Consider the following 43861-nt stretch of genomic DNA (forward strand, 5'->3'; position numbering starts at 1 on the left):
TCAGCATCGGTATCATTGTCCAAGACCCCAGGAGCAGTCACATTTAATACATCATCCTGATCGACAGAATAGTTATCATCATTGGCTACGGGGGAGGTATTTGTAATGGGCTCTTCAAATTCTATACTAAAATATCCATTAGGTTGCGGCCCACACTTATACAGATCTAAGCCTGAAAGTTGTACTTCTACAAGACCCGGATTCGCAGGTGCTATCTCTGCGGTAAAATTATCCTGGCGTTTGAATTTCTCTATATCGAAGTCGAAACTCGCATTAATTCCAGTAATTGAAGCTGAACCTCCCAAATCAAGGTCATTAACTGCTAAATAATCACAGCTATCTAATCCCAGGTCAATTGGTAAATCCAGATTCTGATTAATGTCATTTACAAACTGTAATTCAGGAAAGGGACTATAGACTTCAACAGGATAATGGTTAGTTGAAATAACTTGATATGCCAGGATAAGATTCTCAGGGCTTTGATAAATATCTGAAAAGTTCAATTCACCCTGGTAATTAATCATATATAAATACCCATAATTATCTACAGTTATACTTCCTGGAGAATCATTAGAAGATTCTGCAATGAATTTCAAAAATGAATCATCAGAATTAAAAACCACAAGACGACCAGAATCAGATTCCCCTCCAGAATCACTAACATATACATTGTTTCCTCTATCAACAGTAATTCGGTAGGGGTCGTCCAAAACATCATCTCCAAATCGTCTAAGAAGATTTGCACTATTTTGCCCTAAATTATAAACTTTAACTTGATCGAGGCCAGAGGATGAAGTGCCTGTAAAAGCATCAGCCACATAAAGATTATTATTCTCATTTATTGCTAAACCTGTTGGACCGTAAAACTCACCATCTCCACTGCCTAATGCACCTCCAATTTCATATTTAAAAGTACTTCCTTCAAAAACTAAAACTTTTAAATTTTCAGGATCAGCTACTAGAATTCTATCAAGATTATCAATCACCATATCTAAGGGTGATTCAAAATAAGAAGGATCAATTATTTGCTGATCATTTCCATTAGGATTATAGCGAAAAACTCCATTTCCATAGGTTAAATAAAAGAGCTGATCATTGGAATCATAATCTATAGCAATAACAGCATTTTTTATTTTTTCTCCTATGAACTCATCTATATTATTCCTATTGAAGTATAGCTCAAGAGGACTAGCTGTTACCGGAAAGGCTGTTAAATCAAAAGAATCTATATTTTGAAACCCGGGTATTGTTCTTTGTAGATTCTGCAGGTTACCGTTACTTACAGTAAAATCAGTGTCATTCAAGACATCTACTCCATTATCAAACTTGATATTTATAGGGATTGGAGAATTAGTAGTAGGATCAGGTTCTGGTGAAGTAATCTGCAAATTCTGTCCCCATCCCAGGTTTAAATTCAGGAGAAATAATACTATAAGATATGGTATTCGAGACTTGGCCGGCAGGTGCCGGAGATTTCCATACAAGGCTGTCTCGAACGGGATTTTCATAGTGATCTTTAAGCTGCAAGCGCAGTAAAGATAAATATTGTTTGCTGAAGTGCTTAGCACGCAGCTAAATCTTAATAAAAAATAACACTATTACCGTTGGAACCCCCCAAACTGTTAAGAAGAGAAAAGTTCAATGGTTTCAGCTTAAAACAAGACCTGAAAAATAAGCCCAAAGATTTTATCACAGGCTAAATACCTGGTTAAAGCATTTATTTTTCAGGCCCGTTTTAGAAACTGAAAATATTCAGCAATTAAGCTTCTGCATTTTCATTGTTCTTTACCACCAATCTGAAACCTTCTCCGTGAATATTTAAGATCTCCACGTTTTCGTCTTTTTTCAGGTATTTACGCAGTTTGGCGATATATACATCCATACTACGGGAGGTAAAGTAATTATCGTCTCTCCATATCTTGGTAAGAGCCAGCTCTCTTGGCATTAGATCGTTCTCATGAAGTGCTAACAAACGCAATAATTCATTCTCTTTTGGAGAAAGTTTTTGGGGTTCTTCATCCTTAAAGGTTAGGAACCTCAGTTTTGAATTCAGGTGGAAATCACCAATCTTAAATTCAAACTGCTTAGAGTCCGCAACGCTATCGGTTGCTTTTCGCTGCATGATCGCCTTAATCTTCATAAGAAGCACCTCAGAATCGAAAGGCTTATTCAGGTAATCGTCAGCCCCTACTTTATATCCTTTCAACACATCTTCCTTCATCGCTTTTGCGGTAAGGAAAATAATAGGGATCTCTTCATTCTTCTCGCGTATTTCCTTGGCCAGGGTGAATCCATCTTTGTAAGGCATCATGACATCAAGAATGCAAAGGTCGAAATCATCTTTCTTAAATTTCTCAAAGCCTTCCATTCCGTTTTTGGCATGAGTGACCTCATAGTCATTCATTGCCAGGTAATCTTTAAGAACAGTTCCGAAATTCGGGTCGTCTTCAACTAACAGGATTTTTTTGTTTTCAGTTTCCATATATTAAGATATTAGTGGTAATTTAATTATAAAGGTACTACCTTTTCCTTTCTCGCTTTCAACGGTAATTTCACCATGATGGTCTTCAACGATGCGTTTGGAATAAGCCAGACCCAGGCCGTGACCTTTAACATTGTGAATATCACCGGTATGTTCGCGATAAAACTTTTCAAATATTTTTTTCTGTACGATCTTACTCATCCCTGATCCCTGATCACGGATCTTAAGAATGATATAGTTCTTTACATTTTCTGTGTATACATCTATCTTTGGCACTTCGGGAGAATATTTCAAGGCATTATCCAGGATATTCACAACAACATTGGTGAAGTGATCAGGATTTGCCAGAATAGAAGAACGAAGCGCGGCAAAGTGAGTTTTAATATAACCACCCCGGTCCTCTACCAGAAGTTGAACATGAGTGATGGCCTCCTCAACGATATCATGTAACTGAATTCTTTCCTTTTTAAGATCAAGTTCGTTCTTTTCCAGTTTCGAGATTCGCAATACATTCTCTACCTGCCCATGCATTCGCTTGTTTTCATCCCTGATCATTTGCAGGTAACGCGTGGTTTTTTCCTCATCGTTCTTGATCTTAGGATTCTTTATTGCATCTAAGGCGAGGTTTATAGTGGCTATTGGTGTTTTGAATTCGTGGGTCATATTATTGATGAAATCGGTTTTGATCTGGGAGATCTGACGTTGTTTTATCAATTGAGATAAAGCACTGGAATATGCGATTACGATAATTAGCGTAAAGATTATAGAGAGGGCTGCCATTAGGACAACAGAAGAAAGTACTACTTTTTTCTTGCCCGGCAGATTCACAAGTAACTGATAATTGCTATTGCCCGTATTATCTAAAAATAGCGGCACGCCATAGGTGGCAGGATGATTTAAACTAAAGCCTTCAGAATGCAGGTTTGTGGCGATAGAATTACTGTAAACCCCGTACTCAAATTCGGTATCAAGATCCCGGTTTTTAAGTTCCTTGGTAATAAGCCTTTTGATCACCGCATCACTTACTCGTTCATGAAGCGGAAGTTTGCTGGTGTACTCCGCTATATTACTTCGCAGGATATCTTTTTCCACCTGGTCCATCCGCATCATCCGGGAAATTTGTTGCCTTGTACTCAGGCTATTATTGGCATCCAGATTTTGACGGGATACAATATTGGTCACCCGTTTGTTTATGAGCTTGGTAAAAGGAATACTATCCCGGGAAGCATTTAGGAATCCTGAAGAAACCTTATAATCCTCCTCTAGTATGGATTCGGTATGGAATAGCGATTGATTGCGCAACTTATTTTCACTGGAATAAGAATATTCAGTGAGTGTAGCTTCTTCCAACGTAGCGTTGGTGGTATCAGCATCAATAAATTTTATATAATACTCTTCTAACTCCCTGTTTTGTATTTCGTTAGAAACCTTTATCAATACCTGTTTTGCATTATATGAAAACTGTTCCTCCCTGTCATCAACCGCTCCCTTAATCCAATATCCCTGGACGAAAATTATCCCGATAAGTGAAAGGCTCATAAGGACAATTAGAATGAAGAAAAGCTTTTTATTCATGCCCTCAAAAGTAAGATTTTAACATTTAGAGCCTAAGTGGTTTAACCAAATGTTAACAAAACTTTTTTCAATTTTTACGGGAATTTAAGAGAATCTCGTGTAAATCCGTAACCTGTGATTTTGTAAGCTCTAGATCGGTATTTTTAATATGGTAATCGGCAAGTTTTAACTTCTTTTTATCGGTCCACTGGTTAGCCATTCGAGCCTTGATTTCTTCAATTTTTGAATTATCCCTTTCCTGTAATCTTTTAATCCTTTCATCGCGAGGTGCAGTAACCAAAATAGTACGGTCACATCGCTTATTCCCACCCGATTCAAAAAGGATCGCTGCCTCATAAATAATATACGGAGCCCGCTGGTGAGAGCGCCAGGCTTTAAAGTCCTCTGCCACTGCCGGGTGTATGATACTGTTGAGGGCTTCAAGTTTTTCCGAATCATTAAAAACCTGGGAGGCAATATATTTTCTATTGGGCTGGTCACCAGAATAAGCCTGATCCCCAAAAAGAGCCATCACTTTCTTTTTAATTTCTTCGGAAGTTTGCAGCAATCGTTTTCCAGCCTCATCGGCGATATAGACCGGAATACCTAGCTCCCGGAAGAAGTTGGCCACCGTGGTCTTACCACTGCCGATCCCGCCGGTTAATCCTACAATCATCATCGCTTTATGATAAATTGGATCTTCCGTTCACTTAGCCGGATATTGGTAACAAATTCTGGTTTTCTCACTAGCTGTGCAAGCAGGTAATCCTGTCCCTCGGTAATGTCCTTAAAATCACATACCACTGAAAAATCTTCAGGCCGCACCAGGTCGTACTGCTTAAGATTGACCTGATAAAATACTTTTACCTGTTGTGGAAATATATTCAGATTAACATCATCAGGCAGGTTCAGAACCTCTACCGGGACACTTACCTGGCCCTCTGTAAATTTTTCTACTTCCATGGCATAGGAAACTTCCGTTTGATAAAAACTTAGCATCCCAAGACCGGTGGTATCTATAGCGATTTTCCCACTGATATCATCGCTTATTTCCCTTCTCTCTATCGGGAATGTCCGGATCTGATCAAGGGTATCAATAATTGATTCAGGACCACTCACGTCAATAGAATCAGGATCTAATTGTATCTCATCATTGGCAGAGTACCCCACGGAATAGGATAATTTCAATTGGGCAATCACCTCCAGGCGTTTAAGCTTTTTTGGTTGAAAATCTATAAGGATTTCCTCTACCAGGAACCGGGTTGCTTCAAAATCAATATTGAGTTGCCCGACAATATCCTCGCGGTTATCCTCGATGGAATAGATCAGTTGTCGCTCTCCCTCCCGTGTTTTCTCCAGGTCGATCTGGAGTTCAGGAGTAAATAACCGAAAATACAGAATACTAAATCCTTTATCCTGCATTCGGATATCCACAGAGGCGGGTTTTTCCTCCGAGATGCTTTTATCCATCGGGGCGTTTACATATTCCAGTGGTATGGAAACCACTTGGGTATAATCCTTTGAAAGCTGAACAAGCACCCATACAAGTGCCGCAAAAACCAGGAAGAATCCAAAGGTTTTTAAATTGGATTTTTTTAAAAAGTCTGGAGTTTTCATGTGGGTTCTACGCATGTTTGAAAAATAAGTGAGGGAATGCTATTTCAGGTTTCTTTTTCAGAACTTTTAGTTGCCATATTGATTTAAAAAACCCATATCCATAACCGACGAACTGTACTAAAACGGCATAGACAGAAAACAAACCAATGCTAAGGCTATTATTTTTAATAGCAGCATCCAGAAATACCGCTATAAAGTAAAATAAGTAAACAAACAATAACCACCAAATGCCTGTACTAAGAAGCAGGATGGAAAAAATAAATCCAGCCGTAAACACACTGGGAAACCAATAGGTGATCTTACCCGATCCTGGATGCCAGGAATTAAGGATAGGACGTACCATCCCGAATTTCTCCACCTGATGGTAGAATTTATTCCAGTCAATACGGCGTTTATGATAAACTTTGGCATCAGGAACCAGACAGGTTTTATAATTCTCCTTTTGAAGTCTAAGGGAAAGATCCGGATCTTCTCCTGGATGGATAAGGCCGAAACCGCCAGAGGTTTTAAATGCTTCCCGAGAAATACCCATATTAAAACTACGGGGTTCAAATTTATTTACTGAGGATTCCTTCCCGCGTATGCCTCCGGTAGACAACAAGGAGGTCATCGCATAATCAATGGCTTTTTGAGTAGCGCTAAAGGAAGGGTGTGCCGCATCAGGTCCACCAAAGCAATCACAGTAATTGTTGCTCAAAAAGCGGTCTATACATTGCAAATAATCCGGAGGGAGTAAAACATCGGAATCCAAAATTATAAAATAATTCCCTTTGGCCTTACGCATCCCATAATTCCGTGAGTCACCAGGCCCGGTATTTTGCTTGTAATAATAGCTTATATTAAGTTGTTGCTGAAATTGATCTATTACTTTCCTGGAAGGCCTGGAAGAACCGTCCTCCACGATCACAATTTCAAAAGACCTTTCAAAATCAAGGTCCAGCATGCTTTGCAAGAGCTCCCTGATCTCCTCAGGACGATTGTAGACCGGAATGATAAACGAATAGTCCAAATTCATCTTATAAAGGTACTAAAAGAAAAGGGCCGGAGGGAAAAATCAATATTGCAATTTTTCCTCACAGCCCTTTATTAGGTAGGAAGTCTATTCCTGGTCTTTCATAAAAGTCTCCATGACCTCCTGGCTTACTCCCATATTGGAAAAACCACCATCGTGATAGAGATTTTGAAGCGTCACCTTTTTGGTAAGGTCAGAGAAAAGCGTGAGGGTGTAATCCGCGCATTCAAGTGCGGTGGCATTGCCTAGCGGCGACATCTTATCGGCATAAGCGATAAAGCCATCAAAGCCTTTCACTCCTGTCCCGGCAGTCGTTGGCGTTGGGGACTGGGAAATAGTATTTACCCTAACCTTTTTATCTTTACCGAAGAAATACCCGAAACTACGGGCTATAGATTCCAGGTAAGCTTTGTTATCGGCCATATCATTATAATCGGGGAATACACGCTGAGCAGCCATATAACTTAAGGCTACAATACTTCCCCACTCATTCATCGCTTCTTTTTTATATAAAACCTGCATTGTTTTATGAAAAGAGACTGCGGAAACATCCCAGCCCTTCGTGGTGAAATCGTAATTCATATCGGTATAGTGATTTCCTTTTCTCACATTTACCGACATTCCGATGGAGTGCAGAACGAAATCGATCTTTCCGCCAAGGATCTCCATAGCCTTTTCAACCAGGTTCTCAAGATCTTCTACTTTTGTGGCATCGGCAGGAATAATTTCCGAACCGGTTTTCTCGGCAAGTTGCTGAATGTTCCCCATTCGCATCGCTATTGGGGCATTGGTTAATACAAATTTTCCGCCTTCTTCATTTACCCGTTCAGCAGTTTTCCAGGCAATAGAATTTTCATCCAAAGCCCCGAATATAATTCCTCTTTTACCTTTTAGCAGGTTGTATGACATGGTATTGGTTTTTATAGATTGTTGAGCCGGTAAAGATAGTAAAATTCCCTTCAGAGGCTCAACAGCTTAGTTCCTAATTCAACAAGGCCCTGGCATGCGCCATTGCCGATTCGCTAATGTTATTCCCGCCAAGCATCATCGCCAGTTCTTCTATACGCTGATCTTGCTCCAGTTCAGCAATCTTGGTGGTGGTCACCTGGGCATTATCCTCTTTGAAGATCTTGAAATGGCTGCCACCCTTCCCAGCGATCTGTGGAAGGTGAGTGATAGCGATCACCTGCATGGATTCTCCCATGCGCTTGAGGATCTCACCCATCTTTTGTGCGATATCCCCGGAAACACCGGTATCTATCTCATCAAATATAATCGTGGGCAAACTACTTTGTGCCGCCAGAATACTCTTTACCGCAAGCATTATGCGCGACAATTCCCCACCCGAGGCTGCCTTTTTCATCTCCTTGAAATCTCCGCCTTTATTTGCTGCCAAATACCAGAACAACTGGTCCTGCCCATTGGGAAGCAACTCCTTTTGTGCTTTTAACTCGATCTTAAGACGGGCATTGGGCATTCCCAGGCCGCTAAGGATCTCCTGGGTCTGTTCGATAAATGCCGGGATGATCTTTTTACGCTTCTGATGGATCTTCGCTGAAACCTCAAGGAGCCTTTTTTTCGCCTCGGCAATAGCATTTTCTGCTTCCAGCAGTGAAGCTTCAGCATTCTCACTCACCGATACTTTTTCCTGAAGCTGATCTTTTATTTCCAGAATTTCTTCAATATTCTCTGCGGCATGTTTCTTCTGAAGGTTGTAAATGAGTTGAAGTTTCTCATTAGTTGCCTGTAGTTCTTCCGGGTTAGCTTCTACCCTATCCAGGGCATCCGAAAGCTCCTGGGAGATATCATCGAGTTCTATTATGATACTTTCCACCCGGTCATTTAAGCTTTCATAGGTAGGGGAAAATCCAGCTATTTTTGACAGGCCAGCGCGTACCTCTTTAAGTGTTTCCAAACTTCCAATTTCTTCCCTCCCTATAAGATCCACCGCGGAGGCGAGTTTTTCAGTTAGTTCCTCGACATTGTTGAGTTCCTCATAGCGACTTTCCAGCTCTTCAAGCATTCCGGGTTTGAGCCTGGCCTCTTCAAGTTCATTAAGCAAGAACAAATTATAATCATATTCCCGGGCTGCCTGGGCCTGTTCCTCTTTAAGTGCTTCAAGCCGGCTTTTGAGTTTTTTGAATTCCCTGAAGCCATTGCGATATTCCAGCAATAAGGCCTCATTTCCGGCAATGGTATCTATGACTCGAAACTGGTACTCATTATTGGCAAGGCTAAGAGTTTCATGCTGACTGTGCACATCGATAAGAAATCCTCCCAGCTTATTAAGCGATGAAAGCCTAACCGGGGTATCGTTTACAAAAGCCCTGGATTTCCCGGAAGGTAAAATTTCGCGGCGAATAATGGTTTGGGTTTCAAAATCCAGGTCTTCCTTTAAAAAGAAGGCTTTCAAATCGTAATTTCCGATATTAAAACTTCCTTCGATAACACACTTTTTGGCAGTGTCGCGTATCGCACTGTAATCGGCCCGGTCTCCCAAAAGCAGACCCAGGGCACCAAGCATAATCGATTTTCCGGCACCGGTTTCTCCGGTAATAATGGTAAAGCCTTCCTGAAGTTTAATATTAATATCTTCTATCAGGGCATAATTCTGTATGGATAGTCCAGTAAGCAAGTCGTTGAAATTTGTGCTAAATATAAGGGAGAAATCTTTCCCAATCAACCGAAGAAATAATTATTGCAGGTTTTGCCATTTCCGGGAATGACGCGGTGCAATATTGGTTAAAGTCTGGGTTAAGCCTGGCCGGTTTATACCCGGTCCTCCACTGAAAATCTGGGAAATTTCGTCGGCTTTTGAGTCAAAAAATGTGCGTAATAAAAGTGAATTTGCACGACGGCGATTCATATTCTCGAGATCTTCTATAGCATCCGCAATGGCCATTTTGCCTTTTTCAACATCCCGATGCATCTCATCGAGTCCAAGGCGATGATACTGGTATAAGGCACTGCGGTATTCCGCAAAAGTATTGGAAAGCAGATCAGTATTGAGACGGTAACGGGAATTATTGCCGTCGGCCCCACCCCATCCCTGGTTCCCACTTTGTTGGGCGGTGGTAACGATTCTGTTGGCCTCCTGGTAATATTGGGTTCCTCCTTCCGGAGAAAAGGTATCGGCATCAAGGCCCAAAATTGTATAGACATAGAAACTGACCACCGATACGAGATTCGAGCTAAAGGAATTCTGGCTGTAATCCAGGGGTTGGTATTCGCGGTACCTAAAACTGAACTGGTCGTCGTTAAAATTAAAAACCGGGCTCACCATGGAGGTCCCATATACGGGTCGTGAAGATTGCACCTGGATGGTTCCTGAAAAGGATTCCCCCTCAAAACTACTGAGGGTTATGAACATACTACAGTTTATCCGTTCATGAGGCAAAAATTCCTTATCGGTCCATCTGCTTTGATTGACGAATTCGGTCAGGGCGCGTTCCAGGGTACGAAAAACAGATAGGTTGCTTTGTCCGGTTTGTTCGGTATTTAAAACTACTTGGCAATTCAGTTCCTGAGCCCTCATCTGATTGAGGCCAGCAAACATCAAAATAAGCAGGAGTAGTTTACGCATGTATCAAAGTTACGATTTCATTTAATATATCCCTGGCTACTTCTGATTTTGGTTTCAGATCGAATTCCTTTACCTGATCGGAATATACAATAGTGATCTTATTGGTGTCTTTTTGGAAGCCGGCTCCTTTATCCTCAAGGGAATTCAGAATGATAAAATCGAGATTTTTCCGTTTCAGCTTCCCACGGGCATTTTCAAGACCATCATTGGTCTCAAGGGCAAATCCGATAAGGACCTGGTCTTTTTTATTGGCTCCAAGTGTTGCAAGAATATCCCGGGTTTTCTCCAACTCTAAGGTGAGATGTTCATCGTTTTTCTTGATCTTTTGGGCAGCTACCTGTTTTGGCCTGTAATCGGAAACAGCGGCAGCAGCAATCACCACATCTGCCCCGGTATAATATTTATTTACCTCAGCATACATTTCTTCATTGCTCACCACCCTTTTTAGGATTAAATTGGGGGCGCTGGCCTCTAAATGGGTAGGACCGGAAACCAGGATTACATTAGCTCCTAAGGATAAAGCGGTATCGGCCAGGGCAAAACCCATTTTTCCACTGGAATGATTACCTATAAATCGGACGGGATCTATAGCCTCATAAGTAGGCCCTGCCGTAATTAATACGGTCTTATCCTTCAATGGTAGCAAAGCGGAAAAATGCCGCTCAAGAAACTGCATTATAACCTGAGGTTCTGCCATCCTTCCTTCCCCATGCAGTCCGCTAGCCAATTCACCACTGCCGGCCGGGATCATAATATTCCCGTAGGTCTTTAGCTGATCAAAACTATTAGTTGTCGAAGGGTGCCGGTACATATCAAGATCCATAGCAGGAGCGAAAAATACCGGGCATTTAGCGGAGAGGTAAACGGCAAGCAATAAATTATCGGCCGCACCCGAGGCCATCTTAGCCAGGGTATTAGCCGAGGCAGGAGCTATAAGCATAAAATCGGCCCAGAGGCCGAGTTCTACGTGATTATTCCAAACGGCATTTTCATCCTCCTCATTGGTAAAGGATGAAAACACCTCATTTTTTGATAAGGTTGAAAGCGTTAACGGAGTAACAAATTCTTTTGCAGCCGGGGTCATCACCACTTTTACGTGGGCCCCCGCTTTAATTAAGAGTCTTACTAAAAAGGCAGTTTTATAGGCCGCGATACCACCGGTAACGCCCAAGAGTACGTTTTTCCCTTTTAGCACCGACATAATACCAGATTATGCTTCTTCAGATTCCTTGGTATTGCGGTAGTAGATTTTATCTTCTAACCACTCCTGGATCGCCAAAGCATGAGGCTTGGGAAGTTTCTCATAAAACTTGGAAACCTCGATCTGCTCTTTATTTTCAAAGATCTCATCAAGGCTATCGTTGTAAGTGGCAAATTCGTCCAGCTTCTCAAGCAATTCCTTTTTGATCTCAGCATTGATCTGATTAGCACGTTTCGCTACTACAGAAATAGCTTCGTAAATGTTATTGGTTGGTGCATCTACCATGTTCTTATCGATGGTGGTAGTGTTCACCGGGGCCTCAGATTTTTTAATATTCATCATTCTTTCTTGCTTATTATAAATTTTGTAACCTTGTTTCAATATCTTCCAAGGAAGCGTTCATCGTGGAAAGGTACTCTCCCTCCGGGTAACGCTTCACGTAACTTTCATAATATGTTTTTGCTTCCTTTAAGCGCTCTTCCATAAGGCTGGCAAAACTATTTATGGCCAATTGGTAAGCTGCATCAAACCTGTAATAAAAGGCTTCTTCTCTAAATGGAGACCCAGGATATTCCTTGACAAAATTATCAAAAGAGGTAATTGCAGCGCGGTAATTACCAGCACGGGCAAGGCCGGTGGTATGGTATTGTTTTGCTATTTCAAAGGCCTTTTTCTCCAGCTTCACCCTTAATTCTGTGGCCAACTCATTGGCACGAACCGCATACTCCCCTTCTGGGTAGGTATTGAGATAAGCCTGTAACTCGGTAATGGCTTTACGGGTATCGGTTTGATCCAGATCATAACGCGGAGAAAGCTCATAATAACTTGCTGCTTTTTTGAAAGCGGCCTCTTCGAGTTTTTCAGAATCAGGATAAGATTGCTGGAAACGCTCAAACTGGTATGAAGACAGGTAATAGTCACCCAACTGATAGTAGGTATCTGCAAAAAGGAAACTCAATTTCTCACCCTGCGGCTTACCTCTGTATTGAGGTACTATTTGTTCAAACAGACGCAGCGCCTTCCTGAATTTTGGTTTACTCTCTTCTTCTTTTGCTTCGTTATAAAGCTGTTCGGCAGTAGAATATTTCTTACCGGTATCTTCGCTCTTAAGGAGTTTCTGATACTCGCTACAGGAGACACTTAGCAATAATATACTAACTAATAAAAAGGCTTTTTTCATTCTTTGTAAAAACATCTGGCAAAAGTACATTTTTTCCTGAGTATAAAAAAACTTTCAATCGCCCTGCCATAACCCAAAAACAGTAGTTTTATTGTATTAAGGCCAAAACCAAAAATCAATATTGATCAAAGTCAAGCCTAAAAACAGCAACCCCCGCTGTCGGGGCGGGGGATTTTATTATCATTAAAAGTTATCTACAAATTCATTTATCCGCTGAGTTAATCCATTAGAAGCACCAACTAATGGAAGCCGCAACATATTTTGACAGTAACCTTTTTTATGAAGAAGTGCTTTGATCCCTGCCGGATTACCTTCGGCGAAAATCATATTAATGGAAGGCGCAATTTTATAATGCAATTGATAAGCCTCCTTTGCCTTTCCCTGGATTCCTAAAGAAACCATTTCTGAAAATTCCTTCGGGAGTCCCTGGCCAATCACAGAAATCACCCCTTTTCCTCCGGCAAGCACCATGGGTAAGGTGAGCATATCGTCACCTGAGATCACCAGAAAATTTTCAGGAACCACCGAAATGAGTTCCATGGCCTGAACGATATCTCCTGCTGCTTCTTTAACCCCTATTACATTGGGAAAATCACGGGCTATACGATTTACCGTTTGAGGCAGGATATTGGATGCGGTTCTGCCGGGTACATTGTATAGAATAACTGGCAAGGGCGAGGCCTGGGCAATTACTTTAAAATGCTGGTAAATCCCTTCCTGTGTCGGTTTATTATAATATGGAGACACCGATAAAATCGCTGAAAAGCCATCCACATTAGCTGTTTTGAGGTCTCTTGCAAGCTCCATGGTATTATTCCCACCGGCTCCCAGGACCAGGGGAAGACGTCCCGCATTCTTTGCTACAATCGTAGTTTTTATCAGTTCTTTTTCCTGTTTGCTAAGGCAAGCACTTTCTGCGGTAGTCCCAAGTACTACCAGGTAATCAACATTGTTTTCAATCTGGTTTTCCACCAGGCTTTCCAGGGCTTCCACATCAACCGAATAATCTTCCCTGAACGGGGTAATAAGAGCCACCCCGGTACCAACAAATTCCTTCATTTCTATTTATCCTCCTTTAAAATTTTTAAATATTTGATCAATTCTTCCGTAAAGACCGCGGGATTATTCCCATCGTATATACTGAGATTAACTGCCTTTTCTTCAAACCTTCCTGCCGAAATGGGAGCTGATATGACCTCCCTTAAAAACAGGGCTTTTGGATTGTGTTTTTCAGTATAGCTTAAAACAAGATTCGGACCAGAGGTGATGATCTCCTTAAGGTCCGGGTTTTTAATCCTACCACCCAGGGTAATATCCTTCCACTGAAAACCAACGGCCTCTTCCCTGGTACTGACACCATTATTACAGAAAACCTGGTAAAAGTTTTCTTCCGGGATACCGAGTTCTTCTTTAAGCCTTCCTGTGTATTTTAATATTCCCTCTCCAGAGTGATCATAAAGCAAAACCAATCCTTTGTACTTTTCGGCCCTCGAGCCACTCTTTTGGGGCTCTCCAGCTTTAAGCCGTTTCCTGGCCAGGTAGATATTTAAAGATTTCAGCAATACAATTCTTTTCGGGCGGACAAATGTAACTAATTATACAAACAGCGAAATGCTTTTAAGGCCTTTCGAAATAAGGAATCTTCCATTTTTAACAGCTTTATTTTTTTTGTAAAAATAAATACAGAAAAGCAATCAAATCATATGCAGGAGCCTGAGTTTTTTCTCCGGGGTCACAAAGAATAGGAAGGAAAAGACAATAGCTACAAACCTCAACAGGTTTCCTAGCACGACCACAACGGTATCTCTTAGGTAAAATTCGCCCATATCCCTAAAAACATCAGCAAAAATAAAGGCCAGGACCAGGGTGATAAAATAAATGGACTTCCGGGAGTAAGAGTTCAGATAAAAGACAAGGGCTATAGCGCCAAAGACCAGGAGGTTTAAATAGTACAGTACATACATCACATACTCCACCTGGCTGCTTATATGAAGTTCAAGTTGTAACAAATGCTCCAGGAGTAAATAGGCATTCAGCAGTACCACCAGTAAAAAATAGCCAAGCATGTATTTACTGGCTTGTTCTCTTTTGATATAATGCAGGGCCTCTCTGCCCAGAAAAATATAAGCCGACATAAAACAGATCAGCCCAGCGGTTTTGTAATACCAGCTTTCCTCCAGACTCCCAGCGATAATAGCCACCAGGGAAAAACCACAAAAAGCCACCAGGTTTATATTAGAAAGCTTGAGCTTTTTAAAATAAAAAACAAAAAGTGGCAGAAAGAAGAACAATCCAGATCCTATAACGGCATAAGCAGAACCGGAAACCACTCCATAAATATTTAAGAGGGCCAGAAAAAATAAGCAACAAATAAGAAGGGCTTGAAATTTCATTGTGAATTCATTGCGATAAATATAATAAAGTTTCCTATTTATTGCATGATCAGATAGTACTTTACGAAAAACACCTTAAAAACCACTGACCAACTGCCCTGATCTATCCTTGCTGAAGAAATAACTTTAAATAACTCTTTATCTTTGCGGAAAATATTTCAGTAAATGATCGCTCTAAAAAATATTGGTATTCTCGCTTTGGGTCTGCTTGCTTTAAGTTCATGTAAGACAAGGGATCTTCGCCCCACATCGATAGAAGGAAAAAGAATAGCTATAGACAGTAAGCTGCAAGGCGATAAAGCCATTGCGGAATTCATTGAGCCCTACAGGCAACACCTCAATAAAACCCTGGATAGTAGCCTGGCCTATAACCCAAGGAGCATGAATAAAAACCAGGGAACCCTTAATACCGCTCTCGGAAATATGATGGCCGATATTGTGAAGGAACAGGCCGGACCGATTTTCAGAAGCCGTACCGGAAACCAGATCGATATGGTCCTGCTTAATAAAGGAGGTATCCGCTCAGGCTTAAATAAGGGAAATGTCAATGCCCGAAGTGCTTACGCCTTGATGCCATTTGAAAATGAGATCGTCATTGCAGAACTTTCCGCAGATAAGATCAGGGAAATGCTTGATTACCTCGAACGAGCCAAAACCGCACATCCGGTCAGTGGCATTGAGATTGAGATGGACAGTAGTTATAAGATCACTTCGGCAAAAATTCAAGGGGAGGAAATAGACCCAGGTCGCACTTATTTTGTGGCTACTTCAGATTATTTGCAACAAGGAGGTGATCGCATGAATTTCTTTAAAGATCCTGTGGCACTATATCAGGTGGACTATAAAATACGCAATGCACTGATTGATTACTTCAAGAAGACAGATACTATAAGAGCGCAACAAGACCAAAGGTTCATCAGAAAAAATTAGGAAATGAAAAGACGAAATTTTATTCAACAAACAACGGCTGCAACGGCTTTTGTCGGTCTAGGGGGACTCTCATCCATGGCAATGACGCCAGGGTCTAAAAAGCATATTACCATCTTACATACCAATGATGTCCATAGTCACATTGAACCCTTTGGACCTGATGATGAACGCAATCCTAATATGGGTGGGGTAGCCCGAAGAGCCACCTTAATTGAGAGCATCAGGCAAGAGAATCCCAATACCCTGTTGCTGGATGCCGGTGATATTTTCCAGGGAACTCCATACTTTAATTTTTACGGAGGGGAACTGGAATTTAAGCTGATGAGCAAAATGAAATATGATGCCGCTACCATTGGAAACCACGATTTCGATAATGGCATAGAAGGCCTGTATGCCCAGCTTCCCCATGCAACATTCAATTTTATTTCTTCCAACTATGATTTTAGCAATACCGTTATGGATGGACATACCCATTTGTTTAAAACCTTTAACAGGGACGGGGTTAAAATAGGCGTTTTTGGATTGGGAGTAGCACTGGAAGGGTTGGTACCTAAAAAGCTCTACAAGGAAACCAGGTATCTGGATCCAATAGCGATCGCCCAGGACATGAGCCGAACACTTAAAGAAGAACAGCATTGCGACCTGGTGATTTGCCTATCCCATTTGGGGTATGAGTATCAGCACGATAAAGTTTCAGATCTTAAACTGGCGCGCTCCACTGAAAATATTGACCTGATCATAGGCGGGCACACCCATACTTTTTTGGATAGACCGACACTAGAGACTAACGCGGCCGGCAAAAAAGTACTGGTGAACCAGGTGGGCTGCTATGGCCTCTACCTGGGAAGGATTGATTTTTACCTGGATCACAAAAACAATATTGAAGCTGATGGGCTCAAAATCGAGGTTTAATTTTCGGCTATTTCTCTAAGCAGCCAAAAACCCGATGTGACTAAAAGGAATCTGGAAATTTCAGTTCCCTGAGTTCGTTTAAGATAACATCTTGAGGAATTCCTCCTCCGAAATTATAGTTGTACCTAGTTTTTCGGCTTTGGCGAGTTTACTGGGCCCCATATTTTCTCCGGCCACCAGGTAATTGGTCTTTCCTGAGATAGAACCTGCAACCTTTCCCCCATTGTCTTCTATCATTTTCTTTAGTTCATTTCGGGACACCTTCTCGAAAACTCCGGAGATTACGAAAGTATTTCCTGAAAGCTTATCGGTATGATTGGCCAGTAATTCAGGATCGATTTCAAGTTGCACTCCATAGTCTTTTAACCTGGAAATTATCTGCCTGTTCTCCTGGGAAGAAAAGAACTCCCTGACACTCCGGGCGATGCTTTCTCCAATTTCGTCGATCCCGACCAGGTCCTCTTCCGAAGCCTCCATCAGGGCATCGATACTTTTATAATGCTTCGCGAGCTTTTTGGCTACCGTTTCTCCAACATAACGTATACCCAGTGCGAATAAGGTTCTTTCAAAAGGAATCTCCTTTGATCTTTCAATACCCTTGATCAGGTTTTCAGCCGATTTATCGGCCATGCGTTCCAAGGGCAGAATATCGTCTTTTTTTAGGGTATAAAGGTCGGCATAATTCTCTATAAGATTTGCATTTACAAGTAAGGCCACGGTTTCTCCTCCAAGGCCTTCAATATCCATGGCTTTCCTGGAAATATAATGTTGAATACGCCCTATTATCTGGGGTGGACAGCCATTATAATTAGGACAATAGTGCTGCGCCTCTCCTTCTTTTCTTATTAGTTTGGTCCCACACTCAGGACAATGTTCTGCATAGGTCGTTTCAGGGGTCTTGGGATCCCGTTTGGTAAAATCCACGCCTACAATCTTAGGAATGATCTCCCCTCCTTTTTCCACAAAAACCGTATCGCCTTCCCTGATATCCAGTTTAGCGATCTGATCAGCATTATGCAAAGAGGCTCGCTTAACCACAGTTCCCGCAAGCTTAACCGGCTCAAGATTTGCCACTGGTGTGATCGCCCCGGTTCGTCCTACCTGGTAGGTTATCTTTTTAAGTTTGGTGGTTTCCTGTTCTGCCTTAAACTTATAGGCTATAGCCCAGCGCGGTGATTTAGCGGTATAACCGAGTTCTTCCTGCTGGTGCAGATCGTTCACTTTTATGACCACTCCATCTGTCTCATAGGGCAGGTCGTGACGATGAATATCCCAGTAATTAATATAATCCAGAACCTCCCCGATATTGTTCTTCAATTCAGCTTCCCCTGGAACTTTAAAGCCCCAGCTCCTGGCTTTCTCCAAAGATTCAAAATGTGTTTTTGCCGGGTTTTTCTCAGTGACCATGGAATAAAGCAGGCAGTCCAGAGGTCTTTTAGCTACTTCAGAGCTATCCTGGAGCTTAAGACTCCCGGAGGCTGTATTCCTGGGGTTTGCATAGGGTTCCTCCCCGGCCTCTACCCGCTCAGCATTCATCCTGGCAAAACCTTCATAAGGCAGCACGATCTCCCCCCGAATATCGAAACGCTCAGGATAATCCCCTTTTAGTTTAAGGGGAATCGACCGGATTGTCCGGACATTATTACTTACATCATCACCCTGAAATCCATCCCCCCGGGTCAAGGCTTGTTTAAATTTCCCATTCTCGTAAGTAAGGCTTATGGAAGCTCCGTCATACTTCAACTCGCAAACATATTCCACTTTCCCATCGATAAGCTTTTTTACCCTTTTTTCCCAGTCTTCCAGTTCCTCCTGCGAATAAGAGTTGGAAAGGGAGTACATCCGGTACTGGTGAACCACCGTCTCAAAAATCTTGGTTACCGCCCCGCCAACACGCCGGGTGGGTGAACTCGGGTCGTCAAACTCAGGGTATTGTTCTTCGAGTTCCTGCAGCTGCTTGAGCTTCATATCGAAATCATAATCGCTTATTTCCGGCTTATCCAGCACGTAATAGAGGTGATTATGATGATTTAATTCTTCGCGTAACTGCCTGATCTTCTCTTCAGTGGTCATATAAAATCTTAAATGTTTTTATGGGGATACCGCCTTTAAACGATCCTCTTCAAAAGTTAACTTATATTTTTTTTCTCCGACAGTGAATTCCACAAGGAATTCTGCGGGATAGGCTTTATCATCGTTAGGAAACCAGTCCTTTTTGTTTCGGTCTATGGTAATTAGCAAGCCCTTATCATCTCCAATAGCACAGAATCGCTCGAAATCCCCATCATACTTTTCCAGCCCAAAATGGGCGTTGAGAAAATTGAATTTTTCCCTTACCTGAGTAGTTCCTATTCCTACCTCAGCAAGGCCTAGAATACTTTCTTCTGAAAACAAGGCAGATTGAGGCTTGTTGAAGTCTCCACGGGAAATAAATTCAAGGATATTATTATCGGCATCATAGAAATACAGGGATTTAGCATTCCAGGCGCTAAAGTCTATAATCTCCTTATTATTATGAGCTATGGCCGGCACACGCTCTTTTACCCATTGGAGGGCCTGCTGATGCTGATTATCTGGAATATGAAAGGCGATGTGATAAGGCTTAGCATCCTTTTTATACCTGAATTCAAGCAGGCTATACCCGATTTGAACTTCAAAATTTTCACGGGAATTTTGCTTCACCTCAAGGCCGAGGGTTTCACGATAAAAACGCAACTGCTCATTAAAATTTAAAGTATACAATTGGAGTTTACGGATTTTCATCTTTTGATTTTTTTCAGGTCTGCGTCTTATTTATCCATTTGGGTACCGGTAAAGGCTTAAAATTATACATTTTCTCCAAAAGTTCCTCGATATCCTCAGCGATAAGTAACATATCGAAGTGCTCTTTCTTTAAAAGCTCTTTATCCACCATGGTTCTCAGCATTGCTATCAAATGATCATAAAAGCCATTGATATTTAACAGGCCTATCGGGTTGGTGTGAAGACCGAGTTGACCCCAGGTAATGATCTCGAATAATTCCTCAAAAGTCCCAAAGCCACCGGGCAAGGCAATAAAAGCATCGCTGAGCTCTTGCATTTTTAACTTCCGCTCGTGCATATCCCGTGTGGTAATAAGCCTGCTTACTCCCGGATGCACGACTTCCTTTGTTTTAAGAAAATGGGGAATGACCCCGATTACCTTCCCGTTATGATCAAGACTTCCTTCGGCCACTCTTCCCATAAGGCCAAGCTTACTGCCGCCAAAGACCAGGTTTAAATTTCTTTGGGCTATCATTTTGCCTAAGCGATAGGATTCCTCTGAAATGACCCTATCATTTCCTTCACTGCTGGCACAAAAGACAGCGATACTGTTCAGGGAATTTTCTTTTTCTATGGGTTCCAAATAACTATTATTTTTTTAGCGTTCTTTTACGCCTTTCAACATTCTGTAATTTCCGTAAATATCCTTTCGAAGCTCAGTGTTAAAACCAAGATCCTCAAGCAATCGTTCAGTTTCTGCCCCCAGGTACTGGTTGATCTCAAAATAAAGTTTACCGCCAGGTCTAAGATTTCTATAGGCCAGCAAAGCGATCTTTCGGTAAAAAATAAGAGGATCATCATCCCTTACATACAAGGCAGCCGGAGGCTCATAATCCAGTACATTTAATTGCATATGCTCCTTTTCCAGTTCCCTGACATAAGGCGGATTGGAGACGATAAGATCAAAATCCTGCTCCAGGGTTTGCAGTTTCAGTACATCGCTTTGCCTGAAATCGATAACTACTTTGTGAGTTTGGGCATTCATCCTGGCCGTATCCAGGGCTTTGGAAGAAATATCCATGGCGAAAATTTCTGCACCTGGGAGATTTTTTGCCAGGCTTATCGCTATACAACCACTCCCTGTTCCTATATCCAGAACCTTTGTTGGTTTGCCACCTAATTCGAGATCATCCAGAATCCATTGCACAAGCTCCTCGGTTTCGGGTCGTGGCACCAGCACATCTTTATTTACCTGAAATGGCAAACCAAAGAATTCGGTTTGTCCAAGGATATGCTGAATGGGTTCGTGATTTAAAAGGCGTTGCCTGGCACTTTTAAACTTGGCAAGATCAGACTCGCTGATCTCCTTATCCCGTTGAAGGGCGATCTGCAACCTGCTCATGTCCAGGTATGCCTGGGTGAGCAATCCAAAAAATGAATTGGCCTCCTCACAGGGATATACTTTGGTGAGTGCTGCCAGAAATGATTGTTTTAATTCCGAAATGGTCAAATTCCTTGTATTTTCATGTCTTTGCCCATAGGCATCATTAAATCGCTCTGATCATCCACATGGTACAATTATAATGGCCCGTATTCCCCATAGGGGCTTCCAGGGATTTAAAACCGCTTTTTTGATAGAGTTTACGAGCATTCTCCATATAGGGAAGGGTCTCAATATAACACTTTTCAAAAGCCTGGGAACCGGCAAATTTAAGACAGGTATCCATCATTTGTGCGCCAAGCCCTTTGCCTCTGGCCTGGGGCAGGAAATACATCTTTTGTAATTCACAGACCTTCTCTTCAAGTCCTGCCAGGGGAGCAATTCCCGCTCCACCAATGATTTCCCCATCACTTTCCAGGACAAAATAATTCATCCTCGGGTGTTGATAGGTGCCATACATATCATCAAGAGCTTTGTCTTCATAGGCAGTACCGACTTTAGGCACTCCCATCTCCACAAGTACTTTACGCACCACTTCGGCGACCTGCTTATTATCCTCGGGTTTAATTTCCCTTATTTTAAAACTACTCATTCTTGTTATAAATCCTATTTTTGCGGGGTGAATATACACGAAAAATACATAAAAAGATGCATCCAACTGGCTCAAAACGGACGGGGCACTACCTATCCCAATCCTATGGTTGGAAGCGTGATCGTATACCAGGACAAGATCATAGGTGAGGGCTGGCATCGCTATGCAGGGGAACCCCACGCAGAGGTCCTGGCCATTAATGCAGTCCAGGATCAGGCCTTATTAAAGGATAGCACTATTTATGTAAGTCTGGAGCCCTGTAGCCATTATGGAAAGACTCCGCCCTGCAGTGACCTTATCATTGCCAAAGGCATAAGAAAAGTAGTCATTGGCAGCGTTGATCCTTTTTCAGAAGTTTCCGGGCGAGGAATTAAAAAACTGTTAGAAGCAGGCTGTAAGGTTAAGGTGGGCGTCCTGGAAGATCAGTGCCAGTGGCTCAACAGACGTTTTTTTACCTATCACCAACAAAGGCGACCCTATATAATTTTGAAATGGGCCCAGAGTCAGGATGCTTTTATAGCCCCTGAAAAGCAGGAGAAACGGGAACCGGTTTGGATCACCAATCCCCACTCCAATCAACTTGTGCATAAGTGGCGCAGCCAGGAACAAAGTATAATGGTTGGCACTCAAACTGCGGTGGCCGATAACCCAAAACTTAGTACCCGACTGTGGGATGGACCGGATCCGGTCAGGATAGCTCTGGATCGCCAGCTCAGGATTCCGAGGGACTCTGCTTTGTTTGATGGCAGCATAAAGACCATTATCATCACCGAAAACAATCATAAAATTCCCGCTGAAGATAACCTTATTTTTGAATCCATTGATTTCCAGGGTGATATCCCTAGGGAGATCTGTGAAGTCCTGTACCGACATCAGATCCAATCGGTGATCATCGAAGGAGGCGCTAAGACGCTACAGACTTTTATCGATGCAGGATTATGGGATGAGGCCAGGGTCTTTACCGGCAAAACCCAACTTAAAAAAGGCATTAAAGCCCCTGTCTTTTCGGGAAAGATAATTTCAGAAAAAGACATCGAAAGCGATAACCTGAAAATTTACACTAATGATTAAAGCCATCATCTTCGATTTTGGAGACGTTTTTATCAACCTTGACAAACCCGCAACAATGCGCGAGATGCGTAAACACCGCATTGAAGATTTAACCGAAGAGATCCTGGATCTCAACAGGGAATACGAAAAAGGTTTGATAAGCTCAGCGGAATTTATAAACGCCTACAACACGGAATTCGAGCAACTGGAAAAAGAGATTTTTGTGAATTCCTGGAATGCGATCTTAATCGATTTTCCCGAATACCGCTATCAGTTTCTGAAAAAGGTCGCTAAGGAGAAGGATTTTAAGCTCATTTTGTTAAGCAATACCAATGAGATCCATATAGACTGGGTCAAGGAAAATGTCCCATTCTTCGAGGATTTTAAAGCCTGTTTCGATGCCTTCTACCTCTCTCATGAGATCAACTTAAGGAAACCGGATGCAGCGATCTATGAGTTCGTCCTCAAAAAACACGGTCTCCAACCGAAGGAATGCCTTTTTATCGATGATACTACCGAAAACACTGAGGCCGCTTCAGCCCTGGGTATTCACACCTGGAATATTGAACCGACCCGGGAAGATGTCATAGACCTTTTCACTGCAAAAAAGGAACTGTTTTGATCTACCTGCTGCTGAGCATTCTTTCTTCGACCATTATTTTTGTGGTCTTTAAACTGTATCAGCACTACGGGGTGAATACCCTCCAGGCCATTATCGTCAATTATTTTATCGCCTGTGCGGTGGGTTGGATCGGTTATATTGAAAGCACTAATGACCTGGTAAGGATCCCTACCGAGACCTGGTTCCCGGGATCACTCCTTCTGGGCGGGCTTTTCATAAGTGTATTTTATCTTGCCGCAATGACCACCCAACGCAGTGGGATGGCCGTGGTATCTATCGCTTCGAAAATGTCTGTAGCACTTCCGGTATTCTTCGGAATCTTCATTTATAATGAAAGCACCGGTTTTCTAAAACTCTTAGGGATCGTTTTGGCCCTGGCAGCTGTTTACCTGAGTTCGATAAAGAAAAAAGAAGGGCTTAAGATCAAAAAGAAAAACCTGATCTTTCCTTTCCTTGTATTTTTAGGTAGTGGGATCATAGATACCAGCCTTAATTATCTGGAAAATTTCTATGTATCCCAAACAGATGTAGGTTTGTTTTCTACCAGTATTTTTGCAGTAGCAGGCATAATCGGCACCCTCATAATCATGGTCCAGGCAATCTCAGGGAAACTGAACCTGAGCTGGAAAAGCCTGGTAGGGGGAATCGCTTTGGGGATACCAAATTATTTTTCCATCTATTTTCTGGTAATGGCACTGCGTAGTCCGGGGTTTGAGAATTCCGTACTATTCACCCTGAACCACGTGGGTATTGTGCTGGCCTCCACCCTTGTGGGTATAATTTTCTTTAAGGAGGTTCTACTAAGAAAAAACTGGATCGGTCTGGTTTTAGCGATAATTAGTATATTATTAGTGGCAAATTCCCAATAAATGAAGGATACCTACAAAACCATTACCAAGGCCTCACCTGAAGTCCTTTTTAAGGACAGGAATTCAAAGTTTTTCGGATATGCTTTTCCGGTAAGGACAGAAGAAGAGATCAATGCACACCTGGAGGAATTAAAGAGCAAGCATCATAAGGCACGCCACTGGTGTTATGCCTGGCAGCTTGGCAAGGAGGAAATTCACTATCGGGCCAATGATGACGGGGAACCATCAAACTCAGCGGGTATGCCCATTTACGGTCAGATCCAATCTTTTGAGGTGACTGATATCTTAATTGTTGTGGTCCGTTATTTTGGTGGAGTAAAGCTCGGGGTAGGCGGGCTAATTAACGCCTACAAAACCGCTGCTCAGATGGCCCTGGAATCCTCCAGGATAATCACCAGGACTATTGACAAGGTTTTTGAAATAAAATTCGATTACCCGGAAATGAACACGGTGATGCGCATCATTAAGGAAAATGACCTCAATATCATCGATCAAAAACTCGAACTGGATTGCCGAATCCTTATTTCAGTAAGAAAAAAAGAGGCTGAAAGTATTTTTGATAAATTCAACACCACTTATAAGGTCGAGATAAAACGGCTGGAAGACTAATTTTTTAATTGATCAAGGATATACTCAGGACACCTAACCGGACGTCTGGTTTTTGAATCCATAAACACCAAAATTGTGGAAGCCTGGGTAAGTAATTCACCCTTTTGGTTGTACAGCTCATACCCAAATTCAATTTTAACATTTGGAAGCTTTTTAAGCCGGGTTATAATTTCCAGTTCATCGCCAAAGTAAGCCGGTTTTACAAAGCGAAATTCCATGGAATACACCGGTAACATCATCCCGTTTTCTTCCATGGACCGATAGGATATTCCGAGTTGCTCTAACCACTCAATGCGAGCAATTTCAAGGTATTGCGCATAATTACCGTGATGCACCACCCCCATTTGATCGGTCTCGGCATATCGCACTTTAACAAAACTTGTATGGCTTTTCATAAAGAATTAATAGGTTAATCGGGTAAGGTTTTGTACTTTCATAAGCGGATTTAAGTATGCATAAAATTTTCTTAAAATTCAAGCCTAAAATGGTTTTTTTTTTACATTTTTTGTTCACATATTTGTTCCACCAAGATCGGGAAGCTTAAACACTTTCGATCGCCATTTGTAACTATCTACTAACCCATAAATAACGTACAATAAAGCATGTCGGAAACTGCGCAATCAGTTTGGAATAGCTGTCTGGCTTTTATACAAGATAACATCACCCCTCAGGCCTATAAGACATGGTTTGAGCCTATACAAGCCGTAAAACTTACCGATTGTGCGTTGAGCATACAGGTGCCTTCCAAATTTTTCTATGAATGGCTTGAAGAGCATTATGTAAAGCTTCTGAAAGTTTCCCTTACCCGGGAATTGGGAGAAAAAGCAAAACTGGTATATGTTATCAAAATGGAGAACACTTATGGCAATAAGCTCCCTTTTACAGAGAAAATTCCAAGTACCCAAAGATCCAATATGGCATCTCAGGAAGTAGATGTTCCCATTAAAAACAAAAACCCGGAATTAAAGAATCCTTTTGTGATCCCCGGAATAAGGAATGTTAAGATCGAGTCTCAGTTAAATCCGAGTTATAATTTCGAGAACTTCCTGGAAGGTGATTCCAACAGGCTGGCAAGGTCTGCTGGGATGGCAGTAGCCAATAAACCCGGAGGCACTTCATTTAACCCGCTCCTTATCTTTGGAGGGGTCGGACTGGGAAAAACCCATTTAGGGCACGCCATAGGCGTTCAGATAAAGGATAAATATCCAGAAAAGACCGTGCTGTATATTTCTGCGGAAAAATTCACCCAGCAGTATATCGAATCGGTTAAAAAGAATAACAGGAATGATTTCATTCATTTTTACCAGATCATCGATGTTCTTATTGTAGATGATATTCAATTGCTTTCAGGGAAAGCGGGTACCCAGGATGTGTTTTTCCATATTTTCAATCACCTGCATCAAAATGGAAAACAGGTCATCCTGACCAGTGATAAAGCACCTGTAGATATGCAGGATATTGAACAACGATTGCTTTCCAGGTTTAAATGGGGACTTTCTGCAGAACTGCAGCATCCGGATTTTGAAACCCGCGTTTCTATCATAAAGAACAAGCTCTATCGGGATGGTGTGGAAATGCCAGAAGACATCGTCGAGTTCCTGGCCAATAATATCAAAACCAACATCAGGGAGCTCGAAGGCGCCATAATTTCACTGATTGCACACTCCTCTTTCAATAAAAAAGATATTACCCTGGAGCTTGCCAAAAAGATTGTGGATAATTACGTCAAAAACACCAAGCGGGAAGTTTCCATTGATTATATCCAAAAAGTGGTCAGCGATTATTTCCAGATGGATGTACAGACCCTGCAATCTAAAACCAGAAAACGCCATATTGTTCAAGCCAGGCAATTGGCGATGTTCTTTGCAAAGAAATATACCAAAGCTTCTTTGGCCAGTATAGGTTCTCAGATTGGAAAACGCGACCATGCTACGGTGTTACACGCATGTAAAACGGTAGATAACCTGGCTACGACCGACAAACAGTTCAAAAAATTTGTGGAAGACCTAAGCAAAAAGCTTACGGTATAAAAAGAATTCTTATGAAAACCAAGGTATTAATGGTGTGCCTGGGCAATATTTGCAGATCACCCCTAGCCGAAGGTATTCTTAAATCTAAAGTTGACCGGGAAAACGTTCATGTGGATTCCGCGGGTACAGGAGACTATCATATCGATGAATTACCTGACAAAAGATCGATTTCTGTAGCCAGAAAATATGATCTTGATATCACCGACCAGCGAGGGAGGCAATTCAGTGTTTCTGATTTTGACACCTATGATCATATCTATGTAATGGACAATTCCAATTATGAAAATGTTATTGCCCTGGCTCGCAATGAGGAAGATAAAGAAAAGGTCCAGCTCATTCTCGACGAAATTTTTCCAGGCGAAAACGTAGATGTACCTGACCCTTATTTCGGTGGGGATCACGGGTTCGAAAACGTTTACCAAATGCTTGACGAGGCTTGTGAGCAAATTGCGCGCAAACTAGACAGTAATACACAATAATGGCTGAAGGCCCTTTTAAATATTCGGGCAGGTTATTTTTAATTCCTACTACCCTGGGAAATGAAAATCCACTTGAAGTACTCCCCGAGAAAGTAAAAGAGGTCCTGGATGGCCTTAACGATCTCATCGTTGAAAATGAAAAGACGGCGCGAAGACACATAAAGCAGCTCCTCCCGCAGAAAAGCCAGCAGGCTTTGAATTTACACAGCCTCAATAAATTCACCGAGCCTACCGCATTGCCTGGATTCCTCGAAGCCTGCAAAGCGGGTCGGGACATGGGTCTGATGAGTGAGGCGGGTTGCCCGGGCGTTGCAGATCCCGGGGCAGAAATCGTAAAAATAGCGCATCGGGAAGGCATCAGGGTGGTTCCCCTGGTTGGCCCTTCTTCGATCCTCCTGGCCATGATGGCCAGCGGGATGAACGGTCAAAGCTTTAGTTTTCATGGTTATCTTCCCATCGATAAAAAGGCCCGTAAACAGGAAATCAAATTTCTGGAACGACTTTCTGCAGAAAAAAATCAGGCACAGCTATTTATTGAAACACCTTATCGCAATAATAAAATGCTGGAAGACCTGGTTCAGCATCTTCATCCGGCTACAAGAATCTGTGTGGCCTGTGACCTCACTTTAGCTTCGGAATTCGTAATAACCAAAACGGCATCGGAGTGGAGGCAAACAAAAACAGACCTTCATAAAAGGCCTGCTATTTTTATTATTCAGAAAGAGTTTTAAGTCCGCGTGGGCTGAACAACGGCTTTAGCACGCCTTTCGGGCTTAACAAAAGAAGTATCATATCCCCCGAAACGTTTCATATAATTCCTGATACTGGTTCCAAAGGCATCACTAAATGCCTGTGCTCCCCAACTTCTCAGGTATTTCTTAACACTGCCAGGCCCTGCAAGGTGCGCTGCAGCCAAAATCCCTGATTCGGTTACCTCCACCCCATTGATCACCTTGCCTTCAAAACGAGCGATATCCCTAATGAGAATCCATTTATTCCGGGAAGCATTCGCATAAAAGGCAGCTTCCTGTAACTCTGGAGAATTAAGGAATTCAGTTTGATTGTAAATACCGATTAATTCAAGGGTACCTTTTCCAAACTGGTATTTTCCCATATACCCGTACTTATTCACCACACTGTAGCTCCCTCCTGATTCCTTAAAGCCTACAGCTTCTTTAAAGCCGAGGTAGGAATTACCAAGAATAGGCAGGTCAGCAAGTACTTCAGGGGTTTCGGTTTCGGGTTCCTCGGATGAGACCGTATAATCCAAATCCAGATCCGAGGTGGAGAACATCTCCAGGTTTGCAGCTTTTTTGGTTGAAAAGCTAAAAAACATACTGCCTGCTAAAACAGGCAAGATTGAAAATTTTGCAATTTTCCTTCTCATTACATTTGGTTTCTGAAGAGACCACGCTTATGCTTCTTTTAAGACATAAACCCCCTTCAAATTCGCCGGGCAAATGTACAACAATTTTTAATAATTTGATATACAGCCTGTTAATCAATTCACAAAAGATTAGCTTAGATTAACAGGACCCTAAGATTCTTGTTATTAAGGAGTTATAGTAATCTTAAAAAAAATTAAGTTGGGAAATCTTTAACGCCTGATGCCCTGTTTATTGATCCAGCGTACATATTCCTGCTTATTTCGGTTATGTTGCGCCAGGGTTTTTGCAAATTTATGATAGCCCATATTCTGAACATCAGCTACGAAAAAATAATATTCATGGTCTTCGTAATTTAAGACGGCATCGATGGAAGAAATATCCGGCATAGCTATCGGTCCGGGAGGCAATTCCCGGTACAAATAAGTGTTATACGGGGAGTCCAGGCTCAGGTCCTTATACAATACCCGTTTTATAATGGTATCGAAATTTTGATTTTCATGCTTGATGGCATAGATCACAGTTGGGTCAGCATCGAGTTTCCAGCCGTTCTTATAACGATTCATATACACCCCGGCCACCCTTGGCCGTTCGTCTACTTTTGCGGTTTCCTTCTGAACTATTGAAGCTATCACTGTTACTTCATTAGGAGAAAGCCCCATGGCCTCGGCTTTCTCTTTTCTTTCAGGAGTCCAGAACCGCTCATACTCCCGGTGCATGCGGCTTCGAAATTCTTCTGCAGAGGTATTCCAGAAAAACTCATACTTATTGGGGATATACATGGCCAGGGCCTGAGCTTTGGTGAAATCATGTTCTTTTAAAAAGGACTCCTCCTTAAAAGCTGCAATTAAACTGGAGGAATCGGCCTCGATCTGGGTAGCTATTCTACCCGCGAGATTTTCCAGACGTTCCTGATTATTAAAGGTTACGTTAATGGGCTTATTGCGTGAGCGAAGGGTATTAACCAGCTCGTTATTGTTCATATTTTTTTCCAACACATAACGTCCAGCTCTAATATTATCAGCATATCCCTTTTTCCTGGCTACCACATCAAAGGTTTCGATATTCTTAACCAAAGGCCTTATACTATCGATAACCGTGGAATAATCAGCCCCGGTAGGAATATAAACTACGGCCTGCCTATCAGAAAAATCGGTATTGGAAGAAAAAATGCTGGTATAAATATAATAGCTGAATCCGGCCAAGGCTATAACTCCCAGAATAGCGATGGCAATGAGTATTTTTTTAATGTACATTATTTATTTATAAGTTGATAGAGGGCTTCATCTTTATACTGGTTGTTGACAAAAATCCAGTCTTTTTTTACACCAACCCGAGTGAATCCCAGGCTTTCGAATAATTTCACACTGGCCTGGTTGTCCGTAGTAACATTGGCGTAAACCTGGTGTAATGCCAGATGCTTAAAACTGTAATCACAGATAAGAGCTATACTTTCGGCTCCATAGCCTTTCTTCCGGTCTTCCGGATTGGCAATTAGAATTCCTATGGCAGCTCTTTTGTCCTTAGGTTCCAGATCAAAAAGATCTATAAGCCCAACCGCTTTATGATCATAATTGCAAATAACGAGCCTAAGCTGTTTTACTTCATAGATATCCCGATGCGCATTCTCGAGGTACTTTTTTATCATATACCTTGAATATGGGGACTGTGTAGCACTTACCACCCAGAAATCCTCGTTATTCTCGACTTTGTGAACAAAATCAAGATCTTCCGGCTCCAGGGCCCTGAGGTATATCTTTTCTCCTTTTAAGGTTTGCATTCTATTTCTCCTTTAAAAACCTGAGTGGCAGGCCCTGTTAACCACACTTCATTATACCTATCTCCCTCTTTTTTAAAGGAAACACTCAGTGTTCCTCCCTGGGTTTGCAGCTTCACGCTTTCTCCAGCAGCACGATTAGAAGCACTCGCCGCAATAGCTACCGCGGTCACCCCGGTCCCACAGGAAAGGGTTTCATCTTCTACCCCCCGCTCATAGGTACGGACCTTATACTCATGCTCACTTAACTGTTCTACAAAATTCACATTCGTTCCTTTTTCCCGGTATAAAGAATTATAACGGATAGCAGCACCTTGCTTTTTTATATCCAAAGAATCAATAGCCTTAGTAAATTCGATATAATGCGGGGAACCAGTATCGAGGAATAAGGCCTCCCCTACCTGCTCAATGACCTTTACATCCTGCATTTGCAAACTTACCAGTCCATTATTAAGGCTGGCTTTATGAGGTCCGTCAATGGCGGTGAATTTAGCTTTGTCCTCAATGATCCCAAGGTGATTTGCAAAAGCCACCAGGCAGCGTCCTCCATTGCCACACATACTGCTTTGGTTACCGTCGGCATTATAATAAACCATTTTGAAATCATCATCCTTTTGGTCAGGATTTTCAAGGAGCATCAATCCGTCAGCACCGATGCCAAATTTTCGGTCACATAAGAAATTGACCAGATTGGTATTGTTTTTGGGGAAAAATAGGGTACGGTTATCGATAACGACAAAATCATTACCGGTGCCCTGATATTTAAAGAATTCAAGTGTCATTTGTAGCAACTAAAAGGATACAAATATACAATAAAACAGCGGATTTTTTCCCCTGTTAAATGGCAGTTAAAAACCTTTGAATCAACACTAAATTAATTATATTAATATTTGTTTCATTTAAATTCAGCTTAGAAAAATGAAAAAAATCACAACTTTACTAATCGTTGCAGTTTTGGGAGGCATATTAACCCTTGGGGGCTATAAATTATTTTTAGAACCCCAATCCCAGCCTCAACTCATCAAGGAACAATCTTCTTCAGAAAACTTCATTCCTACTAACTACAGCAACAGAATCTACGGCACCAATGCCGATTTTACTGAAGCTGCTGAAAACACCGTTAATGGAGTAGTTCACGTTAAAAATGTTGCGGTTTACCAGGGCCCGCGCAGCATATGGGATCTTTATCGTGGAAATCAGGGCGGTCGCGCCTTACAAGGTGCAGGTTCTGGCGTGATCATTTCTCCAGATGGTTATATCGTCACCAACAATCACGTGATCAAGGGAGCCAGTGAAGTGGAAGTGACCTTAAACAACAATCAAACCTATACTGCGGAGATCATTGGTGTTGCGGAATCTGCGGATATCGCCTTGCTTAAAATCGATGCAGAAGACCTGGACTATATCCCCTTTGGTGATTCCAATACGGTTCGGCTTGGAGAATGGGTCCTGGCCGTTGGAAATCCATTCAATCTTAAATCCACAGTAACTGCTGGTATTATAAGTGCTACTGCCAGGGACCTCAATACCTATGATGCTACCCCGCAATCCTTTATTCAAACCGATGCGGCTATTAATCCCGGAAACAGCGGTGGCGCACTTGTAAATATTAACGGGGAACTGGTGGGTATTAATACCGCCATAACTTCGCAAACGGGAAGCTACATTGGCTATGCCTTTGCAGTTCCTTCTAATATTACGCGCAAAATCGTAGAGGATATTCTCGAATATGGAGATGTTCAAAAGGGCATCCTGGGCATCAGGGGCGGCAGTATCACTCCTGAAGCTGCAGAAGAATTCGGTCTTAATACCACCCAGGGGGTGTATGTGGCCGAGGTAACCGCTGGAAGCGGAGCGGAAAAAGCAGGAATTAAAAAAGGCGATGTGATACGACAGATAGATAATATTACCATCAATAAGTTTTCAGACCTTACCGGATATATCAATTCCAAACGTCCTAATGACCAGGTCAGGGTCACTGTTTTAAGAGAAGGCGACCAAAGAGAATTAAATGTAAGGCTTACAAAAAATGAGATCTACAGGGTAGACAGCATTGGGCTGGAAGTCACCAATGCTACCCAGGAAGAACTGGAAGCCTACAATACCCCTAACGGGGTTAAGATTTCCCGAACCCTGATGAGCAATTTACCTGCAGAAGAACTGGTAGGCACTATTATTACCGCCATTAACAATCAAAAAGTCAATAATATAAAGGATGTGGAAAGAATCATGAATAACAGAAAAGCATCCGAATCCATTGTGGTTAGTTTTATAGACCGTAATGGTGAAAAGCAGCGGGTAATATGGCGCTAAAAATCAGGTAATTCCTAAAAAATTAAGCTCTCCGAAAGGAGGGCTTTTTTATTATAAAAATACTTTACGAAAACGTTTGAAATATATACTTTTGCGCAAGTTTAAACAAAACACACAACAAAATAATGAGCTTTAATCAAGGTTACGAAAGAGAATTGGCATTTCAGGCGAACAGGCGCAAGGCCACGGTAGAATTCATCAATATTGTGAGCGACTTATGGTATGACAAATCCATTGAACTTGTCTTGTTCAGGAATCAACTTTTAAACCGTAATGTCAGTGACATTCTTAATTTGCATGAATATGCCGGGGAAGTGGTCCAAAAACCCATTTCCATCTTTGATTCCGTGGAGATTGCCAAGGCTATCCAGGATCTGAATTTGCCGCCGGCAAAACTCGATATCGGCAAACTCACCTATGAGTTTCATCTAGAAGACCAACAGCACCATAATGCCATGGCCTTTGTTTCTCATAAATTAAAGGATGCCAAGGACTACACTAAATTAGTCCCCAAGGATGTGGTGTTATATGGTTTTGGAAGAATCGGCCGGCTGGTAGCCCGGGAACTTATGAACCGCACAGGGAAAGGTAACCAATTACGACTAAGGGCAATTGTGACAAGAGGAAAGGTGGATAGCACCGTTCTGGAAAAAAGAGCCTCCCTGCTTAAAAATGATTCCGTTCATGGTGATTTTTCAGGGACCGTAGCCATTGATGAAAAAAATTCAGCATTGCTAATCAATGGCACTACCGTCCGTATAATTTCGGCAAATCAACCGGAAGATATTGATTATACCAAATACGGTATAGAGGACGCTCTTATCATTGACAACACGGGAGCTTTTCGCGATAAGGAAGCCCTTAGCCAACACCTGAAATCCAAAGGTGCTTCACGGGTCCTGCTGACGGCTCCGGGAAAAGGCGTTCCAAATATCGTTCACGGGGTGAACCACAAGCAGTACGATCCGGACGAGATCAAGATATTTTCTGCCGCCTCGTGTACCACTAATGCTATTACCCCGGTACTAAAGGCAATCCAGGATTCCCTGGGAGTTGAAAAGGGTCATCTGGAAACCATTCATGCCTACACCAACGACCAGAACCTTGTAGATAATATGCATAGCAAATACCGAAGAGGAAGGGCTGCCGCACTGAATATGGTAATTACAGAGACCGGGGCAGGAAAAGCCGTGGCCAAAGCCTTACCTGTTTTTGAGGGCAAACTAACTTCAAATGCCATCCGGGTACCCGTACCTAACGGTTCCCTGGCCATTCTTAACCTGGAGGTTCAGAAGAAAACCAGTATAGACAAGGTCAACGCAATCTTAAAGAAATACGCCCTGGAAGGAGACCTGGTCGAACAGATTAAATATTCCGTGGATAATGAACTGGTATCTTCGGATATCGTAGGTTCAAATGCCCCCGCCATCTACGATAGTAAGGCGACCATTGTTTCAAAGGATGGTAAAAGTATAGTGCTTTATATCTGGTATGACAATGAATACGGGTACAGTCACCAGGTCGTAAGGCTGGCAAAATATGTGGCGAAAGTCAGAAGGTATACTTACTATTAAAATAAACTCAAATTATATTTGATCTTAACCCACCTTTTATTGGTGGGTTTTTTCTTTTTATCATTAACTTTGCAGCCCCAAAAATTTAAAAATAAACGATTTAGAATTAAGATTTAAATTGTTACAATAAGTTATCCTACCCGGCGTTGTGTCCATATTAACTAATGCATTAACCCCAAAGTAATGAACAAAACTATTTTCGGAATCTTAGGTTTATCCCTGCTGAGTCTTCAGTTTTATGCCCAGGACAGCCTGAGCACAAATCCCGTACAGGAAGAATTCAATGAACTGATTGAAAGCTCAAATAATTACCAGGGCTACAAAGTAGTGGATTATGAAGCTTTAGAAAGATTGAAAAACAACACCAACCGGTATTTCGATGAATTACGAGCAGAGATAGAAACTCAGAAAAACACTGCCAACCAGCAGGTTGCAGAAATTGAATCCCTGAAAGAAGAACTACAGGCCACCCAGCAAGAGCTTGAAAAGGTAAATGCGGAGAAAGACGCTATCAAATTCCTTGGTATGCCAATGAGCAAAGGCAGTTATATGGGAATGATGTGGGGCGTTGTAGGAATCTTATTATTGGCCTTGTTATTTTTTATTTACCGCTATAAAAATTCCCACGCTACGACCCGGGAAGCTCGTAAACGTTTAGCTGAAACAGAAAAAGAATTTGATCTTTACCGCTCCAAAGCCCTGGAAAAAGAACAACGGCTTGGCAGGATGCTTCAGGACGAGCGAAATAAAAACGCCAGCAGCTAAAGCTATTGCTAATAACCTCTAAAGACATCCTATGCGGATAGATATAATTACGGTTGTCCCCGATCTGCTAAGAAGCCCCTTTGAGGCTTCCATTTTGAAAAGGGCTATAGAAAAGGGATTGGTTGAAATACATATACATAACCTAAGGGATTACGTCACTGATAATTATAAACAAATTGATGATTACCAATTTGGCGGAGGTGCAGGAATGGTGATGATGGTAGAACCCATCGATAAATGCATCACCAAACTTAAAAGCGAGAGAGCCTACGATGAAGTCATTTATATGACGCCCGATGGAGAACCTCTAAAACAAAAGACGGCGAACCAGCTTTCGCTTCATCAAAACCTTATTATCCTCTGTGGCCATTATAAAGGTGTGGATCAACGGGTGAGGGATCATTTTATCACTCGCGAAATCTCTATTGGCGACTATGTGCTTTCCGGGGGAGAACTGGGGGCCGCCGTCCTTTGTGATGCCATCATTAGACTCATTCCAGGGGTGCTCGGCAATGAAACCTCGGCCTTAACCGATTCTTTTCAGGATAATCTTTTGGCCCCGCCGGTTTACACTCGCCCGGCTGAATATAAAGGCTGGAAAGTTCCGGAAGTTCTAACTTCCGGGAATTTCCCGAAAATTGAGCAATGGCGGGAAGATCAGGCCTGGGAGCGCACAAAAAAACTCAGACCCGATCTGCTGGATGAATCAGAAAAATAAGTTCCTCCCCGACTTGTTTTTAATATTTTAATTTGTAATTTTGCACTCATTCTAAAATAACCTCTGGCGAAAACCGTAAATGTTGTTTTGGATCATATCTTAAAAATATATCGATGGAATCGTTAATTAAATTTGTACAGGACGAATTCGTAGCTAAAAAAGATTTCCCTGAATTTTCAGCCGGTGATACTATCACTGTTTTTTACGAAATTAAAGAGGGGCAAAAAACCCGTACCCAGTTCTTTAGAGGAGTGGTGATCCAAAAAAGAGGATCAGGGTCTTCTCAAACCTTTACCATCAGAAAGATGAGTGGTACTGTTGGAGTGGAGCGTATATTCCCGGTGAATCTGCCTGCAATTCAAAAAATTGAGGTCAACAAGCGAGGTAAAGTAAGAAGAGCACGTATCTATTACTTTAGAGGTCTTACCGGTAAAAAAGCACGAATTAAAGAAGCAAAAAGATAATTCATTTTTCTTCAATATAGCTAAGAGCCCCGATTTTTCGGGGCTTTTTCTTTTTATCTATTTAGCACTTTCCAGTTTAATATTTAACAAAATCATTAGAATAACATGATTTATTTCTTTGTAAATTTAGACTTAGGAATTCATATTAAAGCTGAGAATGACACAAGAATTTTAAGCTTTAAACCCTTGATGTAAGGTTAAGTTCTTTACATCGGATTTTTATCTTCTATATAACGCTCATTTTTTGCAATGTCAAAAATAGTTTGAAAGGTAAAAATCATTTTGAAGTTCACCCCACCAGGGCTTTTGTCCTATAATGAATTTAAACATTCAGTGATCGGGTGACACTTCACTGAAGCCATTTCATTTTAGCAATTAAGATGAAATGGCTTTTATTTGTTTTAAATCCTCCTCGGCGACCTCTTATTCGCGAGGCTTAACTATGATAAAAGCTTGAAAAATATTATATTGCACGGATGTATGACGCCCGGGATTTCTGCGGGCGTTTCTGGAGTTTAAGCATAAATAAATTATACCGATAAAAATTAAAGGATGACACAAGAAACCAAAATTATTTATACCAAAACAGATGAAGCCCCTGCCCTGGCAACTTACTCATTTCTTCCTATAGTACAAGCCTATACAAAGGCAGCGGGAGTTAGCCTGGAAACAAAGGACATCTCCCTGGCAGGTCGGATTCTCGCCCAATTTCCAGATAGCCTCAAAGCTGATCAAAAAGTCAGTGATGCCCTGGCCGAACTAGGGGAGCTTGCTAAAAAACCTGAAGCCAATATCATAAAACTTCCTAATATTAGTGCTTCGATCCCTCAACTAAAAGCCGCTATCAAGGAACTTCAGGAAAAAGGTTATGCCCTGCCTGATTACCCAGATGAGCCTAAAACCGAAGATCAGAAGCAGGTAAAGGCTAAATACGATAAGGTAAAAGGGAGCGCCGTAAACCCGGTTCTCAGAGAAGGGAATTCAGATAGAAGGGCTCCAAAAGCCGTTAAGAATTTCGCAAAAAAACATCCCCATAAAATGGGGGAATGGAGTTCGGATTCTAAATCCCACGTAGCCACTATGGACTCTGGAGACTTTAAAGCGAACGAAAAATCGGTAACTTTATCCGAACCCACCAAGGTAAATATCGAATTCACCGGTAAAGATGGATCAAAGAAAGTCCTTAAAGACAATCTTGCGCTTTTGGAAGGAGAAATCATCGATGGCACTTTTATGAGTAAGAAAAAGCTCATTGCTTTTTTAAAGGAACAGGTAAAGGATGCTGAAGATAAAGGCGTGCTTTTCTCCCTGCACATGAAAGCTACTATGATGAAGGTTTCTGACCCCATTATTTTTGGCCATGCTGTGAAAGTTTTCTTCGAGGATGTTTTTCAAAAATACGGAGAGGAAATCAAAAATGCCGGAGGAGATCCAAATAGTGGATTGGGAGATGTGATCAACGCGCTGGATAATTTACCTTCTGAGAAAAGAAGTGAAATTGAAGCAGCAATCAAAAAGGATCTGGAGGATGGCCCGGATGTCGCCATGGTGAATTCAGATAAGGGAATAACCAATCTGCACGTGCCAAGTGACGTTATTATTGATGCCTCCATGCCTGCCATGATAAGAACTTCAGGTCAAATGTGGAATAAGAATGATGAAACTCAGGACACCAAAGCCGTGATCCCAGATAGTAGTTATGCACCACTGTATGAAGAAACGATCCAATTCTGCAAAAAACACGGAGCTTTTGACCCAACAACTATGGGGACAGTTCCGAATGTTGGATTAATGGCCCAAAAAGCCGAAGAATATGGTTCTCACGATAAAACCTTCGAAATTCCTGCTGATGGTACCGTAAAAGTTATCAACAGCAACGGAAATACACTCCTTGAGCACGAAGTAGAAAATGGTGATATCTGGAGAATGTGCCAGGTAAAGGATGCGCCTATTCAGGACTGGATCAAACTCGCTGTTAATCGGGCTAAAGCAACCGGAATGCCAGCGGTTTTCTGGCTTGACGAAAACCGTGCTCATGATGCGGAGTTAATTAAGAAAGTTAATAAGTACCTTCCTGATCACGACACATCGGATATCGATATTCGAATAATGTCGGTGGAACAGGCAACGCGATTTACCCTGGAAAGAGTAAAAGAAGGTAAAGATACCATCTCGGTTACCGGAAATGTACTTCGCGACTATTTAACTGATTTATTTCCGATATTAGAGGTAGGAACCAGTGCCAAGATGCTCTCTATTGTACCGCTTATGAATGGCGGAGGATTATTTGAAACTGGAGCCGGAGGTTCAGCACCCAAGCACGTACAGCAGTTTGTAAAGGAAGGACACCTGCGATGGGATTCCCTGGGAGAATTCCTGGCCCTTGCTGCTTCCCTGGAACATCTGGGAAATAAATACGATAATAAAAAAGCCCTGGTTTTATCTGAAACTCTTGATGATGCCACGGATAAATTCCTTGAAAACAGTAAATCCCCTTCAAGAAAAGTCAATGAAATTGATAACCGGGGCAGCCATTTTTACCTAGGTCTATACTGGGCTCAGGCACTTGCCGCACAGGACAAGGATTCCGATTTAAAAGCGCATTTTAGCAAGCTTGCAGAATCACTTGAAGAAAATGAAGCCAAGATCAATGAAGAACTGATCGATGCTCAGGGATCCCCTGTGGATATCGGGGGATATTATAAGCCAGACGAGCAACTCACCGTTGAGGCAATGAGACCGAGCAAAACCCTCAATAATATTATTGCTTAGTAAAGCCAGAATAATTAAAAAAAGCCGGATTAGCTCCGGCTTTTTTTCTTTTTATCCTTTAAAAGGCTGGCATTAAACAAAACCTAAATTAGTGTTTAGTATTTTTAAATTGATTTAAGCTGTTCTATCTTTAACTCAAAAATTGAAACAAAATTTTTACCTTTTTATTTTAGCTTATTGCTTTGCCCTGACGAGCCTTGCCCAGGAAAGCTATACGCTTAACGGCACCATTACAGATGCCTCCAGTAATGAAACCCTCATTGGCGTTAATGTGCTCATCCCCTCTTTGAATACCGGGGTCGTTACTAATGAATACGGATTCTATTCCTTGAAGTTACCCCAGGGAACCTATGAACTGGTAATCTCCTATCTCGGTTACCAGACCATTTCAGAAAAAATAACTATACCCGGTCAGACTAATCTCAATTTTGAATTAAATGAAAGTTCGGAATATCTTGATGAAATAGTGATCAGCCAAAGATCCGACGGACTCAATATCAGAAAGCCTGAAATGAGTCTTAATAAGCTTTCGATTAATACCATTCAGAAAATGCCGGTTATTTTTGGGGAAGTGGATGTCATTAAATCCTTACTGCTTCTGCCCGGGGTTTCAAACGCCGGAGAAGGTTCCTCAGGATTTAATGTTCGCGGGGGCGCTGTGGACCAAAACCTGATCCTACTTGATGAGGCTACCATTTATAACTCTTCCCATTTATTTGGTTTTTTCTCTGTTTTCAATCCCGATGCCATAAAGGACCTCAAACTTTACAAAGGAGGGATTCCGGCCAAATACGGGGGAAGAGTATCTTCGGTCCTGGATATTTACCAACGAGATGGCAATAGCAGAGAATTTAAAATGCAAGGTGGCATTGGTGCGATCTCAAGCCGTCTTCTCGCTGAAGGTCCTATAGTCAAGGACAAAGGTTCTTTTCTTATTGGAGGACGGAGTTCCTATGCCCATCTATTTCTCAAATTCACCGACAACGAAAACTCCGCGTATTTCTATGATCTTAATACCAAGTTGAGTTATAGATTGGATGATGACAACAAATTATTTTTCTCAGGTTATTTTGGAAGGGATGTCTTTTCATTAAGTCGAAATTTCAAAAACACTTATGGGAATACCGTTTTGAACTTAAGATGGAACCATATTTTCAGTGATAATATATTCTCTAATCTTTCTCTTATTTACAGTGATTACTATTATGGATTAACCCTGGGGTTTGTAGGGTTTAACTGGGATAGTGGAATAAAGAATCTCAATCTTAAATACGATTTTGACCATTATCTTAACGATACTTTTCAGCTAAAATATGGGCTGCAAAATACCTATTACGATTTTAATCCGGGCGAGATCGAACCCATAGATGAGAATTCAGGAATAAACTATTTTAAGCTGAGCAATAAGTATGCTTTCGAAACTGCAATTTATTTATCCGCAACCCATACCATCTCCGAAAATCTCTCAGCAGAGTACGGATTGAGGTATAGTGGTTTTTACCGGTTGGGTCCCGAAAAGCTGAGTACCTATGAAAATGATTCTCCAGTGGTGTACAATGAGGACAGGGATATTTATCAGGAAGCAACCCCCATCGGCTCCCAGGACTTCCAAAGAGGGGAAATAATCAGTTCGTTTGGCAATTTTGAACCGCGATTTTCCATGGCCTATAGCTTTAACGATAATCAATCGATAAAAGCTAGTTACAACAGAATGTCCCAATATCTTCATCTTATCTCCAATACCAGTTCTCCAACGCCCCTTGACGTCTGGACCCCCAGTGGCCCCTTTATAGAACCTCAGATCCTGGATCAATATGCCTTTGGGTACTTCCAAAATTTTAAGGATGGAACCTATTCCCTGGAGGCTGAAACCTTTTACAAAAAGATAAAGAACCGTATCGATTATGTAAACGGGGCGAACCTCATTGCTAATGATCATATAGAAAGGGTAATTCTCAACGGAAAATCCAGGGCCTATGGTATGGAAATCCTTTTAAGAAAAAATGAAGGCAGGTTTACAGGATGGCTGGCTTATACGCTTTCCAGGGCACAGCAAAAAACACCGGGCAGAACTCCCATAGAAACGGGTATTAATGGTGGTAATTGGTATTATTCCAATTATGATAAAACACACGATATAAGCCTTACGGCCAGTTATGAGTGGAGTAAAAAATGGGAGTTCCATGCAAATTTCAGTTTTCAAACCGGGCTGCCTTCCACCTTCCCGACCGCACAGTATAATTATGAAAATATTACCGTGCCGGTTTATGCAAAGCGAAATAGCAATAGGCTACCGGCCTATCACAGATTAGATCTTTCAGCCAGTTATAACCCGAAAAATTCTACGGAAAAGGATTTTAAATCCTCCTGGAGCTTTGGAATATATAATGTTTATAACCGGAAAAATGCTTATTCCCTTACCTTTAAAGAAAATAGCGATACTGGCGTAAATGAAGCCATAAGATTAAGTTTATTCGGAATTATCCCCTCGATCACCTATAACTTTAGTTTTTAACATGAAAACGCTTTTAAAAATATCAGGTCTTGTCCTTATTTTCCTTATCAGCTCTTGTGAAGATGTAGTGGACGTTCCATTAGACGAGAGTGAACCTCGATTAGTGGTAGAGGCTTCCATATTATCTTTTAAGGAAACCGAAAATAATATCCAGCAAATAAGGCTAACAGAAACAGCTCCTTTTTATGACAAGGATATACCACCTGTTGAGGATGCTTCGGTAAAGATAATTTCGGAATCAGGTATTGTATATAATTTCATGCATACTTCTGAAGGCTATTATATTAATGAAAAGCTCAAACCAACCCCCGGAAAGACCTATGAATTAGAAATTGTGTATAAAGATCAGCTTTATACCGCTACTGAAACAATGACCGGGGTTACCGATATCGATTTTATTGAACAGACAGCAACCGGAGGTTTCAGCGGTGATGAGATTGAAGTTAAAGTATTTTATACCGATCCTGCTGAGGAACCTAACTACTATCTTTTTATCTTTAGAAATGACAAAATTAGCCTGGAAATTTATGAGGACAAATTTACCGATGGTAACCAGATCTTTGGGTACTATTCCAATGAAGACATTACTTCGGGCGATAGTATAGACATAGAGATGTACGGCATTTCTAAATCCTATTATGAGTACCTCTTTATTCTAAGGGCACAAATTGGGGAGAATAGTGGTGGCCCCTTTGAAACCCAACCGGCAACGGTTAAAGGAAACGTCATAAACCAATCTGATAAGGCGAATTATCCTTTTGGTTACTTTCATCTTTCAGAAGTGGATACCACCACGTATATTGTAGAATAAAAATCTAACAATGAAACACACAAACAAAAAGGTACTTGGTAAAGGTTTAAAATTCCTGGGCATTGCCTTGCCATTATCATTAATTGGCCCCAGTGTTTTATTTACCGCATTTAATAATCAGCACCACCCCTGGTACATTCCTGTATTGATCATTGGTTTGCTTGCCCTGATTGCTGCAATAATTCTAATGTTTAAAGGAATTCTTACTATAGTAAAAGCAGTTTTTGATTAGTTTAAATTTCCTGTGGATTAGTCCTCCTGGGAAAGCTCCTCGACCTGGTTGTAAAATTCCTGTTGAAGTTCAAGGGTTTTCTCATCAGCCTTTATAGCGCGAAGGGCTTCCACCATTGAGGCCACTTTATGTTCAGTAACCAATTTACCAAGTTCTGCGGAGGCCTTTTCAGCTTCTCCTGCATAATGATACGGAAAGGAGGCATACCACCAGATACCGGTATACACATTTGGAATTTTTGGCAGCCTTTCCTGGTCAGCACCCGATTCATTGGTGGCCCTATCCAATTGTACTAATTCCGGGCGCAGATATAGCAAAACAGATGTTTCTGATTCTCCTCCATGCATATCCCCTGCTGGATCAGTTTTCCTTAGGGAATTTAATTCTTTTTGAAAATCAGGATCCGTATTGGGGTCATAAAAGTATACTGCATAATCTCTTTGGCTTGCCATTTGGTTTTGTACAAAATATCTAAGCATAGAGGGGTTACCGCCATGGCCGTTGATAATCATTATCCTTTCAAAACCATTTCTGCCCAACTCTTCACAAGTTGCCTCTAAAAGTTCCATAGTTAATTCAGGAGGCAAAGAAAAGGTCCCGGGCAGGTGTTTAGCCTCGTTCAACTGGCCATAAAAATAATCTGGAAAAACCACTGCATATTCTTCCTGAGTCACTCGGTCTGCCCATTCCCTGGCCCGGATTAGATCCGATCCCATTGGTGCATGTGGCCCATGCTTTTCCAGAACACCGATAGGGAGAATTATGGTTTTATTGGATTTCTCCATTGCTAATGGCCAATCACTGGCTGTTAATTCATCCCACCGTGAAGGGATATCCTGAGCATATTGGCTAAAGGTGGTAAAGAGAAAAAGTAAAAAGATGAAGGTTCTCATGAAATAAAGATTTTTAGGAATAATATCAAAAAATGTATTTTAAGGATTGAATTTAAGTAAAAATCATTTAATCTATTACTTCTTTTCTTAATTTTTTTATAAAGTCTAGTATATTTATAGTGTGGTATTCTTGGAGAACGGGAAGTTAAAGGTGCTTTAAAAGAGTTGAAAAGGCTAATGGAAATATGCTAGTACTTTACCTGGGGCTACCAATAAAAGAAGTTAAGAAAAACGTTTCCTGGGTCTTCTCTCCTTCACTTTAATCCACAAAAAAACCCTTCACCAAATAAATGATGAAGGGTTTAAAAAAAAGGCGGTGACATACTCTCCCACAAATAGCAGTA

Annotated in this window: 44 protein-coding genes; 18 read left to right on the forward strand and 26 right to left on the reverse strand. The window is 41.6% G+C overall.

From position 1 onward, the window contains the following. The 15 genes from ACW6NC_RS08390 to ACW6NC_RS08460 form a co-directional block, all read right to left on the reverse strand. Positions 1–1508, reverse strand: a 1508-nt coding sequence (locus ACW6NC_RS08390) for a hypothetical protein (protein ID WP_457865161.1), incomplete at its 3' end; no start/stop codon positions are given. Positions 1509–1759: 251 nt separating this feature from the next. Further along, positions 1760–2482 carry a response regulator transcription factor gene (locus ACW6NC_RS08395; protein ID WP_457865162.1) on the reverse strand — a complete coding sequence of 241 codons (723 nt, stop codon included), beginning with the start codon at positions 2480–2482 and terminating at the stop codon, positions 1760–1762. A 3-nt stretch (positions 2483–2485) separates the two neighbouring features. After that, the gene (locus ACW6NC_RS08400; RefSeq protein WP_457865164.1) at positions 2486–4057 is read right to left on the reverse strand and encodes a sensor histidine kinase; all 1572 of its coding nucleotides are present in this window, start codon (positions 4055–4057) and stop codon (positions 2486–2488) included. A 67-nt stretch (positions 4058–4124) separates the two neighbouring features. Continuing rightward, positions 4125–4715, reverse strand: a complete 591-nt coding sequence (gene coaE, locus ACW6NC_RS08405; RefSeq protein WP_457865166.1) for a dephospho-CoA kinase — start codon at positions 4713–4715, stop codon at positions 4125–4127. After that, entirely contained in the window at positions 4712–5653 is a 942-nt protein-coding gene (locus ACW6NC_RS08410) for a YbbR-like domain-containing protein (RefSeq protein ID WP_457865168.1), read from the reverse strand. The genes coaE and ACW6NC_RS08410 overlap by 4 nt, the downstream gene beginning before the upstream one ends. Before the next feature lie 7 nt (positions 5654–5660). Continuing rightward, a complete protein-coding gene (locus ACW6NC_RS08415) occupies positions 5661–6668 on the reverse strand; it encodes a glycosyltransferase (RefSeq protein WP_457865170.1) in 1008 nt (335 codons plus the stop codon). An 84-nt stretch (positions 6669–6752) separates the two neighbouring features. After that, entirely contained in the window at positions 6753–7574 is an 822-nt protein-coding gene (locus tag ACW6NC_RS08420) for an enoyl-ACP reductase FabI (protein ID WP_457865172.1), read from the reverse strand. A gap of 73 nt (positions 7575–7647) precedes the next feature. Beyond that, complete coding sequence (gene recN / locus ACW6NC_RS08425; protein ID WP_457865174.1) at positions 7648–9300, reverse strand: DNA repair protein RecN; 1653 nt, start codon at positions 9298–9300, stop codon at positions 7648–7650. Between the two features lie 60 nt (positions 9301–9360). Next, complete coding sequence (porD, locus tag ACW6NC_RS08430; RefSeq protein ID WP_457865176.1) at positions 9361–10248, reverse strand: type IX secretion system protein PorD; 888 nt, start codon at positions 10246–10248, stop codon at positions 9361–9363. After that, positions 10241–11449, reverse strand: coding sequence for a bifunctional phosphopantothenoylcysteine decarboxylase/phosphopantothenate--cysteine ligase CoaBC (gene coaBC, locus ACW6NC_RS08435; RefSeq protein WP_457865178.1), 1209 nt, complete (start codon positions 11447–11449; stop codon positions 10241–10243). Before coaBC ends, porD begins: the two co-directional genes overlap by 8 nt. A 9-nt stretch (positions 11450–11458) precedes the next feature. Continuing rightward, the gene (locus ACW6NC_RS08440) at positions 11459–11788 is read right to left on the reverse strand and encodes a DNA-directed RNA polymerase subunit omega (RefSeq protein ID WP_457865237.1); all 330 of its coding nucleotides are present in this window, start codon (positions 11786–11788) and stop codon (positions 11459–11461) included. 16 nt (positions 11789–11804) lie between these two features. After that, positions 11805–12629, reverse strand: coding sequence for an outer membrane protein assembly factor BamD (locus tag ACW6NC_RS08445; protein ID WP_457865180.1), 825 nt, complete (start codon positions 12627–12629; stop codon positions 11805–11807). Between the two features lie 183 nt (positions 12630–12812). Further along, positions 12813–13688: a 4-hydroxy-tetrahydrodipicolinate synthase gene (gene dapA, locus ACW6NC_RS08450; RefSeq protein ID WP_457865182.1), complete on the reverse strand. Its 876-nt coding sequence runs from the start codon at positions 13686–13688 to the stop codon at positions 12813–12815. A gap of 2 nt (positions 13689–13690) precedes the next feature. After that, on the reverse strand, positions 13691–14191 hold the full coding sequence (locus tag ACW6NC_RS08455) for a DUF6913 domain-containing protein (RefSeq protein ID WP_457865183.1): 501 nt from the start codon (positions 14189–14191) through the stop codon (positions 13691–13693). Positions 14192–14323: 132 nt separating this feature from the next. Continuing rightward, the gene (locus ACW6NC_RS08460) at positions 14324–15022 is read right to left on the reverse strand and encodes a hypothetical protein (protein WP_457865185.1); all 699 of its coding nucleotides are present in this window, start codon (positions 15020–15022) and stop codon (positions 14324–14326) included. A gap of 165 nt (positions 15023–15187) precedes the next feature. On the opposite strand from ACW6NC_RS08460, the gene ACW6NC_RS08465 reads away from it, so the two are divergent. Next, positions 15188–15952, forward strand: a complete 765-nt coding sequence (locus tag ACW6NC_RS08465; RefSeq protein ID WP_457865187.1) for a 5'-nucleotidase C-terminal domain-containing protein — start codon at positions 15188–15190, stop codon at positions 15950–15952. 3 nt (positions 15953–15955) lie between these two features. Further along, positions 15956–16864, forward strand: coding sequence for a bifunctional metallophosphatase/5'-nucleotidase (locus ACW6NC_RS08470; protein ID WP_457865189.1), 909 nt, complete (start codon positions 15956–15958; stop codon positions 16862–16864). A 78-nt stretch (positions 16865–16942) separates the two neighbouring features. Here the strand turns inward: ACW6NC_RS08470 and ligA are convergent, their stop codons facing one another. From ligA to ACW6NC_RS08495, 5 genes are read right to left on the reverse strand one after another with little or no spacing between them, the layout of a single operon-like run. After that, entirely contained in the window at positions 16943–18937 is a 1995-nt protein-coding gene (gene ligA / locus ACW6NC_RS08475; protein WP_457865191.1) for an NAD-dependent DNA ligase LigA, read from the reverse strand. Between the two features lie 18 nt (positions 18938–18955). Next, positions 18956–19627, reverse strand: coding sequence for a VOC family protein (locus ACW6NC_RS08480; protein ID WP_457865193.1), 672 nt, complete (start codon positions 19625–19627; stop codon positions 18956–18958). A gap of 13 nt (positions 19628–19640) precedes the next feature. Further along, a complete protein-coding gene (locus tag ACW6NC_RS08485) occupies positions 19641–20249 on the reverse strand; it encodes an LOG family protein (RefSeq protein WP_457865195.1) in 609 nt (202 codons plus the stop codon). Between the two features lie 15 nt (positions 20250–20264). Then, positions 20265–21116 (reverse strand): peptide chain release factor N(5)-glutamine methyltransferase, encoded by an 852-nt coding sequence (gene prmC, locus ACW6NC_RS08490; RefSeq protein WP_457865197.1) that lies wholly within the window; start codon positions 21114–21116, stop codon positions 20265–20267. A 37-nt stretch (positions 21117–21153) separates the two neighbouring features. Further along, on the reverse strand, positions 21154–21639 hold the full coding sequence (locus tag ACW6NC_RS08495; protein ID WP_457865198.1) for a GNAT family N-acetyltransferase: 486 nt from the start codon (positions 21637–21639) through the stop codon (positions 21154–21156). A gap of 27 nt (positions 21640–21666) precedes the next feature. On the opposite strand from ACW6NC_RS08495, the gene ribD reads away from it, so the two are divergent. The 4 genes from ribD to ACW6NC_RS08515 are packed head-to-tail and all read left to right on the forward strand — an operon-like array spanning position 21667 to position 24789. Beyond that, entirely contained in the window at positions 21667–22710 is a 1044-nt protein-coding gene (gene ribD / locus ACW6NC_RS08500) for a bifunctional diaminohydroxyphosphoribosylaminopyrimidine deaminase/5-amino-6-(5-phosphoribosylamino)uracil reductase RibD (RefSeq protein ID WP_457865200.1), read from the forward strand. Beyond that, positions 22703–23311 carry an HAD family hydrolase gene (locus tag ACW6NC_RS08505; RefSeq protein WP_457865201.1) on the forward strand — a complete coding sequence of 203 codons (609 nt, stop codon included), beginning with the start codon at positions 22703–22705 and terminating at the stop codon, positions 23309–23311. The genes ribD and ACW6NC_RS08505 overlap by 8 nt, the downstream gene beginning before the upstream one ends. Beyond that, positions 23308–24180, forward strand: coding sequence for an EamA family transporter (locus ACW6NC_RS08510; protein WP_457865203.1), 873 nt, complete (start codon positions 23308–23310; stop codon positions 24178–24180). The genes ACW6NC_RS08505 and ACW6NC_RS08510 overlap by 4 nt, the downstream gene beginning before the upstream one ends. Beyond that, complete coding sequence (locus ACW6NC_RS08515; RefSeq protein ID WP_457865205.1) at positions 24181–24789, forward strand: IMPACT family protein; 609 nt, start codon at positions 24181–24183, stop codon at positions 24787–24789. Here the strand turns inward: ACW6NC_RS08515 and ACW6NC_RS08520 are convergent. Then, entirely contained in the window at positions 24786–25184 is a 399-nt protein-coding gene (locus tag ACW6NC_RS08520) for an acyl-CoA thioesterase (protein WP_457865207.1), read from the reverse strand. The two genes, ACW6NC_RS08515 and ACW6NC_RS08520, sit on opposite strands and share 4 nt — an antisense overlap. 207 nt (positions 25185–25391) lie before the next feature. Here ACW6NC_RS08520 and dnaA point away from each other — a divergent pair, with 207 nt between their 5' ends. From dnaA to ACW6NC_RS08535, 3 genes are read left to right on the forward strand one after another with little or no spacing between them, the layout of a single operon-like run. Beyond that, on the forward strand, positions 25392–26819 hold the full coding sequence (gene dnaA / locus ACW6NC_RS08525; RefSeq protein WP_457865208.1) for a chromosomal replication initiator protein DnaA: 1428 nt from the start codon (positions 25392–25394) through the stop codon (positions 26817–26819). A gap of 11 nt (positions 26820–26830) precedes the next feature. Continuing rightward, a complete protein-coding gene (locus tag ACW6NC_RS08530; RefSeq protein WP_457865210.1) occupies positions 26831–27298 on the forward strand; it encodes a low molecular weight protein-tyrosine-phosphatase in 468 nt (155 codons plus the stop codon). Next, positions 27298–28029, forward strand: a complete 732-nt coding sequence (locus ACW6NC_RS08535) for an SAM-dependent methyltransferase (protein ID WP_457865211.1) — start codon at positions 27298–27300, stop codon at positions 28027–28029. Before ACW6NC_RS08530 ends, ACW6NC_RS08535 begins: the two co-directional genes overlap by 1 nt. On the opposite strand, the gene ACW6NC_RS08540 is transcribed toward ACW6NC_RS08535, so the two are convergent. From ACW6NC_RS08540 to dapF, 4 genes are all read right to left on the reverse strand, one after another. Next, the gene (locus ACW6NC_RS08540; protein WP_457865212.1) at positions 28026–28685 is read right to left on the reverse strand and encodes a peptidoglycan-binding protein LysM; all 660 of its coding nucleotides are present in this window, start codon (positions 28683–28685) and stop codon (positions 28026–28028) included. The genes ACW6NC_RS08535 and ACW6NC_RS08540 overlap by 4 nt on opposite strands. Positions 28686–28895: 210 nt before the next feature. Continuing rightward, entirely contained in the window at positions 28896–29939 is a 1044-nt protein-coding gene (gene mltG, locus ACW6NC_RS08545) for an endolytic transglycosylase MltG (protein ID WP_457865214.1), read from the reverse strand. After that, positions 29939–30463, reverse strand: a complete 525-nt coding sequence (locus ACW6NC_RS08550; protein WP_457865215.1) for a GNAT family N-acetyltransferase — start codon at positions 30461–30463, stop codon at positions 29939–29941. Before ACW6NC_RS08550 ends, mltG begins: the two co-directional genes overlap by 1 nt. Continuing rightward, entirely contained in the window at positions 30451–31242 is a 792-nt protein-coding gene (gene dapF, locus ACW6NC_RS08555; RefSeq protein ID WP_457865216.1) for a diaminopimelate epimerase, read from the reverse strand. The genes ACW6NC_RS08550 and dapF overlap by 13 nt, the downstream gene beginning before the upstream one ends. 136 nt (positions 31243–31378) lie before the next feature. Here dapF and ACW6NC_RS08560 point away from each other — a divergent pair, with 136 nt between their 5' ends. The 9 genes from ACW6NC_RS08560 (at position 31379) to ACW6NC_RS08600 (ending at position 42624) form a co-directional block, all read left to right on the forward strand. Then, positions 31379–32773, forward strand: coding sequence for a S1C family serine protease (locus ACW6NC_RS08560; protein ID WP_457865217.1), 1395 nt, complete (start codon positions 31379–31381; stop codon positions 32771–32773). Positions 32774–32898: 125 nt separating this feature from the next. Continuing rightward, complete coding sequence (locus tag ACW6NC_RS08565; RefSeq protein ID WP_457865219.1) at positions 32899–34347, forward strand: glyceraldehyde-3-phosphate dehydrogenase; 1449 nt, start codon at positions 32899–32901, stop codon at positions 34345–34347. 183 nt (positions 34348–34530) lie between these two features. Beyond that, positions 34531–35112 (forward strand): hypothetical protein, encoded by a 582-nt coding sequence (locus ACW6NC_RS08570; RefSeq protein ID WP_457865221.1) that lies wholly within the window; start codon positions 34531–34533, stop codon positions 35110–35112. Between the two features lie 31 nt (positions 35113–35143). Continuing rightward, a complete protein-coding gene (gene trmD, locus ACW6NC_RS08575) occupies positions 35144–35830 on the forward strand; it encodes a tRNA (guanosine(37)-N1)-methyltransferase TrmD (RefSeq protein ID WP_457865223.1) in 687 nt (228 codons plus the stop codon). 113 nt (positions 35831–35943) lie between these two features. Further along, positions 35944–36294 carry a 50S ribosomal protein L19 gene (gene rplS / locus ACW6NC_RS08580; protein ID WP_457865225.1) on the forward strand — a complete coding sequence of 117 codons (351 nt, stop codon included), beginning with the start codon at positions 35944–35946 and terminating at the stop codon, positions 36292–36294. Between the two features lie 552 nt (positions 36295–36846). Then, positions 36847–39066 carry an NADP-dependent isocitrate dehydrogenase gene (locus ACW6NC_RS08585; protein ID WP_457865226.1) on the forward strand — a complete coding sequence of 740 codons (2220 nt, stop codon included), beginning with the start codon at positions 36847–36849 and terminating at the stop codon, positions 39064–39066. 142 nt (positions 39067–39208) lie between these two features. Then, positions 39209–41581 carry a TonB-dependent receptor gene (locus ACW6NC_RS08590; protein ID WP_457865227.1) on the forward strand — a complete coding sequence of 791 codons (2373 nt, stop codon included), beginning with the start codon at positions 39209–39211 and terminating at the stop codon, positions 41579–41581. Between the two features lies 1 nt (position 41582). Then, a complete protein-coding gene (locus tag ACW6NC_RS08595) occupies positions 41583–42392 on the forward strand; it encodes a DUF4249 domain-containing protein (protein WP_457865228.1) in 810 nt (269 codons plus the stop codon). Positions 42393–42402: 10 nt separating this feature from the next. Then, entirely contained in the window at positions 42403–42624 is a 222-nt protein-coding gene (locus ACW6NC_RS08600) for a DUF6095 family protein (RefSeq protein WP_457865229.1), read from the forward strand. 17 nt (positions 42625–42641) lie between these two features. Here ACW6NC_RS08600 and ACW6NC_RS08605 read toward each other — a convergent pair whose 3' ends face one another. Further along, the gene (locus ACW6NC_RS08605) at positions 42642–43517 is read right to left on the reverse strand and encodes a creatininase family protein (RefSeq protein WP_457865230.1); all 876 of its coding nucleotides are present in this window, start codon (positions 43515–43517) and stop codon (positions 42642–42644) included. Positions 43518–43861: the final 344 nt, after the last annotated feature.

The organism is Salegentibacter profundi (assembly GCF_054121475.1).

What these genes read in the sequence shown, in the direction of transcription:
- ACW6NC_RS08420 (WP_457865172.1), bottom strand. Translation starts at nt 7,574, where the DNA reads ATGTCATACAACCTGCTAAAAGGTAAAAGAGGAATTATATTCGGGGCT.
- ACW6NC_RS08520 (WP_457865207.1), bottom strand. Translation starts at nt 25,184, where the DNA reads ATGAAAAGCCATACAAGTTTTGTTAAAGTGCGATATGCCGAGACCGAT.
- ACW6NC_RS08410 (WP_457865168.1), bottom strand. Translation starts at nt 5,653, where the DNA reads ATGAAAACTCCAGACTTTTTAAAAAAATCCAATTTAAAAACCTTTGGA.
- ACW6NC_RS08440 (WP_457865237.1), bottom strand. Translation starts at nt 11,788, where the DNA reads ATGAATATTAAAAAATCTGAGGCCCCGGTGAACACTACCACCATCGAT.
- rplS (WP_457865225.1), top strand. Translation starts at nt 35,944, where the DNA reads ATGGAATCGTTAATTAAATTTGTACAGGACGAATTCGTAGCTAAAAAA.
- ACW6NC_RS08595 (WP_457865228.1), top strand. Translation starts at nt 41,583, where the DNA reads ATGAAAACGCTTTTAAAAATATCAGGTCTTGTCCTTATTTTCCTTATC.
- ACW6NC_RS08395 (WP_457865162.1), bottom strand. Translation starts at nt 2,482, where the DNA reads ATGGAAACTGAAAACAAAAAAATCCTGTTAGTTGAAGACGACCCGAAT.
- ACW6NC_RS08465 (WP_457865187.1), top strand. Translation starts at nt 15,188, where the DNA reads ATGATCGCTCTAAAAAATATTGGTATTCTCGCTTTGGGTCTGCTTGCT.
- dnaA (WP_457865208.1), top strand. Translation starts at nt 25,392, where the DNA reads ATGTCGGAAACTGCGCAATCAGTTTGGAATAGCTGTCTGGCTTTTATA.
- coaE (WP_457865166.1), bottom strand. Translation starts at nt 4,715, where the DNA reads ATGATGATTGTAGGATTAACCGGCGGGATCGGCAGTGGTAAGACCACG.
- ACW6NC_RS08585 (WP_457865226.1), top strand. Translation starts at nt 36,847, where the DNA reads ATGACACAAGAAACCAAAATTATTTATACCAAAACAGATGAAGCCCCT.
- ACW6NC_RS08480 (WP_457865193.1), bottom strand. Translation starts at nt 19,627, where the DNA reads ATGAAAATCCGTAAACTCCAATTGTATACTTTAAATTTTAATGAGCAG.
- dapA (WP_457865182.1), bottom strand. Translation starts at nt 13,688, where the DNA reads ATGAAGGAATTTGTTGGTACCGGGGTGGCTCTTATTACCCCGTTCAGG.
- ACW6NC_RS08400 (WP_457865164.1), bottom strand. Translation starts at nt 4,057, where the DNA reads ATGAATAAAAAGCTTTTCTTCATTCTAATTGTCCTTATGAGCCTTTCA.
- mltG (WP_457865214.1), bottom strand. Translation starts at nt 29,939, where the DNA reads ATGTACATTAAAAAAATACTCATTGCCATCGCTATTCTGGGAGTTATA.
- ACW6NC_RS08540 (WP_457865212.1), bottom strand. Translation starts at nt 28,685, where the DNA reads ATGAGAAGGAAAATTGCAAAATTTTCAATCTTGCCTGTTTTAGCAGGC.
- porD (WP_457865176.1), bottom strand. Translation starts at nt 10,248, where the DNA reads ATGCGTAAACTACTCCTGCTTATTTTGATGTTTGCTGGCCTCAATCAG.
- ACW6NC_RS08505 (WP_457865201.1), top strand. Translation starts at nt 22,703, where the DNA reads ATGATTAAAGCCATCATCTTCGATTTTGGAGACGTTTTTATCAACCTT.
- ACW6NC_RS08495 (WP_457865198.1), bottom strand. Translation starts at nt 21,639, where the DNA reads ATGAGTAGTTTTAAAATAAGGGAAATTAAACCCGAGGATAATAAGCAG.
- ACW6NC_RS08565 (WP_457865219.1), top strand. Translation starts at nt 32,899, where the DNA reads ATGAGCTTTAATCAAGGTTACGAAAGAGAATTGGCATTTCAGGCGAAC.
- ACW6NC_RS08600 (WP_457865229.1), top strand. Translation starts at nt 42,403, where the DNA reads ATGAAACACACAAACAAAAAGGTACTTGGTAAAGGTTTAAAATTCCTG.
- ACW6NC_RS08550 (WP_457865215.1), bottom strand. Translation starts at nt 30,463, where the DNA reads ATGCAAACCTTAAAAGGAGAAAAGATATACCTCAGGGCCCTGGAGCCG.
- ligA (WP_457865191.1), bottom strand. Translation starts at nt 18,937, where the DNA reads ATGACCACTGAAGAGAAGATCAGGCAGTTACGCGAAGAATTAAATCAT.
- ACW6NC_RS08415 (WP_457865170.1), bottom strand. Translation starts at nt 6,668, where the DNA reads ATGAATTTGGACTATTCGTTTATCATTCCGGTCTACAATCGTCCTGAG.
- ACW6NC_RS08445 (WP_457865180.1), bottom strand. Translation starts at nt 12,629, where the DNA reads ATGAAAAAAGCCTTTTTATTAGTTAGTATATTATTGCTAAGTGTCTCC.
- trmD (WP_457865223.1), top strand. Translation starts at nt 35,144, where the DNA reads ATGCGGATAGATATAATTACGGTTGTCCCCGATCTGCTAAGAAGCCCC.
- ACW6NC_RS08605 (WP_457865230.1), bottom strand. Translation starts at nt 43,517, where the DNA reads ATGAGAACCTTCATCTTTTTACTTTTTCTCTTTACCACCTTTAGCCAA.
- ACW6NC_RS08460 (WP_457865185.1), bottom strand. Translation starts at nt 15,022, where the DNA reads ATGAAATTTCAAGCCCTTCTTATTTGTTGCTTATTTTTTCTGGCCCTC.
- ACW6NC_RS08570 (WP_457865221.1), top strand. Translation starts at nt 34,531, where the DNA reads ATGAACAAAACTATTTTCGGAATCTTAGGTTTATCCCTGCTGAGTCTT.
- coaBC (WP_457865178.1), bottom strand. Translation starts at nt 11,449, where the DNA reads ATGTCGGTGCTAAAAGGGAAAAACGTACTCTTGGGCGTTACCGGTGGT.
- ACW6NC_RS08535 (WP_457865211.1), top strand. Translation starts at nt 27,298, where the DNA reads ATGGCTGAAGGCCCTTTTAAATATTCGGGCAGGTTATTTTTAATTCCT.
- dapF (WP_457865216.1), bottom strand. Translation starts at nt 31,242, where the DNA reads ATGACACTTGAATTCTTTAAATATCAGGGCACCGGTAATGATTTTGTC.
- ACW6NC_RS08530 (WP_457865210.1), top strand. Translation starts at nt 26,831, where the DNA reads ATGAAAACCAAGGTATTAATGGTGTGCCTGGGCAATATTTGCAGATCA.
- ACW6NC_RS08470 (WP_457865189.1), top strand. Translation starts at nt 15,956, where the DNA reads ATGAAAAGACGAAATTTTATTCAACAAACAACGGCTGCAACGGCTTTT.
- ACW6NC_RS08560 (WP_457865217.1), top strand. Translation starts at nt 31,379, where the DNA reads ATGAAAAAAATCACAACTTTACTAATCGTTGCAGTTTTGGGAGGCATA.
- ACW6NC_RS08515 (WP_457865205.1), top strand. Translation starts at nt 24,181, where the DNA reads ATGAAGGATACCTACAAAACCATTACCAAGGCCTCACCTGAAGTCCTT.